The sequence below is a fragment of the Delftia sp. genome, from assembly GCF_059499305.1.
Window position 1 is genome coordinate 105605 of record NZ_JCABYI010000030.1, and the last position, 56529, is coordinate 162133.

Annotated in this window: 50 protein-coding genes (2 of these 50 only partly in view); 14 read left to right on the top strand and 36 right to left on the bottom strand. The window is 69.1% G+C overall.

The genetic code is table 11. The features are described 5' to 3' along the window. Positions 1 to 39, bottom strand: the 5' portion of a protein-coding gene (locus tag AC5I49_RS17155) for a DUF2939 domain-containing protein (RefSeq protein WP_046987310.1). Its footprint begins 495 nt before the window's first position; 39 of the gene's 534 nt are visible here — the first part of the coding sequence; it begins with the start codon at positions 37 to 39; its stop codon lies off the left edge, out of view. Positions 40 to 481: 442 nt separating this feature from the next. Here AC5I49_RS17155 and AC5I49_RS17160 point away from each other — a divergent pair, with 442 nt between their 5' ends. Then, positions 482 to 2089, top strand: a complete 1608-nt coding sequence (locus AC5I49_RS17160) for a methyl-accepting chemotaxis protein (RefSeq protein ID WP_016447912.1) — start codon at positions 482 to 484, stop codon at positions 2087 to 2089. Positions 2090 to 2189: 100 nt separating this feature from the next. Here AC5I49_RS17160 and AC5I49_RS17165 read toward each other — a convergent pair whose 3' ends face one another. The 11 genes from AC5I49_RS17165 to AC5I49_RS17215 all read right to left on the bottom strand — a co-directional run bounded on the left by AC5I49_RS17165 (position 2190) and on the right by AC5I49_RS17215 (position 15655). Next, positions 2190 to 3221 carry a sensor domain-containing diguanylate cyclase gene (locus AC5I49_RS17165; protein WP_495789644.1) on the bottom strand — a complete coding sequence of 344 codons (1032 nt, stop codon included), beginning with the start codon at positions 3219 to 3221 and terminating at the stop codon, positions 2190 to 2192. A gap of 168 nt (positions 3222 to 3389) precedes the next feature. Further along, positions 3390 to 4841: an ATP-binding protein gene (locus tag AC5I49_RS17170; protein ID WP_252653485.1), complete on the bottom strand. Its 1452-nt coding sequence runs from the start codon at positions 4839 to 4841 to the stop codon at positions 3390 to 3392. Continuing rightward, a complete protein-coding gene (locus AC5I49_RS17175; RefSeq protein WP_017405435.1) occupies positions 4838 to 5512 on the bottom strand; it encodes a response regulator in 675 nt (224 codons plus the stop codon). The genes AC5I49_RS17170 and AC5I49_RS17175 overlap by 4 nt, the downstream gene beginning before the upstream one ends. A gap of 197 nt (positions 5513 to 5709) precedes the next feature. Then, a complete protein-coding gene (locus AC5I49_RS17180) occupies positions 5710 to 6114 on the bottom strand; it encodes a hypothetical protein (protein WP_012203525.1) in 405 nt (134 codons plus the stop codon). Positions 6115 to 6149: 35 nt separating this feature from the next. Continuing rightward, positions 6150 to 7661 carry a phosphatase domain-containing putative toxin gene (locus AC5I49_RS17185; RefSeq protein ID WP_495789645.1) on the bottom strand — a complete coding sequence of 504 codons (1512 nt, stop codon included), beginning with the start codon at positions 7659 to 7661 and terminating at the stop codon, positions 6150 to 6152. 311 nt (positions 7662 to 7972) lie between these two features. Further along, a complete protein-coding gene (locus AC5I49_RS17190; RefSeq protein WP_016447917.1) occupies positions 7973 to 9526 on the bottom strand; it encodes a Do family serine endopeptidase in 1554 nt (517 codons plus the stop codon). A 95-nt stretch (positions 9527 to 9621) separates the two neighbouring features. Then, a complete protein-coding gene (arsC, locus tag AC5I49_RS17195; protein ID WP_495789646.1) occupies positions 9622 to 9990 on the bottom strand; it encodes an arsenate reductase (glutaredoxin) in 369 nt (122 codons plus the stop codon). A gap of 31 nt (positions 9991 to 10021) precedes the next feature. After that, positions 10022 to 11338, bottom strand: coding sequence for a nucleobase:cation symporter-2 family protein (locus AC5I49_RS17200; protein ID WP_016447919.1), 1317 nt, complete (start codon positions 11336 to 11338; stop codon positions 10022 to 10024). A gap of 206 nt (positions 11339 to 11544) precedes the next feature. After that, entirely contained in the window at positions 11545 to 12930 is a 1386-nt protein-coding gene (locus AC5I49_RS17205; RefSeq protein ID WP_013804017.1) for an 8-oxoguanine deaminase, read from the bottom strand. A gap of 112 nt (positions 12931 to 13042) precedes the next feature. Further along, positions 13043 to 13951, bottom strand: coding sequence for a LysR family transcriptional regulator (locus AC5I49_RS17210; protein ID WP_016447921.1), 909 nt, complete (start codon positions 13949 to 13951; stop codon positions 13043 to 13045). Between the two features lie 57 nt (positions 13952 to 14008). Next, positions 14009 to 15655, bottom strand: a complete 1647-nt coding sequence (locus tag AC5I49_RS17215) for an ABC transporter permease (RefSeq protein WP_495789647.1) — start codon at positions 15653 to 15655, stop codon at positions 14009 to 14011. A 212-nt stretch (positions 15656 to 15867) separates the two neighbouring features. On the opposite strand from AC5I49_RS17215, the gene AC5I49_RS17220 reads away from it, so the two are divergent. The 4 genes from AC5I49_RS17220 (at position 15868) to AC5I49_RS17235 (ending at position 19511) form a co-directional block, all read left to right on the top strand. After that, complete coding sequence (locus tag AC5I49_RS17220; RefSeq protein ID WP_034347786.1) at positions 15868 to 16965, top strand: ABC transporter ATP-binding protein; 1098 nt, start codon at positions 15868 to 15870, stop codon at positions 16963 to 16965. A 97-nt stretch (positions 16966 to 17062) separates the two neighbouring features. After that, on the top strand, positions 17063 to 18460 hold the full coding sequence (locus AC5I49_RS17225; protein ID WP_070080642.1) for a SpoIIE family protein phosphatase: 1398 nt from the start codon (positions 17063 to 17065) through the stop codon (positions 18458 to 18460). Continuing rightward, positions 18457 to 19089: a DUF6272 family protein gene (locus tag AC5I49_RS17230; RefSeq protein WP_016453196.1), complete on the top strand. Its 633-nt coding sequence runs from the start codon at positions 18457 to 18459 to the stop codon at positions 19087 to 19089. The genes AC5I49_RS17225 and AC5I49_RS17230 overlap by 4 nt, the downstream gene beginning before the upstream one ends. A gap of 35 nt (positions 19090 to 19124) precedes the next feature. After that, complete coding sequence (locus tag AC5I49_RS17235) at positions 19125 to 19511, top strand: DUF1987 domain-containing protein (protein WP_016447926.1); 387 nt, start codon at positions 19125 to 19127, stop codon at positions 19509 to 19511. 25 nt (positions 19512 to 19536) lie between these two features. On the opposite strand, the gene AC5I49_RS17240 is transcribed toward AC5I49_RS17235, so the two are convergent. The 7 genes from AC5I49_RS17240 to AC5I49_RS17270 form a co-directional block, all read right to left on the bottom strand. Beyond that, on the bottom strand, positions 19537 to 20013 hold the full coding sequence (locus tag AC5I49_RS17240; protein ID WP_017406130.1) for a GNAT family N-acetyltransferase: 477 nt from the start codon (positions 20011 to 20013) through the stop codon (positions 19537 to 19539). Positions 20014 to 20027: 14 nt separating this feature from the next. Beyond that, the gene (locus tag AC5I49_RS17245) at positions 20028 to 20777 is read right to left on the bottom strand and encodes a lysophospholipid acyltransferase family protein (protein WP_016453195.1); all 750 of its coding nucleotides are present in this window, start codon (positions 20775 to 20777) and stop codon (positions 20028 to 20030) included. Between the two features lie 2 nt (positions 20778 to 20779). Continuing rightward, a complete protein-coding gene (locus tag AC5I49_RS17250) occupies positions 20780 to 22075 on the bottom strand; it encodes a dihydroorotase (RefSeq protein ID WP_016453194.1) in 1296 nt (431 codons plus the stop codon). A gap of 78 nt (positions 22076 to 22153) precedes the next feature. Beyond that, complete coding sequence (locus AC5I49_RS17255; RefSeq protein ID WP_012203510.1) at positions 22154 to 23116, bottom strand: aspartate carbamoyltransferase catalytic subunit; 963 nt, start codon at positions 23114 to 23116, stop codon at positions 22154 to 22156. A 2-nt stretch (positions 23117 to 23118) separates the two neighbouring features. Further along, positions 23119 to 23637, bottom strand: a complete 519-nt coding sequence (gene pyrR, locus AC5I49_RS17260) for a bifunctional pyr operon transcriptional regulator/uracil phosphoribosyltransferase PyrR (RefSeq protein WP_013804027.1) — start codon at positions 23635 to 23637, stop codon at positions 23119 to 23121. After that, positions 23634 to 24092 carry a Holliday junction resolvase RuvX gene (gene ruvX, locus AC5I49_RS17265; protein WP_012203508.1) on the bottom strand — a complete coding sequence of 153 codons (459 nt, stop codon included), beginning with the start codon at positions 24090 to 24092 and terminating at the stop codon, positions 23634 to 23636. Before ruvX ends, pyrR begins: the two co-directional genes overlap by 4 nt. Next, positions 24089 to 24688: a YqgE/AlgH family protein gene (locus AC5I49_RS17270; protein ID WP_012203507.1), complete on the bottom strand. Its 600-nt coding sequence runs from the start codon at positions 24686 to 24688 to the stop codon at positions 24089 to 24091. The genes ruvX and AC5I49_RS17270 overlap by 4 nt, the downstream gene beginning before the upstream one ends. Positions 24689 to 24712: 24 nt before the next feature. On the opposite strand from AC5I49_RS17270, the gene AC5I49_RS17275 reads away from it, so the two are divergent. Next, entirely contained in the window at positions 24713 to 26194 is a 1482-nt protein-coding gene (locus AC5I49_RS17275; RefSeq protein WP_495789648.1) for a cryptochrome/photolyase family protein, read from the top strand. 89 nt (positions 26195 to 26283) lie between these two features. Here the strand turns inward: AC5I49_RS17275 and AC5I49_RS17280 are convergent, their stop codons facing one another. The 6 genes from AC5I49_RS17280 to AC5I49_RS17305 are packed head-to-tail and all read right to left on the bottom strand — an operon-like array spanning position 26284 to position 36492. Beyond that, positions 26284 to 32664, bottom strand: coding sequence for a hybrid sensor histidine kinase/response regulator (locus AC5I49_RS17280; RefSeq protein ID WP_495789649.1), 6381 nt, complete (start codon positions 32662 to 32664; stop codon positions 26284 to 26286). Between the two features lie 50 nt (positions 32665 to 32714). Next, positions 32715 to 34967 (bottom strand): methyl-accepting chemotaxis protein, encoded by a 2253-nt coding sequence (locus AC5I49_RS17285; RefSeq protein WP_016447934.1) that lies wholly within the window; start codon positions 34965 to 34967, stop codon positions 32715 to 32717. Between the two features lie 18 nt (positions 34968 to 34985). Beyond that, the gene (locus AC5I49_RS17290; RefSeq protein WP_016447935.1) at positions 34986 to 35513 is read right to left on the bottom strand and encodes a chemotaxis protein CheW; all 528 of its coding nucleotides are present in this window, start codon (positions 35511 to 35513) and stop codon (positions 34986 to 34988) included. A 15-nt stretch (positions 35514 to 35528) separates the two neighbouring features. Then, entirely contained in the window at positions 35529 to 35894 is a 366-nt protein-coding gene (locus AC5I49_RS17295) for a response regulator (RefSeq protein ID WP_016447936.1), read from the bottom strand. Further along, positions 35894 to 36292 carry a response regulator gene (locus AC5I49_RS17300; protein ID WP_016447937.1) on the bottom strand — a complete coding sequence of 133 codons (399 nt, stop codon included), beginning with the start codon at positions 36290 to 36292 and terminating at the stop codon, positions 35894 to 35896. Before AC5I49_RS17300 ends, AC5I49_RS17295 begins: the two co-directional genes overlap by 1 nt. Before the next feature lie 47 nt (positions 36293 to 36339). Further along, positions 36340 to 36492, bottom strand: a complete 153-nt coding sequence (locus AC5I49_RS17305) for a rubredoxin (RefSeq protein ID WP_017406135.1) — start codon at positions 36490 to 36492, stop codon at positions 36340 to 36342. 115 nt (positions 36493 to 36607) lie between these two features. Here AC5I49_RS17305 and thiD point away from each other — a divergent pair, with 115 nt between their 5' ends. Both thiD and hemL read left to right on the top strand, forming a co-directional pair. Then, on the top strand, positions 36608 to 37567 hold the full coding sequence (gene thiD / locus AC5I49_RS17310; protein WP_016453190.1) for a bifunctional hydroxymethylpyrimidine kinase/phosphomethylpyrimidine kinase: 960 nt from the start codon (positions 36608 to 36610) through the stop codon (positions 37565 to 37567). Positions 37568 to 37641: 74 nt separating this feature from the next. Beyond that, a complete protein-coding gene (gene hemL / locus AC5I49_RS17315; protein WP_374725854.1) occupies positions 37642 to 38958 on the top strand; it encodes a glutamate-1-semialdehyde 2,1-aminomutase in 1317 nt (438 codons plus the stop codon). A 50-nt stretch (positions 38959 to 39008) separates the two neighbouring features. Here hemL and AC5I49_RS17320 read toward each other — a convergent pair whose 3' ends face one another. From AC5I49_RS17320 to AC5I49_RS17345, 6 genes are all read right to left on the bottom strand, one after another. Then, complete coding sequence (locus tag AC5I49_RS17320) at positions 39009 to 39608, bottom strand: DNA-3-methyladenine glycosylase I (protein WP_016447940.1); 600 nt, start codon at positions 39606 to 39608, stop codon at positions 39009 to 39011. Between the two features lie 2 nt (positions 39609 to 39610). Then, positions 39611 to 40087 carry a c-type cytochrome gene (locus tag AC5I49_RS17325; protein WP_017406137.1) on the bottom strand — a complete coding sequence of 159 codons (477 nt, stop codon included), beginning with the start codon at positions 40085 to 40087 and terminating at the stop codon, positions 39611 to 39613. Then, the gene (gene purH, locus AC5I49_RS17330) at positions 40087 to 41685 is read right to left on the bottom strand and encodes a bifunctional phosphoribosylaminoimidazolecarboxamide formyltransferase/IMP cyclohydrolase (protein ID WP_017406138.1); all 1599 of its coding nucleotides are present in this window, start codon (positions 41683 to 41685) and stop codon (positions 40087 to 40089) included. The genes AC5I49_RS17325 and purH overlap by 1 nt, the downstream gene beginning before the upstream one ends. A 44-nt stretch (positions 41686 to 41729) precedes the next feature. Then, entirely contained in the window at positions 41730 to 41963 is a 234-nt protein-coding gene (locus AC5I49_RS17335) for a Fis family transcriptional regulator (RefSeq protein WP_016447943.1), read from the bottom strand. Continuing rightward, positions 41960 to 43030: a tRNA dihydrouridine synthase DusB gene (dusB, locus tag AC5I49_RS17340; RefSeq protein ID WP_017406139.1), complete on the bottom strand. Its 1071-nt coding sequence runs from the start codon at positions 43028 to 43030 to the stop codon at positions 41960 to 41962. Before dusB ends, AC5I49_RS17335 begins: the two co-directional genes overlap by 4 nt. A gap of 143 nt (positions 43031 to 43173) precedes the next feature. Further along, positions 43174 to 43791, bottom strand: coding sequence for a hypothetical protein (locus AC5I49_RS17345; RefSeq protein WP_495789650.1), 618 nt, complete (start codon positions 43789 to 43791; stop codon positions 43174 to 43176). 107 nt (positions 43792 to 43898) lie between these two features. Here AC5I49_RS17345 and AC5I49_RS17350 point away from each other — a divergent pair, with 107 nt between their 5' ends. Beyond that, a complete protein-coding gene (locus tag AC5I49_RS17350; RefSeq protein ID WP_016447946.1) occupies positions 43899 to 44420 on the top strand; it encodes a YqaA family protein in 522 nt (173 codons plus the stop codon). A gap of 39 nt (positions 44421 to 44459) precedes the next feature. Here AC5I49_RS17350 and AC5I49_RS17355 read toward each other — a convergent pair whose 3' ends face one another. Continuing rightward, on the bottom strand, positions 44460 to 45383 hold the full coding sequence (locus tag AC5I49_RS17355; RefSeq protein WP_133072283.1) for a LysR family transcriptional regulator: 924 nt from the start codon (positions 45381 to 45383) through the stop codon (positions 44460 to 44462). Positions 45384 to 45485: 102 nt separating this feature from the next. On the opposite strand from AC5I49_RS17355, the gene AC5I49_RS17360 reads away from it, so the two are divergent. The 5 genes from AC5I49_RS17360 to AC5I49_RS17380 all read left to right on the top strand — a co-directional run bounded on the left by AC5I49_RS17360 (position 45486) and on the right by AC5I49_RS17380 (position 51018). Beyond that, positions 45486 to 46190, top strand: a complete 705-nt coding sequence (locus tag AC5I49_RS17360) for a pirin family protein (protein ID WP_495789651.1) — start codon at positions 45486 to 45488, stop codon at positions 46188 to 46190. A gap of 108 nt (positions 46191 to 46298) precedes the next feature. Continuing rightward, positions 46299 to 46997: a hydrolase gene (locus AC5I49_RS17365; protein ID WP_016453184.1), complete on the top strand. Its 699-nt coding sequence runs from the start codon at positions 46299 to 46301 to the stop codon at positions 46995 to 46997. Between the two features lie 46 nt (positions 46998 to 47043). Continuing rightward, positions 47044 to 47310: a XapX domain-containing protein gene (locus tag AC5I49_RS17370; RefSeq protein ID WP_016447950.1), complete on the top strand. Its 267-nt coding sequence runs from the start codon at positions 47044 to 47046 to the stop codon at positions 47308 to 47310. A 124-nt stretch (positions 47311 to 47434) separates the two neighbouring features. Beyond that, entirely contained in the window at positions 47435 to 49333 is a 1899-nt protein-coding gene (locus AC5I49_RS17375; RefSeq protein ID WP_046241013.1) for an amidohydrolase, read from the top strand. A gap of 11 nt (positions 49334 to 49344) precedes the next feature. Further along, on the top strand, positions 49345 to 51018 hold the full coding sequence (locus AC5I49_RS17380) for an MFS transporter (protein WP_495789652.1): 1674 nt from the start codon (positions 49345 to 49347) through the stop codon (positions 51016 to 51018). Between the two features lie 49 nt (positions 51019 to 51067). Here the strand turns inward: AC5I49_RS17380 and AC5I49_RS17385 are convergent, their stop codons facing one another. From AC5I49_RS17385 to AC5I49_RS17400, 4 genes are all read right to left on the bottom strand, one after another. Continuing rightward, positions 51068 to 51706 carry a response regulator transcription factor gene (locus AC5I49_RS17385; protein ID WP_016453182.1) on the bottom strand — a complete coding sequence of 213 codons (639 nt, stop codon included), beginning with the start codon at positions 51704 to 51706 and terminating at the stop codon, positions 51068 to 51070. Further along, entirely contained in the window at positions 51699 to 52799 is a 1101-nt protein-coding gene (locus AC5I49_RS17390) for a sensor histidine kinase (protein ID WP_133072285.1), read from the bottom strand. The genes AC5I49_RS17385 and AC5I49_RS17390 overlap by 8 nt, the downstream gene beginning before the upstream one ends. A gap of 62 nt (positions 52800 to 52861) precedes the next feature. Further along, on the bottom strand, positions 52862 to 54181 hold the full coding sequence (locus AC5I49_RS17395) for a TolC family protein (RefSeq protein WP_495789653.1): 1320 nt from the start codon (positions 54179 to 54181) through the stop codon (positions 52862 to 52864). 11 nt (positions 54182 to 54192) lie between these two features. Then, on the bottom strand, positions 54193 to 56529 hold the 3' portion of the coding sequence (locus tag AC5I49_RS17400) for an efflux RND transporter permease subunit (protein ID WP_495789654.1). It continues 837 nt past the right edge of the window; only the last 2337 of its 3174 coding nucleotides appear in the window; its start codon lies off the right edge, out of view; the stop codon is at positions 54193 to 54195.

Genomic DNA, 56529 nt, shown 5'->3' on the forward strand with positions numbered 1-56529 from the left:
GAGGGCGGCCAGCGCACCGGCCAGTGTTTTGGGTTTCATGGATCTCTTTCGTGAAAGCGTGCCAGCGGCCACGCGCAAACGCGGATTCTAGGCGGGCCCGTCCGGCGCGCGGCGCCGGCCAGGGACGGCCCCGGGCACAGGCCGTCTCTTCCTGCCGCAGCAATGGGCAGAGAACCCCTATCAGGCCAGGGCGAATACCTGAAAAGCTGGTATTGCCTGCTCCATCCGATTCATACTATAGTTTGTAACAAATAGTTTACAAACCAATACAACATGGATCGCCATTGGCCACGCAGGCCATCGGCAAGCCAGCATCGCCGTTTCCGGGTGCCTGTGAGCCTTTGTGCAGACTGGGCATTTACCGTGAATGAAATCTCATTTTCACGACCGAGTTCTTTTTGCGAGAGATGTGAGCCATCACGGGGCGGCCTGACAACGCGAGTACCCACCAACCATCCGCAATGCATGCAAAGGACGCAGTATGAATAATTTCAAGTTATCGACTCGCCTGACCGCCTTGATTGGTTTTCTCTCACTGCTCATGATCGTGATCGGCGCTTTCGGGCTTTATGGAATCAGCGAGTCCAACCGCCGATTCAAGGTGGTCTATGAAGAGCGCCTGGTCGCACTGGGCGATCTGCTGGAAGTGCAGCGCCTGCTGCTGCGCAACCGCAATGCGGTCTCGGGCGCCATTGCCGTGCACCTGCCCGAATACACGCAGCAAAAGCAGCAGGAGATACAGACCAACATCAACGACGTGAACAAGGCCTGGGCCTCGTTCCGCCAGACCCGGATGACCGAGGAAGAGGCGCAGCTGGCCGACCGCTTCGAGGCCGTGCGCGCGCTGTTCCTGCAGGGCTTTCTGAAGCCGGCCCAGCAGGCACTGCTGTCCGGTGACCTGGAGCTGGCCCGGCAGCTGCTGATCGACAAGGACGAGGCGCTGTACGCGCCGCTGCGTGATGTGATCGTGCAGCTGACCGCGCTGCAGACCCGCGTCGCCAAGGAGGAATACGAGGCCGCGCAATCGCTGTACCAGGTGATTTTTGCGGTGGCCGTGGGCTCCATCATCGGGGGCGTGCTGCTGGGAGTGCTGCTGGGCTGGTCCATCATCCGCAACATGGCGCGGTCGCTGCGACAGGCCATCCATACGGCCGATGCCGTGGCGGCAGGCGATTTGACGCGGCACATCGATGTGCGCGGCAAGGACGAGGTGTCCATGCTGCTGCGCGCGCTGCAGACCATGCAGGAGGGGCTGCGCGGCGTGGTGCGCCAGGTGCACCAGGGATCGGTCAGCGTGGCGGCGGCCAGCGGGCAGATCGCGCAGGCCAACCAGGACCTGTCCTCGCGCACCGAAAGCCAGGCCAGCGCGCTGCAGCAGACGGCAGCCTCCATGGAGCAGCTCAGCTCCACCGTGCGCCAGAACGCCGACAACGCGCAGATGGCCAACCAGCTGGCCCTGGGCGCCTCCACCGTGGCCGAGCAGGGCGGCGAAGTCGTGCGGCAGGTGGTCGATACCATGCGCGGCATCAGCGAATCGAGCCGGCAGATCGCCGACATCATCAACGTGATCGATGGCATTGCCTTCCAGACCAACATCCTGGCGTTGAACGCGGCCGTGGAAGCGGCACGCGCCGGCGAACAGGGCCGGGGCTTTGCCGTGGTGGCCACCGAGGTGCGCGGCCTGGCCAGCCGCAGTGCCGAGGCCGCCAAGCAGATCAAGCAGCTCATCACCGACAGCACCAGCCGCGTGCACAACGGCAGCGCGCTGGCCGACCAGGCCGGCACGACCATGGCCGAGGTGGTGGACGCCATACGCCGCGTGACGGATCTGATGGGCGAGATCAGCGCCGCCAGTTCCGAGCAAAGCTCGGGCGTGGCCCAGATCGGCCAGGCGGTCACGCAGATGGACCAGGCCACCCAGCAGAACTCGGCGCTGGTGGAGGAGATGGCCGCCGCGGCCTCCAGCCTGCGCGGCCAGGCCGGCGACCTGGTTCGCACGGTGGGCGCCTTCAAGCTGGAGGCGGCAAGCGGCCATCAGCATGCCGCCGTGGAGCTGCAGCGCAGGCAGCCCATGCTGGCAGCAGGCTGAGACGGAAAGAAACAAGAAAGAGCGCGCGCGAGAAGCCGCCAGACAGGCCAGAGCAAGGCAGCAACAGGCCCTGGCCGCCGGGCCAGTGCCTGCGGCTGGCTCAATGCAGCGCGGTGCCCCTGGCGCCGCGGCTGCGCGCCATCTTGACGCGGTACATGGCCGCATCGGCCTTTTGCAGCGCGTCGTCGGCGTCAATGGAGTCCGGCCGCAGGCAGACCACGCCCACGCTGGCGCCGCCGTAGTCCAGCGTCTTGCCATCGGGCAGCTCGACCTTCATGACCGAGGCCTCCGACAGGCGCTGCTGCAGGTCGCGCGATACGGCGTCGGCCTCGCTGCCGAACAGCGGGCCCACGCCGATGAAGACGAACTCGTCACCGCCGAAGCGCGCCAGCATGTCGGCGCTGCGCAGATGGGAGGACAGGCGCTCTCCCATGGCGCGCAGCAGTGCGTCGCCGGCCTCGTGGCCGTGCTCGTCGTTCACGTTCTTGAAGCGGTCCAGGTCGATGAAGCCCACCACCACGCATTCCTGGCTGCGTGCGCAGCGCGCAATCAGCCGGCCCAGCTCGTCGGTGAGGCAGCGCCGGTTGGGCAGGCCGGTCAGCGGGTCCAGCAAGGCCAGTGCCGCCAGCTCCTGGTTGGCCTTGCTCAAGCTGGTGATGAGCTGCTCGCGCTCCACGCGCTCGGCAATCAGGTTGGCGAACAGGCGCAGCATGCCTTCGGCCTCGCTGCTCAGGGCCTGCGAGGATTTGCTGGCCGCACACAGCGTGCCATAGAGCTGGCCATCCGAAAAACGCACGGGCGCGCTGGCGTAAGTGCGTATGCCCAGTTCTCGCGCGGCCTCGGAGTCTCCCCAGCAGGCCCCCACATCGGGCGTGTACATGCGGCCTTCGTCCAGGGCGCGCTTGCACAGCGTGTCGCCCCAGGGAACGACCAGGCCCTCGGGAATCTGCATCTCGCTGGCGTTGCGCGCGTAGAGCACGCGCTGCTGGCCCTGTTCTTCGTTGATGGTGGTGAGATAGGTGGACTCCAGATGCGTACTCTCTTCGAGCATTTGCAGCAGGGGCCGCGTCAACTCTTCCAGAGAATGCGCCTGGGTCACGGACTGGGACAGGCGCTGGACAAGGGACTCCATGAAATACCTCTCGAAATGACGACGGAAGCAGACTGCCCGCGCGCCTGATGAGGGAATGGGAAGGCAGGCGGGCCGGCACCAATTTGGGGATTGTGACCCGGCCAGACGCAGGCGGGAAGCATCCCGGCCGCGCTGCAGGCCGACAAGCCTGCGCGCCACGCGCCGCTGTCAGCAGGCCGACACAGGCGGCCATATCACCTGCACGCGCAGGCCGCCCAGCGTGGGCGAGCGGTCGAGCAGCAGGCGTGCGCCATGCCGCTGGGCAATGGTCTGCACGATGGCCAGGCCCAGTCCGCTGCCCTGCGCCTGCTGGCCCGCAGAAGCCGCTGAAGGCCCGCGCACAAAGCGCCGCAGCACCAGTTCGCGCTCGCTTTCGGCAATGCCGGGGCCCGAGTCCTCGACCACCAGCGCGCGGCCCTGGGCATCGCTGCGCCAGCCCACATCGACGCGGCCGCCTTGCGGCACGTACTTGATGGCGTTGTCCAGCAGGTTGCGCACCAGCATCTGCAAGGCCTGTGCGTCGCCCGCCACGGCAAAGGACTGCCGCAGATGCGGGGACTCGCTCAGGCCCATGTCCAGGCCGTGCTGCTGGGCCGCCACGGCCTGGTCCGCCAGGGCCTGCTCCACCACCTCGCGCAGGTCCACGTCCGCAGGTGCGGCCGTGGCAGCGCCGTGCTGCCCCTGCATGCCTTGCGGGCCTGGGGCCGTGCCTTGTACCGTGCCTTGGGCTTCCTGCCGCGCCAATGTCAACAATTGTTCGACGAGCCGTGTGGCCCGGTCTATGCCGGCCGAAAGACGCTGCACGGCCTCGTCATGCGCGGCCGCATCGGGCGCGCGCTGCAAGGCCACCAGTTGCAGCTTGAGCGCGGCCAGCGGAGAGCGCAGCTCGTGCGCGGCGTCCGCCACGAAGTGCTGCTGCGCCTCGAAGGCCTGGCCCACGCGCTGCAGCAGCGCGTTGAGCTCGGCCACCAGGGGCCGCACCTCGTCGGGCAGGCCCTCGGCAGGCACGGGGGCCAGGTCCTGCGGGCGGCGCGCGGCCAGCTCGCGGCGCACGCGCTGCACGGGCGCCAGCGAACTGCGCACCACCCACCACACGGCCAGCGCCAGCACGGGCGCCAGCAAGGCGATGGGCAGCAGGCTTTGCCAGGCGGCATCGCGCGCCAGCGTGCGGCGCACGCGCATGTCCTGCGCCACCTGGATCACCTGCGAGCGCGTCTGCAGCGAGAACACGCGGTAGACGGTGCCGCGCGCGGGCACATCGGCAAAGCCCAGCACGGCCATCTGCGGCAATGCCGCACCCAGCGCGGACTCGAAAATGCGCAGGCCCTCGTTGGTCCAGACCTGGACGATGAATTCGTGGTTCTCATCCTCGGGCGGCGTGCCCTGGGGCCTGCCGCGCGCATCCACCGGCAGGCCGGCGCGCAGCGCGAAGGCGGTCTGCTGCATCTGGTAGTCGAACAGGGTGTCGGTCTGCAGCAGCGCGTTGCGGTAGGCCAGCAGGCCCTGCAGCAGCGCGGTGAGCACGATGGCCGCCCCCAGGAACAGGAGCAGCCGCGTGCCCAGTGCGCCGGGCAGGCGGCCGCGCAGCCGGGCGATGACAGAGTAAGCCGGCGCCGTCATGGCTTGGGCACCATGTAGCCCACGCCGCGCACATTGAGGATCAGCCCCGCGCCCAGCTTCTTGCGCAGGCCGTGGATGTAGACCTCGATGGCGTTGCTGCTGACCTCGTCGCCCCAGCCGTAGAGCTTGTCCTCGATCTGCTGGCGCGACAGCGTGCTGCCCGGGCGCGCCAGCAGCGTCTCCAGCACCGCCCATTCGCGGCCGGAGAGCACCACGTCGCGCCCCTCGACACTGGCCTCGCGCGTGGCGGGATTGAGCCGCACGCCTTCGCGCTCGTACAGCGGATCCATTGCGCCCGACGCCCGGCGCGCCAGCGCACGCAGCCGCGCGAGCAGCTCGTCCAGGTCATAGGGTTTGACCACGTAGTCGTCGGCCCCCGCATCCAGCCCGGCAATGCGGTCGCGCACGGCATCGCGCGCCGTGGCCACCAGCACCGGCGTGCGGTCGCGGCGCCCGCGCAGGCGGCGCAGCACCTGCAAACCGTCCTGCCCCGGCAGGCCCAGGTCCAGCAGCACCATGTCATAGCCATGGCCGCCACCCGGGCCGGGGCACAGGGCCGCATCGGCCTGCAGGCCGTCACGGACCCAGTCCACCGCATGGCCCTCGCCGCGCAGCAGGGTCTGCACGGCCTCGCCGATCATGGCGTCATCTTCGACAAGCAGTAAGCGCATGGCAGAAGAATAGCTCCCTGGACGGCTGGCTCAGTTCTGAGGCACATGCCGCCCGAAACTGGCGCGCTCAAACGTCAGGGACAGCGAGCAAGGGCCTAAGCCGGCCGCGCCGCCCCGCCGCGAGGCTGTCGTCCCCCTCCTTCGCGAAGCGATTAGAGAGGGGGAAGGCGCGCAGCGACTCAGGGGGTGAGCGGCGGTCACACCGCCGCTTCAATCTTCGGCATGGCCATGCGGGCCTTGGTCAGCGCCATGCCCAGGTTGGCCGTGCGCCGGCAGACGAAGACGGCCACGTAGTCGGGCATGAGCTTGCCGCGCAGGAAGACGTGGATGAGGTTGTCGCTGTTGACGATGAGTTCCTGGAAGTAGTGGTGGCCGTCGTCCTTGAGGCCGCGCGATTTCTTGAACAGGCTCTCGATCATCGAGACGTTGGGGCCGTTGAACAGGTCGGCCGTGGCAGCGGCCACGAGATCGATGACTTCGCGCGGATGCGAGTCCACCGTGCGGATGGCCAGCAGCATGCCGGAGGCGGCATCCACATAGCCGATGGCCAGACATTCGGGCACCGAACCGGCCACCTCGCTCAAAACGTTATCCAGGCTCATTGCAGCTTTCCTTTTTTGTGAATGGATGTGATCGGTCAGCCCATCTTCAGCAGCAGTGCCACTTCGTACGCATACAGCAGGTCCTCCTGGGCCTGGGACTGCACGTACTGGGCATCGATGAGGCGCACGCGGCGCAGCGCCTCGTCGGCGGTGAGGCCCTCGCGCACCAGCCATGCGGCCAGCACCGTGCCCGTGCGGCCCAGGCCGGCCAGGCAGTGCACGGCCAGCACCTCGCCCGCGCGCAGCATGGCCGACATGCGCGCCAGCAGCATCTGGATCTGGGCCACCGACGGTGATTCGTGGTCCCGCACCGGCAGGTGCAGGTTGCGCAGGCCATGGCGCTGCAGCGGCTCCTGCGGCAGGTCGTTTTCGGTCAGCGTGATCAGCACGGTGACGCCGCAGCCGCGCAGGGCCTTCAGGTCGAAGTCCATGGACTGCACCACGCCCGGTTGCGGCGCGCCCGCCAGCCGGCCCGGCACCAGCCAGGCAAAGCCGCTGGGGCCACGGCTGGCCGGCACGGCCTGCGGGTCGGCCACCAGCGGCTGCCAGTCCACCAGCACGGAGGGATTGACGGCGCGCGGCCGGGCTGCGGCAGCGGGTGCCGGTGCGGGCGCTGGTGCTGGTACCGGCGCAGGCACGGGTGCAGGGACGGGCGCAGGTGCAGGTACAGGCATGGGTTCGGATGCAGGCTCGGCGGCCACTGCGTCCGACAGGAATTCGGAGATCGCGGCCACGGCCGCTGCAGGCAGCGGAGGAGGCAGGGGCACGCCCTCCTCCAGGTCTTCGGCCCGCGCATCGGGAGAGGCCACGGCACAGCTGCCGGTGCGCAGGAACTGCTGGCCCGCCAGCGACAGCGGCGCACGCTGGAAAGCTTCCATGGATTGCGCCTCGGCAATGCGGCCGCCGGCCAGCAGCAGCATGTCCTGCGCCACGGCCTGTGCGTGCTGCTGGTGGTGCGTGCTCATCAGCACGGCCGTGCGCTGGGCCACCTGGCGCAGCAGCTCCAGCAGCACGAAGGCCTCGTAGCCCTCAAGCTCTGCCGTGGGCTCGTCCACCATCAGCAGGGCCGGCTCGGCCAGCGCTTCGCGCAGGATGGCCACGGCACGCTGCTGCACGGGGGACAGCTGCAGCGCCGGCTGGTCGAACATCAGCGCAAGCTCGGGAAAGCCGAAGGCCTGCACCTGGGCGCGGCACCAGTCGCGCAGCGCATGCGGCACCAGCTTGAGGCGGGGCCGGGCCAGCTCGACGATGGCGTCGAAGGTGCTGGCCATCATCAGCCGGGCCTGCTGCTGCACCAAGCGCGGCGCCTGCATGGCGCCGGTCCATTCCTGGCCCGCGTAGCGCACGCTGCCCCAGCGGCGAAAGCGCGGATTGGCGGCATTGAGATCGGCCAGCGTGCGCAGCAGCGTGGACTTGCCCGAGCCGCTGGGGCCCAGCAGGGCCGTGATGCCGTGGGTGGGCAGCGTGAAGTCCACCTCAGCCAGGATGACGCGCGCGCCGAACGATGCGCCCAAACCCGCCGCCTGCAAGCTGTAGTCCTGCTTCAAAGCATGCCCTTCCTGTTTTGCCATGGGCCCTTGCGGGCGCTTCTTCCTGAAACCAGAACGGTGCACGCCCGCCTGGATGGGCCGGCAGTCTAAGCGTATTCGCTCTATCTCAAATCGTCACAATTTGAAACACCGCTAACGCAAAAGGACGCGAATTCACAGAATACAACCATCACATTGCCGCACGAATGCAGGAATAGCCAGCCACTGGCCGGTTGAATTCCCCATGCAATAAGCCCCGGCACATTCGTGCCGGGGCTGTGCGATCAATTCAGTGTGCAGGTGCTTTTCAGTCCCTTACCTCCTTTCGCTTACCCGAGACGTACGGGAACAAATATCCTGTTGCCATCGCGCCAAATCAGCACGGCCACGGTCTTGCCGGCCTTGGCCATGGCGGCGCGCACGGCCTCGATATCTCCGGCAGGCGAGCCATTGATGGACAGCAGCACATCGCCCTGCGTGATGCCGGCCTCGGCCGCCGGGCCTGCGGCGTCGGCAACGACCAGGCCGTCCTTCACGCCGATCTGCTGCTTTTCCTCGGGCTGCAGCGGGCGCAGGGCCAGGCCCAGCTTGCCCTTGCCGGCGTCGGGCTTGTCCTTGGCCACCTTGGCGGCCTTGTCGCTGGCATCGCCCAGCACGGCGCTGAGCGTGCGGGCCTCGCCGTTGCGCCATATCTCCAGCGTGACCTTCTGGCCCGGCAGCGCCTGGCCCACAAAGGCCGGCAGATCACCCGAGCCCACGATGGGCTGGCCATCGATCTTGCGCACCACGTCGCCGGGCTCCAGTCCCGCCTTGGCGGCAGGGCCGTTCTTGTCCACGCTGGACACCAGGGCACCTTCGGGACGGTCGAGCTTGAAGGAATCGGCAAAGGCCTGGTTCACCTCCTGCACGGCCACGCCCAGCCGCGCATGCTGCACCTTGCCCGTGGCCACGATCTGCTGCTGCACGCGCGTGGCCACCTCGATGGGAATGGCGAAGGACACGCCCTGGTAGCCGCCCGAACGCGAGTAGATCTGGCTGTTGATGCCCACCACCTCGCCGCGCGCATTGAACAGCGGGCCGCCCGAGTTGCCGGGGTTGATGGCCACGTCGGTCTGCAGGAAGGGCACGAAGGAGTCGTCCGGCAGGGTGCGGCCCTTGGCGCTGACCACGCCGGCCGTCACGCTGCTCTCGAAACCGAAGGGCGAGCCGATGGCCAGCACCCAGTCGCCCACGCGCAGATCGGCCGTCTTGCCCAGCGATACGGTGGGCAGGTTCTTCGCCTCGATGCGCAGCACGGCCACGTCGGTCTTGGGATCGGCGCCCAGCACCTTGGCGCTGAACTCGCGTCGGTCGGTGAGCTTGACGGTCACTTCCTTGGCGCCGCGCACCACGTGGGCGTTGGTCAGGATCAGGCCGTCGCTGGAGACGATGAAGCCCGAGCCTTCGCCGCGCGTGGGCACATCGCGCTGGGGCTGGCCCTGGCCCATGCCCGGCATGCCGGGCACGCCGAAGCGGCGGAAGAATTCAAAGAACGGATCGTTGGGGTCCATGCCCGGCACGCCCTGCTGCCCCTGGCGCGCTGCGGCCTCGTCGCCGTCCTCGCCCATGGCACGCGAGCTGCCGACCACGCTGATGTTGACCACGGCCGCGCCATTGCGCGCCGTGATGTCGGCAAAGTTGGGCGCCGCCACGGCGCCGGCGGGAGAAGCTGGAGAAGCGGCAGAAGCAGGCTGTGCTGCAGGAGCAAACAGCGACGTGGCGGCACGCGCATCGCCATGCACCACACCAACCAGACCGGCGCCCGTGGCGCCCAGGGCGCCGATGGCACCTGCGGCCACCAGGGCCAGCACCAGACGGCGGGGAGTCGACAGAATCTTGTTCATGGCAGACCTTTCCTCAAAAGCAGCGTTCCTTGCTGCGTTGGGGAGAAGTCTGAAGGGGCAGACTTAGGCGAGGCTTAGAAGCCTCGCCGTGCATCTCAGATCAGCGCCAGCACCTTCTCCGGCGGGCGGCACAGCGCCGCGCCCTTGGGCGTGACGACGATGGGGCGGTTGAGCAGCACCGGGTGCTCGGCCACGGCGGCGATCAACTGCGCATCGCTGGCCAATGCATCGCCCAGGCCCAGCTCGGCGAAGGCGGCTTCCTTGCTGCGCAGCAGCTCACGCACGGGCATGCCCAGCTGCCGGACCAGGGCCTGCAGTTGCTCAGCGTCCAGGGGCTGGGCGATGTAGTCGACGATGGTCGGCTCTATGCCGTTGTCGCGCAGCAGGGCCAGCGCGCCGCGCGAGTTGCTGCAGCGGTTGTTGTGGTAGATGGTGATGTCGGTGCGGGGGGCGGTGGTGTTCATGGGCCGCAGTGTAGGCCTATGAAAATGCGCCTCAGGCCACGGCTTCTTCGGGATGGGCATCGACCTCGCGGCCGGGCAGCAGCAGGTTCAGCCCCACCGCGACCAGGGCGCCGACGGTAATGCCCGAGCCGAAGACTTCGCGCACGAAGGCAGGCATGCGGGCCAGCAGGTCCGGGCGCACCGTGACCGCCAGGCCGCAGCCCAGCGAGACCGCGATGATCAGGCTGGCACGCCGCGAGTGCTCGGCGCCGCTGAGCATGCGGATGCCGGCAGAAATGATCATGGCAAACATCATCAGCCCCGCGCCGCCGAGCACGGGCTGCGGAATCGTCACCACCAGTGCGCCCAGCACGGGAAAGAGGCCGGCCAGCAGCAGCATGACGCCCGTCAGCATGACCACGTGGCGGCTGGCCACGCCGGTCAGCGAGACCACGCCCACGTTCTGGGCGAAGGTGGACAGCGGAGGGCTGGACATCACGGCGGCAAAGGCCGAGCCCACGCCGTCGCACAGCATGCCGCTGGACAGGCGCTTGCCGTCGATGCGCGTCTGCGTGGCCGCGCCCAGGGCCATGAAGGTGCCCGTGGTCTCGACGATGGTCACCAGAAAGGCGATGGACATGGCGACGATGCCGGCCACCGGAAACGTCATGCCGAAGGTCAGCGGCTGCGGGATGGCGAAGACCGCAGCCTCGCTCACCTGGGTGAAGTCGATCAGGCCCAGCGCCAGGCACAGCACATAGCCGCAGGCGATGCCCAGCACCACGGCCGAGGCAGAGACGATGCCCCTGCCCCACTGCACGAAGCCGATCACCAGCACCAGCACGAAGCCGGCGATGGCCAGGTGGCCGATCGCGCCGTAGTCGCTGCGGCCCATGCCGCCCGCAGCCCAGTCCACGGCGACGGGGGTCAGCGACAGGCCGATCATGGTCACGACCACGCTGGTCACGGTGTGCGGGAAGAAGCGGCGGATCACGGGCATGAAGTAGCTGCCCACGATCATCACCAGCGACCCTACCAGCGAGGAGCCCAGGATGCCGGCCACGCCATGCTCCAGCCCCACGCTGATGCCCGCGCCCACGAAGGCGAAGCTGGTGCCCATGACGCAGGGCAGCCGTATGCCCACGGGCCCCACCCCCCTGCACTGGACGATGGTGACCACGCCCGAGCCCAGCAGCGCTGCATTCACCAGCGCCACGATCTGGTCGGCCGGCAGCTTGAGCGCCCCGCCGAAGACCAGGGGCACGGCGATGATGCCGCCCAGCGCCGCCAGCAGGTGCTGCAGCGACAGAAGCACGGTGGTGATGAGCATTGGCGGTCGGTCTTCCACCTTGTAAAGCAGTTGTTCCATTGTCTTGTCTCCTTGTGTCCTGGCCGTTGGCCTCTTCAGAGGCGCTTGTATGTATGTCGGGGCAGTGGTGCCGGAAAAGGGTGGGGGTCCTGAAAGTGCTGTCCGGGTCTTCGAGCCTCCTGGAGATGCTTCGGGGAAATGGCGCAGGGCGGCAGGTCGGCACCCGCGATGGCCTGGGTGCCGGCCTGCCGCGCTGCAGGGTGATGTCAGTGGCCCGCTGCGCGCTCGAACAGCGTGCGGGCCAGTTCGCGGTGGCGTGTCAGCACGCGCGGCAGGTCGGCCGTGAGCAGGTGGCCGTCACGGACCACGACGCGGCCGTTGATGACGCTGGTGGACACGTCGGTGGGCGTGCAGAACACCAGCGCGGCCACGGGGTCATGGCCTGCGCCCGCGTAGCCCACGCCCGACATGTCGAAGGCCACGAAGTCGGCCGACATGCCCGGCGCCAGCGCGCCGATGTCGTCGCGCCCCAGCACGCGCGCGCCGCCCAGCGTGGCGATCTCCAGCGCCTCGCGCGCGCCCATGGCGGCAGGGCCGTGGCCCACGCGCTGCAGCAGCAGGGCCTGGCGCGCCTCGCCCAGCATGTGGGCGCCGTCGTTGGAGGCGCTGCCGTCCACGCCCAGGCCCACGGGCACGCCCGCATCGCGCATGGTGCGCACGGGTGCGATGCCCGAGGCCAGGCGCATGTTGGAGCACGGGCAATGCGCCACGCCCGTGCCCGTGCGCGCGAACAGCGCAATGCCCTCGGCATCGAGCTTGACGCAGTGGGCATGCCAGACATCGGGGCCGACCCAACCCAGGCTTTCGGCGTACTGCGCGGGGGTGAGGCCGAATTTCTCGCGAGAGAAGGCGACGTCGTTGTCGTTCTCGGCCAGGTGGGTGTGCAGCGACACGCCGTGCGCACGCGCCAGCACGGCGGACTCGCGCATCAGCTCGCGCGTCACCGAAAACGGCGAGCACGGCGCCAGCACCACGCGCAGCATGGAGTGGCGTGCGCTGTCGTGGTACTGCTGGATCAGGCGCAGGCTGTCGCGCAGGATGGCTTCCTCTTCCTCCACCACCGCGTCGGGCGGCAGACCGCCCTTGCTGCGGCCCAGGCTCATGGAGCCGCGCGCCGCATGAAAGCGCATGCCCATCTGCTGCGCAGCGGCGATGGAGTCGTCCAGCCGAGCGCCATTCGGATACAGGTACAGGTGGTCGCTGGTGGTGGTGCAGCCCGACAGCATCAGCTCGGCCATGGCGGTCTGGGTGGAGACGTGGATCATCTCCGGCGTGAGGTGCGACCACAGCATGTACAGGTTGGTGAGCCACGAGAACAGCTCCGCATCCTGCGCGGCCGGCACGGCGCGCGTGAGGCTCTGGTACATGTGGTGGTGCGTGTTGACCAGGCCCGGCATCACCACGCGGCCGCGCATGTCCAGCACCTGGGCCGTGCCGTCGTCCACCATGCGGCGGTACTGCGGCGGCAGATCGGCCGTGGCGCCCACCCATTGCACGGCTGGGCCGTCGGCCACCAGGGCGCCGTCGCGGATCTCGCGGCGCTGCGCATCCATGGTGACGAGTACATCGGCGTTCAGTGCGATCAAGGTCATGGCGTTCTCTTCTTCGAAATGGAAAAGCCGCCAGTCTAGGAAGGACAAGCCATTGCCGATAGCGCTGAATTCCGCCCGATGTGTCCACAAAAAGTGGACAAGCGCCTAAGACTCACCGCCCCCCGGCAAACAGCCTTGCCAGCGCCTGGCCGATGGACTGGGCCATCAGCTCGCCCGCCGCGCTCAACTGCCCCCTGGCCCGGCCGGTCAGCACCAGCGTCTGCCGCCGCAGATGCGCATCGCGCAAAGGCACGAAGACCAGGGCATTGCGGCTGCGCTCCTCCATCACGTCCAGCGGATTGAGCAGGGCAATGCCCTCGCCCAGCATGACCAGGCGCTGGATCAGCGCCATGGAGGTGGACTCGGCCACGGGCGTGACCTCGATGGCGTTGCGCGCAAAGGCTTCGTCCAGCAGGCTGCGGATGGACAGCGGCGGCGCGGGCAGGATGAGCGGATGGCCTATGCACTCGCTGAGCAGCACCGACGATTGGCGTGCCAGCGCATGCCGGGGCGGCACGATGGCGCCGATCTGCCATTCGCTGATGGCCAGCGCGCGCAGCGCGGGGCGTTCGGACAGGTCGTAGGCCAGGCCCAGGTCGGCGTCGCCGCCTTCCACGGCGGCCGCGATGTCGCTCAGGGGCAGGTCGATGATGCGCACCACGATGCCCGGGTGGCGCTGGCGGAATTCATGCACCAGCGAGGGCAGCAGCGAGCCGGCCAGCCCCGTGGTCGCGGCCACGGTGATCTCGCCGCTGCGCGCGCCCTGCAGTTCGGCAATGCGCTCGCGCAGCGCCGCATGCTCGCGCAGCGTGGCGCGCACATGGGCCAGCACCATCTCGCCCGTCGGGGTAAGGCGCAGACGCTTGTGAATGCGCTCGAACAGGGGCGTGCCCAGCTCGGCCTCCAGGTCGAGGATCTGGCGGTTGACGGCCGTGGGGGCCACGTGCAGATGTTCGGCCGCCTTGCGGATGGAACCGCGACGGACTACTTCGTCGAGATAGCGCAGGACTCTGGCGTGCATGGCGCGAGCGTAGCGGGGTTTGCCGGGCCGCGCTTTGCAGCGCCCGGCGGCGCAGGCTCAGCGGGCCGTGCCCGGGCGCTCGGCGCGCAGCGTGCGGCTGAGCATGATCACGGGGATCAGGCCCACCAGCACCAGGGCCAGCGACGGCAGGGCGGCCTCGCCCAGGCGTTCGTCGCGCGCGAGCTGGTAGGCCACGACGGCCAGGGTGTCGCTGTTGAAGGGGCGCAGCACCATGGTGGCGGGCAGCTCCTTCATCACATCGACGAAGACCAGCAGCGCCGCCGCCGCCGTGGAGCGCCTGAGCAGCGGCCAGTGCACGCGCGACAGCATGCCCCAGGCGCCCGCGCCCAGCATGCGGGCCGAGTCGTCCAGGCTGGGCGCGATGCGCGCATAGCCGCTTTGCATGGACTGCAGGGCCACGGCGCAAAAGCGCACCAGGTAGGCCCAGACAATGCCCACGGCGGTGGCCGTGACCAGGCCGGCAAAACCCCATTCGGGCCGCACCTGCTGCACCCAGCCCACGGGCAGCAGCAGGCCGACGACGACCACGGCGCCCGGCACCGCATAGCCCAGGCTGGCCAGTTGCACCACGCCGCGCGTGACGGCCGACTCCTTGTGGCGGCGCACGGCAAACGCCAGGGCCACGGCGATGATGACGGCCAGCACCGAGGTGATGGCGCCCAGGCGCACGCTGTTGAGCGCCCAGTCGAGGAAGCGGTCCCAGGGCAGCACCGACCAGTCGGCCGCCAGCGGGCGCAGCATGAAGAACACGGGCGCCACAAAGCCCATGAGCACGGGCAGCAGGCACACCAGCCAGGCCAACGCGCAGCGCCAGCCGCGCAGGCGCAGCGGCTGCGCCTCGGCCGAGCCGGCACGGCCCGCGCCGCCGGTGACGAAGCGCATGCGCCGCTGCGCGCGCAGCTCCAGCTGCAGCAGCAGCACCACCAGCACCAGCAGGAAGGTGGCCAGCTGCGCGGCGGCAATGCGGTTGTCCATGGACAGCCAGGCCTTGTAGATGCCCGTGGTGAAGGTCTGTATGCCGAAATAGCTGACCACGCCGAAGTCGGCCAGCGTCTCCATCACCACCAGGGCCACGCCAGCGGCCACGGCCGGGCGCGCCAGCGGCAGCGCCACCGACCAGATGCGCCGCGACAGCGGCGCACCCATCAGGCGCGCGGCCTCCATCAGGTGCGCGGCGCGTTCGCCCAGCGCGGTGCGCGCCAGCAGGTAGACATACGGGTAGAGCGAGAAGATGAAGACCCAGACCGCGCCGCCGAGGCTGCGCACCTCGGGCAGGAGCCGGCCTTCCAGGCCATAGGTGTCGCGCAGCCAGGTCTGCAGCGGGCCGCTGAACTGCAGGAAGTCGGTATAGGCATAGGCAGTGACATAGGCCGGCATGGCCAGCGGCAGCAGCAGCAGCCATTCCAGTTGGCGCCGGCCGCGGAAGTCGAACAGCGTCACGGCCGCCGCCGTGCCCGTGCCCACGATGGCCGCGCCCAGCGCCACCAGCAGGCCCAGCCAGACCGTGGTCCACAGATAGCCGGGCAGCACGGTGGCCGCCATCTCGCGCAGGATGGAGCCGGCCAGGGCATCGCCCTGCCCCAGAGGCAGCCAGGAGCCGAGCACGGCCAGCACGGGCAGCATCAGCACCAGGGCCAGCAGGAGCAGGGGAAGGGAGCGGAGTACGGACGACAGACGGCGCAAAGCGGAGGTCTCGGCTAGAGGATGAGGGGGAGGATCTGGCTGCCGGGCTATGGAACGGGCCGGGATCCGCGGCAGCCACCGGCCTGTGGGCCGAGGTGCCGCCGAGACCGGACGTGCCTGCGGGCTGCTGGAGTCGGCGGGCTCCGGGCATGCCCCTGGCCCGCCAATGCAAATGCGAATTCTATTCATTTGCGCGGTTCTACAATCGCCGCATGTTTTTGACCGTCTCCCAACTCGAGGTGCGCTACCCGGGCCGCGACAGGCCTGCCGTGCAGGGCGTCACGCTGAATCTGGCCGCTGGCGACATCGGCGTGCTCATCGGCCCCTCGGGCTGCGGCAAGACCACGCTGCTGCGTGCCGTGGCGGGCCTGGAGCCCGTGAGCGGCGGCGAGATCCGCATCGACGGCCAGCTCGTGGGCAGCGCGGATTTCTCGCTCCCTCCCGAGCAGCGGCGCATCGGCATGGTGTTCCAGGACTATGCGCTGTTCCCCCATCTGAACGTGGGACGCAACGTGGCCTTCGGCATCCACCATCTGCCCAAGGCGCGCCAGGCCGAGCGCGTGGCCGAGGTGCTGGAGCTGGTGGGCCTGGCCGGCAGTGCAGGAAGGTTTCCGCACGAGCTGTCAGGCGGCCAGCAGCAGCGCGTGGCGCTGGCCCGCGCGCTGGCGCCCAGCCCGCAGCTGATGCTGCTGGACGAGCCGTTTTCCAACCTCGACGTGGACCTGCGCGAGCGCCTGGCGCATGAGGTGCGCGGCATCCTCAAGGCCGCAGGCGCCACGGCCCTGTTCGTCACGCACGACCAGCTGGAGGCATTTGCCATCGGCGACATGATCGGCGTGGTCCACCAGGGGCAGCTGCAGCAGTGGGACGACGCCTATTCGCTGTACCACCGGCCGGCCACGCGCTTCGTGGCGGACTTCATCGGCCACGGCGTCTTCGTGCCGGCCACGCTGGCCCACAGCGGTGCCGGCGGCGTGGTGGCGCGCACGGCGCTGGGCGATCTGGTCGATCCGGCCACCTGCCCGCTGCCTGCGCAGTTTGCGGACGGCGAGTGCGATGTGCTGCTGCGCGCCGACGATGTGGTGCACGACGATGCCTCGCCCGTGCAGGCGCGCATCCTGCGCAAGGCGTTTCGCGGCTCGGAGTTCCTCTACACGCTGGAGCTGGCCAGCGGCCACAGCGTGCTGGCCCATGTGCCCAGCCACCACGACCATGCGGTGGGCGAGTGGGTGGGCATACGGCTGGACATGAATCACGTGGTCGCCTTCCCGCGCGAGAGACAGGGCACTGCGCAGACCGCAGCGGCCTGAGCAGGCGGCCGCCGCCGCGCCGTCCAGGCCTTTGTCATCCGACGGTCATGGGTGAAACCCAGAATCTGTCACATCTTGTGACAATTCAAGGCCACCCATGTTTGCTCTGGACCCCTCCTCCACGCAGCACGCTGCATCTGCTCCGACACCGGTTCCGGCGCTTGCCCCTGCGCCCGCCGCGCCACGCCTGCTGGCCCGCGCAGGCCAGCTCAGCCAGCCCACGGCGCCGATTCCCCCCGACACCAGCAACGAGGACGTGCACCGGCTGTTCAGCGAGCAGCCCCTGCTCGAAACCCTGGCCGTGGTGGCCGACGACCGGCCGCTGGGCCTGATCAACCGCCAGCGCTTCATGGAGCAGTACGCGCGGCCCTTTGCGCGCGACGTGTTCGGCCGCCGCAGCTGCCTGGTATTCACCGACACCGCGCCCATGGTGGTGGCGGCCGGCCTGCCCATCGACCAGCTGGTGCAGCAGGCGCTGGCCAGCGGCAGCCGCGTGCTCAAGGACGGCTTCATCACCGTCGAGGAAGGCCGCTATGCAGGCATAGGCACGGGCCACGCGCTGATGGCCGCCATGTCAGACATCGAGGCCGACAAGACGCGCCAGCTCATGGCCAGCATCGACTACGCCAGCCTGATCCAGCGCTCGCACCTGGTCGAGTCCGACCGCGTGCTGGCCAGCCAGCTGGCCGACCACGGCCTGCTGTGGGAGCCGCGCGACGTGGTGGGCGGCGATGCGTATTTCTTCCGTGCCACACCGCAGGGCCTGCTGGGCTGCATGTTCGACTGCACGGGCCACGGCGTGCCGGGCGCCTTCATGACGCTGATTGCGCTGTCCTTCCTCGAACAGGCCGTGGCGCCTGCAGGTATCGGCACCAGTACCGGCACCGGCGCCGCCATCGACCCCGGCGCCCTGCTGGGCCAGATGAACCGCTACATCAAGCGCGTGCTGCAGCAGCGCACCCGCGACGCCCAGCCGGCCTGGGGCGCACCAGCGGCCCCCGCCGACGGCCTGCCGGCGGAGAAGACCTCCAGCGACGGCCTGGACGCCGCGCTGTTCCTGCAGTCGCCCTGCGGCACGCAACTGCGCTTTGCATCGGCCCGGCTGGACCTGCTGGTGGCGCCACCCGGCGTGCAGGAGGCGGCCCAGGTGCAGATCCATGCCGGCGACAAGCTGGGCATAGGCTATGCGACCACGCCCGACGACGCAGCCTGGAGCACGCAGGTGCTGGAGGTCGCGCCTGGCTCGCTGCTGATGGTGGCCACCGATGGCGTCATCGACCAGTTGGGCGGCCCGCGCCAGATCGCCCACGGCAGAAAGCGCCTGGCGCGCTTCCTGCACGAGCAGCAGGACCGCCCCGCCGCCCAGGCCTGCGCCGAATTCCGGCAGGCCTTCGCCCAGTGGCAGGGCACGCAGCGCCGGCGCGACGATGTGTCTCTGCTGGTCTGGCGCAACCAGGCCCTGCAGCCCGCCACCTGCGTGCAAGGCCAGCCATGAGCCCGGCCGAATTCGCTCAGCTGCGCGCCCAGGCCGAGCACAACGGCCTGCTGCTGTACTACGCGGGCACCTTCAACCCCCACGTGATCCAGGCGGCGGCCGACACGCTCAAGAGCCGCCTGGCCAGCGAGGACGGATCGAGCAGCGCCAAGCGCAAGCTGTTTTCCACCTTCATCGAGATGGCGCAGAACGTGCTGCACTACGCAGCGCCCCTGCCTGCGGCCGACACCGGCCCCCGCCAGGCGCTCAGCGCGCCCGTGCCACAGGGCGCCATCGGCGTGGGCCGCATCGATGCGCTGGCCTGCGCCCAGGAGGCGGGCGCCGAGCCGGCGCCGGCCCGCTTCTGGATCGCCTGCAGCAATGCCGTGCGCAGCGAGCATGTGCCGCGCCTGGCCGCCAAGCTGGATGCCGTGCGCGCCATGAGCCACCCCGAGATCAAGGCCGCCTACAAGGCCCAGCTGCACAACACGGACCACGGCACCAGCGACGACATCAGCCGGGGCGCGGGCCTGGGCTGGCTGACCATTGCGCGCGATGCCTCGGCACCGCTGCAGTACCACATCGCCACGGGAGAGGACGCCGCCGAGACCGCGCCCCATGCCGTATTCCACGTCAAGGCGCTGATCTGAACGCCGGGCGTCCTTCAACGAACCGACCTGCCGCCATGCAAGCATTGAAATCCGAACGCACCTCCGTCACGCCCGAAGTGGTCTTCTCGCCGGCCGAGCAGCTTCTGCGCATCGAAGGCGAGTGCTATCCCGAAAACCCCCTGCCCTTCTTCAACCCCATCCTGTCCATGCTGGGCCGGTATTTCGAGGCCAGCCAGCCCCCTCGCTTCGTGGCCGAGATGAAGCTGCAGTACATCAACAGCGCCTCCACCATGGGCCTGCGCTCGCTGTTCGCGCTGCTGGACCAGGCCGGGCAAAAGGGCACGGACATCCGCGTGGTCTGGGCCTTTGACGAGGAGGACGACGCCATCGAGGAACTGGGCGCCGACCTGGTGGAGGACTTCGCCAACCTGGTGCTGGAGCGACAGCCCTACAGCAACTGAGGGCAGGCCTGCTCCGCCCTGGCCTTCAGGCCAGCGGCTTGCCCATGAGCACCGTGGTCAGGCCGCAGTCCCATTCCTCGTCGGGATAGGTGTCCAGCGTGGCATATCCCTGCGCCGTGTAAAAGCCCAGGGCCTGGGTGTTGAAGCTGTCGGTCTCCAGCCGCACCTGGGCGTGGCCGTCGGCGCGCATGGCCTGCTCCGCGTGGGCCAGCAGCGCACGGCCCACGCCGCGCCCCTGCCAGGCCGGCAGCACATGCAGGGCGCCGATGAAGTCATCCACGCGGTCCACGAAGCCGGCCACCACGCCATCGCACTCGGCCACCCAGAACAGGTGGCCGCGCGACTGCACGTACTGCGCGGTGCGGCCCGAGGCGCGGAACCGCGCATCCTTGTCCGCCGTCAGCTGGGGCTTCCAGGTGCTCTCGTAGGTGGCCCAGAGAACGGCGTTCAGGGCAGCGGTGTCATCAGGCCGCGCGGGCCGGAGCGTGAGAGTGTCAGTCATGACGCTGGCAAGGTTCAGGCCTGGCGCAGCCGGTCCACCTCGGCATGCAGGTCCTGGGCCCAGACGCGGCGGTCGCGGCCATCGGCCGTCTGCGGCTGGCCATAGTGGACGGCGGCGACCAGATCGTCGGCACACAGCGTGCGCCAGATGGAGCCCAGCAGGGTTTCATCGCCCTCGTAGCTGGGCGCGTGGCTGATCTGCCCGGTGGCGCCGTCGATGAAGCGCAGGCCCACGGGCAGCACGGGCGCACCGATCTGCACGGCCGCCTGCAGCAAATTGGCATGGAAGGGCAGCAGCTTGCGGCCGTCGCCCGTCGTACCTTCGGGGAAGATGGCCAGGATCTCGCGGCGCTGCAAGGATTCCTCCATGCTCTGCACCATGCGCCGCGCATCGCGGCGCGAGGTGCGCTCGATGTACAGCGTGCCCGCCGCCGTGGCCAGCGTGCCGATCAGCGGCCAGCCCTTGACGTCGGACTTGGAGATGAAGCGGCAATGCCGCGCCGCATGCAGCACGGGAATGTCGAGCCAGGAAATATGGTTGCTGACCATGAGCACGGGGCCCTGGCTCGGCGGCTCGCCCTGGATCTCCAGGCGCACGCCCGCATGGGCCAGCAACTGCAGGGCCCAGGCCTGCACATGGGCGTGCTGGCGCTCCTCGGGCAGCTGCGGAAAGCGCAGGGCCACGATCCACAGCCCCTTGCACACATGGCCGAACAGGCGCGCTGCGCGCAGCGTGGCGCGCCCTCCCCTGCGCAGACGGCTCATGTTCAGCGGCGTTCGAATGCCACGCGGCCATCGACCAGGGTGCAGCGCACACGGGCCGGCAGTTCGTAGCCGCCGAAGGGCGTGCTCTTGCCCTGGCTGGCCAGCTCCTGGGGCTTGACCGTCCAGGCCGCCTGCGGATCGACGATGCACAGGTCGGCCACGCCGCCCTCGGCCAGCCGGCCCAGCTGCCCCTGCAGCTCGCCCAGCGCCGATCCCAGCACCTGCACGGGCGATGCCGTGATGGCGGCCAGGGCACGGTTCAAAGGCACGCCACCGTCCTGCGACCACTTGACGGCCAGCGACAGCAGCAGCTCCACGCCCGTGGCGCCGGGCTCGGCCTCGGCAAAGGGCAGGACCTTGGCATCCTCATCGACGGGCGTGTGGTCGGAGACCAGGGCGTCGATGGTGCCATCGGCCAGCGCGGCAGACAGCGCATCGCGGTCGCGCTGCTGGCGCAGCGGCGGCGTGACGCGGGCGCTGCTGTCGAAGTAGCCGATGTCGGTATCGGTCAGGTGCAGCGAGTTGATGGACACGTCGGCCGTGACCTGCAGGCCTTCGGCCTTGGCACGGCGCACCAGTTCCACGCCTGCGGCGCTGGACAGGCGGCACAGGTGCACGCGCGCCTGGGTGCCGCGCATCAGCTCGAAGATGGTGTGCAGGGCAATCGTCTCGGCCGCCACGGGCACGCCGGACAGGCCCATGCGCGTGGCCAGCGGGCCGCTGGCGGCCACGCCCTTGCCCAGGTACAGCTCCTGCGGGCGCAGCCACACGGTGTAGCCGTAGGTGGCCGCATACGCCAGGGCGCGCTGCAGGGTCTGGGTGCTGGTCATGGGCACCTCGGCCTGGCCGAAGCCGATGCAGCCGGACTCGGTCAGCTCGGCCATTTCGGTCAGCACCTCGCCCTTGAGGCCCAGCGTCAGCGCGCCCAGCGGGAACAGGCGCGACTGGTGCAGCTTCTCGGCGCGGAACTTGAGCATCTCCACCAGGCCCTGCTCGTCGAGCACGGGATCGGTATCAGGCGGGCAGACCAGGCTGGTCACGCCACCGGCCACCGAGGCGGCCATCTCGGACTGCAGCATGCCTTCGTGCTCGTGGCCGGGCTCGCGCAGGCGCACGGCCAGATCGACCAGGCCCGGCAGCACCCAGCAGCCGGCGGCATCGATCTCGCGTTCTGCGGCAAATCCCTCGGGCGCCTTGCCGATGGCCAACACCTTGCCGCCGTCGATGGCCACGTCGGCCTGCTGGTCCAGGCCCCGTGCCGGGTCCATCACTCGGCCGTTGCGGATGAGTATCTTCATGGTTTGCTACCCCGTAGACCGCAGGCGGCGCATGGGCTGCGGCCTGCGGCGATCAAAAACATTTGCGTGTGTGGAGGCTCAAGCCTCGTTGCCGGCGACGATGGACATGACGGCCATGCGGACCGCGATGCCGAAGGACACCTGCGACAGGATCACGGCCTGCGGGCCATCGACCACTTCGGAGTCGATCTCCACGCCGCGGTTGATGGGTCCCGGGTGCATGACGATGGCGTCCGGCTTGGCCAGGCGCAGCTTCTCGGCCGTGAGGCCGAAGCTCTTGAAGTATTCCTGGCTGGAGGGCAGCAGGGCGCCGCTCATGCGCTCGTTCTGCAGGCGCAGCATGATGATCACGTCGCAGTCCCGGATGCCCTCTTCCAGCGTGTGGAAGACGCGCACGCCCATCTGCGCCAGGTCCGGCGGCACCAGGGTGCGCGGGCCGACAACGCGCACTTCGGCCGCGCCCAGCGTGGTCAGCGCATGGATGTCGGAGCGCGCCACGCGCGAATGCAGCACATCGCCCACGATGGCCACGCGCAGGTTGGCGAAGTCCTTCTTGTAGTGGCGGATGGTGTACATGTCCAGCAGCCCCTGCGTGGGGTGGGCGTGGCGGCCGTCGCCGGCATTGACCACGTGGACATGGGGCGCCACATGCTGGGCGATGAGGTAGGGCGCGCCCGACTCGCTGTGGCGCACGACGAAGATGTCGGCGGCCATGGCCGAGAGGTTGGCGATGGTGTCCAGCAGCGACTCGCCCTTGCTGGCCGAGCTGCGCGCGATGTCCAGGTTGAACACGTCGGCCGACAGGCGCTTGGCCGCGATCTCGAACGTGGTGCGCGTGCGCGTGCTGTTCTCGAAGAACAGGTTGAACACGCTCTTGCCGCGCAGCAGCGGCACCTTCTTGACCTCGCGGTCATTGACGCTGACGAAGTTGGCCGCCGTGTCCAGGATGTGGGTCAGGATGTCCTTGGACAGTCCTTCGGTGGACAGCAGGTGGATCAGTTCGCCGTTCTTGTTGAGCTGGGGATTGCGCTTGTACAGCACGGTCAGGCCTCTTGGATGCGGAATTGGAAGACGCCGGCGTCATCGCGCGCCAGCGACAGCAGGCGGTCGGCCGGCAGCGCGATGCGCGCGGCGGCGAAGTCGGCCTGGAAGGGCAGCTCGCGCCCGCCCCGGTCCACCAGCACCGCCAGGCGCACGCAGGCCGGGCGGCCGTAGTCATAGAGTTCGTTGAGCACGGCGCGCACGGTGCGGCCGGTGTAGAGCACGTCGTCCAGCACCAGGATGTCGGCGCCGTTGACGTCAAAGTCGATCTGCGTCTGGGCGCTGGTGGCCATGCCGCGCTGCGCGAAGTCGTCGCGGTGCAGGGCCGAGGACAGCACGCTGGGGTTGCCGGGCAGGTTCAGGTCCTTGTGCAGCCGCTCCACCAGCCAGGCGCCGCCCGAGGTGATGCCGGCCAGGCGGGTTTCAGGCCCCATGAGGCTGCGCACGCCGCGCAGCAGTTCGCGGTACAGGGCCTCGGCGTCCAGCACCAGGCTGCCGGCTCCCGCAATGGATTCACTCATGGAAGACTCCTCAAAAACTGTTCAAGAATGATGCAGGCCGAGGCCGCATCGGCATCCCTTGCGCCACCGGCCAGGGCCTCGGTGGTGCTGTAGCGCTCGTCCACCTCGTAGACAGGCAGGCCGAAGCGGCTCTTGAGCTGGCGGCCGAACTTCTTCGCCCGCGCCGTGTTCTCGTGCGCGTTGCCGTCGGGGTGGTAGGGCACGCCGATGACCAGCGCATCGGGCTGCCACTCCTTGATGCGCTCGCCGGCCTGGGCCAGGCGGGCCTCGCCGGCCTCGGCGCGGATGGTGGGCAGCGGGTTGGCCGAGCGCAGCATGCGCGTGCCCACGGCGCAGCCCGTGCGCTTGGCCCCGAAATCGAAGGCCACGAAACTCTGGAAATGGGAGGGAACGGTGGGCGGCACGGCCGTGCCGGCTGCCGCTGCTGCCTGGGACTCGGGAGCGGGCAGGCTCATGCGCGCCCCGCTTCGGGCGAGATCATCCAGCGCTGCAGGCCCAGCAGGCCCAGGGCGCGGTCATAGCGGTCGTCGACCGGGGTATCGAAGATGACGTTGGCGTCGGCGCCCACCGTGAGCCAGGCGTTTTCGGCCAGCTCCGACTCCAGCTGGCCCTCGCCCCAGGAGGCATAGCCCAGGGTGACCAGCAGGCGCTTGGGGCCTGCGCCATCGGACAGGGCTTCGAGCACGTCCTTGGAGGTGGTCATCTCCAGGCCGCCGGGAATGGTCATGGTCGAGGCGTAGGCGGACTCGTCGTCGGGCGCGCCTTCGATCACCATGGGATCGTGCAGCACGAAGCCGCGATCGGTCTGTACGGGCCCGCCGTTGAAGACACGGTTGCCGCGAAGGTCCTCGCGGCCCAGGGCCAGATCCACCTTTTCCAGCAGGCCTTCCAGCGTAAGCTGCGAGGGCTTGTTGATAATCAGACCGAGCGCACCGCGCTCGCTGTGTTCGCACAGGTAGATCACACTGCGCGAGAACGCTTCGTCTTCCAGGCCAGGCATGGCAATCAGGAAGTGGTGCGTCAGATTGATAGGCGCAGTTTCAGCAGACATAACGACGGATTTTACCGGCGATCCATGCCACCTTCTTACCCTGTGGGCTTGGTCTGGCTGCGGCGCGACCTGCGCCTGTCCGACCATGCCGCCCTCTACCATGCGCTGCGCCAGTGCCGGCAGGTGCATTGCGTGTTCATCTTCGACGACGACATCCTCGCCCCCCTGCCCCGTGCCGACCGGCGCGTGGAGTTCATCTGCCAGAGCCTGGCGGGCCTGGACGATGCGCTGCGCGAGGCCTCGGGCCGCGCCGACACCGGCCTCATCGTGCGCCGCGGCCGGCCCGCTGAGCAGATCCCGGCCCTGGCCAGGCAGCTCGGCGCCCAGGCCGTGTTCTGCAACTGGGACGACGAGCCCGACGCACTGGCCCGCGACGCCCGCGTGCGCCAGGCCCTGGCCGCCGAGGGCGTGGCCCTGCACAGCTTCAAGGACCACATGGTCTTTGCGCGCGACGAGGTGCTGACCCAGGCCGGCGCGCCGTTCTCGGTGTTCACCCCGTACAAGAACGCCTGGCTGCGCCAGGTCACGCCCTTCTTCCTGTCCGCCTATCCCAGCGAGCGCGACCTGCCCGAGCGCCTGGCGCCACGCCCCGAAGGCGAGCGCCGCCCCGTGCCCACCGCAGCCGACCTGGGCTTTGAGGCCGGCACGCTGGACGGCCTGCGCCTGCCCACGGGCTGCGCTGGCGCCGAGGAGCTGCTGGCCGACTTCCTGCCGCGCCTGCCGCGCTACAGGCAGGCGCGCGACTTTCCCGCCGTCAAGGGCCCCAGCTACCTGAGCGTGCACCTGCGCTTCGGCACGGTCTCCATCCGCCGCCTGGCAAGGCTGGCCTGGGAGCAGACGCAGCAGCAGCCGCACGACAGCGAGGGAGCCGCCACCTGGCTGTCCGAGCTGGTCTGGCGCGACTTCTATTTCCAGATCCTGGCCCACCATCCGCACGTGGTGCACGCCAGCTTCAAGCCCGCCTACGACGCCATCGTGTGGGATACCGGCCCCGAGGCCGATGCGCTGTACGCCGCCTGGTGCGAGGGCCGCACCGGCTATCCGCTGGTCGATGCCGCCATGCGCCAGCTCAACACCACGGGCTACATGCACAACCGGCTGCGCATGGTGGCGGCCAGCTTCCTGGTCAAGGATCTGGGCATAGACTGGCGCCGGGGCGAGGCCTGGTTTGCGCGCCAGCTCAACGACTTCGACCTGGCGGCCAACAACGGCGGCTGGCAGTGGGCGGCCTCCACGGGCTGCGACGCCCAGCCCTGGTTCCGCATCTTCAACCCCATCACGCAAAGCCAGAAGTTCGATGCCGACGCGCGCTTCATCGAGCGCTACGTGCCCGAGCTGGCCTGCCTGCCCGCCGCGCTGCGCCACGCGCCCTGGCAGGCCCGGCCGCTGGAGCTGGCCGAGGCCGGCGTGGTGCTGGGCACGGACTATCCCCATCCCGTGGTGGACCACGCAGCCGCGCGCGAGCGCACGCTGGCCCGCTACGGCGTGGTCAAGCAGGCCAGCTGAAGGAAGCCGGTGCAAAGACACCGGAGCCAAGAAAAAAGGAGCAGCGCTGGCTGCTCCTTTTTTGCGGGGCGAGGGCTGGCCGCCGAGGCTCAGGCCTCTTCGCCCAGCACCTGCGTCTCCGTCTGCAGTGACAGCGGCGCAGGCTGGGTGCTGTTCCCTTGCAGGGAATAGTGCTGGATCAGGCCCAGCAGTTCCTCGTCCGAATAGGGCTTGCCCAGGTAGTGGTTGGCGCCCAGCTGGCGCGCCATCTCGCGGTGCTTCTGGGCGATGCGCGAGGTGATCATGACCACAGGCAGGTCGCGCAGGGCATCGTCGGCGCGGATGTTGCGCAGCAGGTCGAAGCCGTCCATGCGCGGCATCTCGATGTCGGACAGCACCAGGGTCGGGCGCTCCTCGGCCAGGCGCTCCATGGCCTGCAGGCCGTCGGCCGCCAGGGCCACGCGGTAGCCTTCGCGCTGCAGCAGGCGCTGGGTGACGCGGCGCACGGTGATGGAGTCGTCCACCACCAGCACCAGCGGCACCGAGACCGGTCCCGCGCTGGCCGGCACGGCTTCGCCGTCGCCCTGGCCGGCGGCACGCTCGGCCTCTTCGGTCCGGGCGCGCACCTCGTCGCCATAGACGTTGGCCAACGCCACAGGGTTGTAGATCTGCACCACGGCGCCCGAGGCCAGCACCGACATGCCGGTCAGGCCGGGCAGGCGGGCCAGCTGGGGGCCGAGGTTCTTGATCACCACTTCCTGGTTGCCCAGCACTTCGTCCACGTGCAGCGCAATGCGCTGCGACGCGCTGCGCAGGATGACCACGGGCCGGGTGCGGCCCACGGTTTCCTCGCTGCGCAGGGAGGACTGCCACAGCGCGCCCGCCCAGTAGAAGGGCAAGGTCTCGCCGCCATCTTCAAAGCCGTGGCTGGCATAGGCCTGCTGCAGCAGATCCAAGGGCGCACGGCGCACGATTTCCACCAGGCTGGCCGGCACGCCGACCAGCAGCCGGCCCGCTCGCAGCATGACCACCTGGGTGACGGCCGTGGTCAGCGGCAGCACGAGGCGGAAGGCACTGCCCCGGCCCGCTTCGCTGTGGGTCTCGATGCGGCCGCCCAGCGCGTTGACCTCGGAGCGCACCACGTCCATGCCGATGCCCCGGCCGGCCACGCCGGTCACCTCGGTGGCGGTGGTGAAGCCGGGCTCGAAGATCAGGCGGCCGGCGTCCTGCTCGGTCAGCGTCTGGTCCTCGGGCCACAGGCCCTGGGCCACGGCCTTGTCGCGGATGCGCTGCAGGTTCAGGCCGGCGCCATCGTCCTCCACCGAAAGCGCCACGTCGTTGCGCTCCTGGCTCAGGATGATTTCGATGGTGCCCATGGCCGGCTTGCCGGCAGCGGTGCGCTGCTCGGGCGGCTCGATGCCGTGGGCCACGCAGTTGCGCAGCAGGTGCTCGAAGGCCGGCATCATGCGGTCCAGCATGCCCCGGTCCATTTCAATGGTGCCGCCGAGGATGTTCAGCCGCACCTGCTTGCCCATTTCCTTGGAGGTCTGGCGGACCACGGCATACAGGCGCTCGGCCAGGGAGTCGAACTCCACCATGCGCGTGCGCAGCAGGTCGCGCTGCAGCTCGCGCGCCTGGCGGCCCTGGGCGACCAGGTCGTCCTCGGCGCCCGCCATGTCGCGCTGCAGGTTGCGCTGCACGGTGGCCACGTCGTTGACCGACTCGGCCATCATGCGCGTGAGTTCCTGCACCCGCGTGAAGCGGTCGAACTCCAGCGGGTCGAAGCCGGCTGCCGAGTCCTTGGACAGGGCCAGGCGCGACTGCATCTGGCTCTCGGCCTGGACCTCGATGTCACGCAGCTGCATGCGCAGGCGCTCCAGGTTGCCGGCCAGCTCGTCCAGCGAGCCACGGGCCTGGGCCAGGCGCGCATCGACACGCGAGCGCGCAATCAGCACCTCGCCGGCCTGGCTGATCAGGCGGTCCAGCAACTGGGCGCGCACGCGCACCGTCTGGTGGGCGCCCGCACGCAGCGGCGCGGTGACAGGAGCCGGCTGTGCGTCGGCTGGCGCCGGGGATGCGCCAGCGCCCGAGGCGTCGGAGGCCGTGGCGTCAGAAGACACCGCAGAGGCGGCAGGCTCGGCCTGGTCCGGCCCATCGGCCAGGCCCAGCGGCCCATCCTGCACCTGTTCGCCCGCAACGCGCAGCACGTCGAAGCCGGCCTGCAATGCGTCGAAGTTGCCCAGCAAGGGCTCGATCTGCTCGGCCGTGGGAGATTCGCTGTCGACCCGCTCGACGGCGGATTCCAGCCGGTGGGCCATTTCGCCCAGGCGCATGGCGCCAGCCAGCCGGGCACTGCCCTTGAGGGTGTGCAGGGCGCGCAGCGTTTCGTGGCGCGCCTCGTCCAGGGAAGGCCGGCCATGCCAGCGACGCAGTGCAGCGCCCAGGCGGGGCAGCAGCTCGATGGCCTCTTCCTCGAAGATGGGGAACAGGTCGGGGTCCACCTCGTCCAGGGCGTCGATGTCGTCGTCCAGGTCGTTGCCCACGGCCACCGCATGGGCGATGGCCTCATCGATGCGGCGCTGCAGCTCGGCTTCCTGGCGTGCGTCGTTGACCAGGGGGCGCATGGAATAGGCCAGCGGCGCCACGTCCTGTGCCTGGGCCTGCGCATGGGCACCGGCGTCGAGCACGGCATCCGTGCCAGGCTGCGGCAACGGTTCCGGCAGCAGCGCATCGAGCCGGCTGTCCGGAGCGTCCGCGACTTCGATATCCAGCGCCAGCAGTGCCTGCAGGGCTTCTTCCACGCCCGGCTGGGGTGTCTTGAGGAAGCCGGCCGCGAACTGGTGCAGCAGGCGCTGCACCTCGTCGGAAGCCGCAATGCAGGCGGCGACCTGCTCAGGCGTGCCGCAGCGCTGCGGCTGCAGATGGGCCAGCGCATGCTCCAGCAGGCGCGCCAGGTCCGACAAGGCCTTGAAGCCCACGGTGGCCGAGCTGCCGGCCAGCGAATGCGCGAAGGCGATGGCGTCATCGGGCACGGGCTCGCCGGGCTCGGTCGCCCATTGCTGCAGCGACAGGTCCAGGCGGCGCGACCATTCGTCGGCCTCGTTGAGATAGACGTTGTACAGCGGCGCGCTGATGCGCAGGCCGTCCACGACCTTGAAGCCATCGGCATCGACGCCGGACGGCTCCTGTGCGCCGGACTCCTCAGCCACCGCAGGCGCCTCATCGGCCACGGATTCGGCATGCAGCTCCTGCGGGGTTTCCGCCTCGGAAGCTTCTACGGCTTCGATGGCCTCGGCAGGTGCGGCTGCCGGAGTCAGGTCCAGATCCAGCCCCTCGAAAGGCGCCAGCGGCACGGCGGCGTGCGGAGCCTGCTCTTCGGCTTCAACTTCGGCTTCGGCTTCGACTTCGACTTCGCCTACAGCTTCTGCGCCTGCTTCTGCTTGCAGCTCGGGCAGCGCGTCGGCATGTGCCTCGGGCACGGTCTCTGTGCCGGGCAGCGCGGGCTGGTCGCCCGAGACAACGGCCAGGGCTTCCTGCTCGCTGTCGCGCATGGCCGCCTCGAAGGCGGCGAAGTCCAGCTCCTCCACCGCGTCGGTGGCCAGCGCGGCGGGTGCCTCGGCGGTCTCCGGCTGCGTTGAACCCTGCGACTGTTCGGGCACGGCCGCCGCAGGCTGGGGGTCCAGGTCCAGCAGACCGAAGTCCAGCGCAATGTCCAGGTCACCGGCGGGCCCGGCGGTCTCGGCGGGCACGGCCGGCTCGGGGGCTTCCCGCTGCTCGGCCTGCAACTGCTGCTCCACTGCGGCGAAGGGCTCCACCGGCGCCTCGACCGCGGCAGGCTCGGCCTGCGTGCGGCGGTCGGCGCGCGGCACCAGGGCCACGTCGGCGCGCACGCCTTCCAGGCGCATGGCATCGGCTGCGGCGCGGAAGGGCGTGGCCAGCCAGGCATCGGCCTGCTGGCGCTCGATGGCCGAAGCCCAGGCGCCAAAGGCGCGCAGCGCGTCGCTGGCCAGCTCCTGCATGGGCTGGGGCATGGGCTTTTGCTCGGCCAGCCAGGCATTGAGCATTTGCTCCATGGCCCAGCCGGCTTCGCCGAATTCATCCAGGCCGACCATGCGCGAGCTGCCCTTGAGCGTATGGAAGGCGCGGCGCAGCGTGGTCTGCTCGCTGAGGTTGCCGGGCTCATCGGCCAGGGTGCGCAGCGCCTGCAGGCCGTTGTCCACGACCTCGCGGGCCTCTTCCAGGAAGATGCTCAGGATTTCGTCGTCGGAATCATCTTCCGAGACGGTCAGACCGGCCAGCGGGGGAACGGGTTCAGGCAGGGGTTCGGGCTGAGCCGTGGCGGCAGCGGCAGCAGGGCCGGGCACCGGTTCGGCCGCTTCAGCCACGTCAGCTGCTTGAGCCGCTTGAGCCGCTTCGGCGGGTATCTCGAGCGCCTTGGCGAATTGCGCCAGTTCGGCATCGTCGGCCAGCGCTTGCTGCCCGGCGGCAGTCGCCTGCGGTAGGGGCTCGGGCACAAGGTCCACGGAGGGTGGCGGCGGCGCCGGCACCGACGGTGCTGCCGCAGCGGGTTCGGCAGGCAGGTCGTGTGCAGTCTCGGCGGGCTGGATCTGGGGCACGGGCAGCGGCTGGGCCACGGCAACGGCTTCGCGCTGCGGCGGCACGGCGGCGGTGTCCAGGGCCGGCAGCTGCTCGGGCGCCTTGCCCGCGTCGTCGGCGCGGTGGCCACGGCGGCCCATCAGGATGCGCAGGCCGCCTTCGGCCTCGTCATAGACAAAGAGCTTGCGCGCCATGCTGCGCTGGTAGCTCAGCATGTCGATCAGGAAACCCATGGCGCCCAGGCTGTTGCCCAGCTTGTCGAAGACCTGGGCACGTTCTGACTCGGCGATCTCGCCCAATACCAGCCGCTCCACGGTTTCGCGCATGCGCTGCATGGCCTGGGTGGCCTGGTCCAGGCCCAGCACGGACAGCACGCCGCGCATCTGCGCCATCTGGCCAGACACCGGCGCCAGCACGGTGGCATCGGCGGGGTTGCGGAAATACTGGTCCAGGTGCCGCTCGGCCTCGGCCAGCGTGGCACGCAATTCGCCCACGACCGAGCCCATGGTCTGGTGGTCGCTGGCCTGGCGGTACAGCTCCTCCATCCAGGGCTCCAGCGGCCGCGCGGGCGCGCCCTGCAGGGATTCCTCCAGGCGCTGTACCAGGTTGGCGGATTGCTCGGCCAGTTCCTCGTCGCCCATGTCCATGGTGGCAAAGGCCGCCTGCAGATAGAGCACGGAGGTGGCCACTTCCATGGCCAGTTCCGCCGGCGGCGGCTCGCCGATGCGGGCCACGGTTTCGGCCACCTTGATCAGCATGCGCGCCAGGCCATGGCTGGCCGGGTGCAGCTTGACCAGGGATTCGGCCACCTGGGCGAACTGGTCCACCACGATCTTGGTGCGCGCACGGTCGCCGCCTGCCAGGGCGGACCAGGTCTCCGCCGCCGTGGTGATGCGCTTGCGCGCCTGCACCAGCACGGCCGGGTCGTAGCGGCCAAAGCGGGTCTGCTGGTAGTCCACCTGCGGCTGGGCCTGCATGCCGTAGGCCTGGCGCACCGCCTGCAGGGCAGCGCCGGCCTGCTCGGCCGGGCGCGCCTGGGCGCAGAAGAACAGCAGGTCCTGCAGCAGGCGCGCAGGCGGCGTGCGGTCGCCCTTGGCCATGGCCGCGTACTGCAGCAGCACGCGCGAGGCCATGCGTTTCACATAGAGGTCGACAACGATCAGGCCGCGCGACTGCGCGTCGAAGAAGCCAGCGGCCACCTTCCAGAAGCTGCGTGCAGTGACATCCTCGGTCTGGGCCACGGCAAAGCGCAGGCACAGGTCACGCATCTGGGCGGCGGCCTCGCGGTCATCGCTCTTGACCATGCGCAGCACCACGCCGTCGAGCAGGGCACGGGCATCGGGCCCGTAGGCCAGCGGCTCGGCCTGGCGCGCCCATTCGGGCTCGCGCGCGCGGCGCTCGGCAGGCCACAGATCGGCCGGATGCACCTTGTCGTTGCCGGCCAGCGCCTGGGTGTCGCGGTATTGGGGAAACAGGGCCACGGCCGAGACGGTCTTGCCGGCCAGCACGGTTTCCAGGTATTCGATCAGGGCAAAGCTGGCGCGCTCCAGCGTGGCGGCAGCCTGGTCGGTGCACAGCTCGGGGCGCTGCACGAAGCGCTGCACGGCGCTTTCCATGCCGCGCAGCACCAGGGCCGGAGAGCCCAGGCCCACCATTTCGAGGGCGCCGCAGGCCTGGTGCAGCTGCTGGCGGGCGATGCGCAGGGCCGAGGTGTCAAGCTCCTCAAGGTCCGAGGCGCGCGCCGCATCGGCATCGCGCACGAAACGCGCCACGGCCTTGCTCGCGCCTTCCAGCGACTTGCGCAGCTCATCGAGCACCCAGGCCAGCGGGCCCAGGTCCTGTTCGGTGTGCGCGGCCTGCGCCGCGCCCGTTTGCGATTCGTCAACCACTGACATGGACAGTTCCCCAAGCCCCTAGGGCCTGTGCATAGCTATGTTGGACCGGGTCAGGCAATCTTGAAACGCGCCACCGACTGGCGCAGTTCCTCGGCCATGTGCGAGAGTTCGCGCACCTGCTGCGCCGTGGTGCGCGTGCCTTCGCCCGTCTGCTCCGTCACCGCGAAAATGTGCTGGATGTTCTCGGCCACGTCGTTGGCCAGGACGGCCTCGCGCGAGGTGGACGAGGAGATCAGCTCGATCAGCTCGGCCAGGTGGCGCGACACGGTATCGATCTCGGTCAGCGCGGTACCTGCGGAGTCGGACAGTCGCGCCCCCTCGACCACACCCTGGGTGGAACGCTCCATGGCGGCCACGGCATCCTGGGTGTCGGTCTGAATCGCCTTCACCAGCGCCGCGATCTGGCGCGTCGCATCTGCCGAGCGCTCAGCCAGGCGCTGCACTTCTTCGGCCACCACCGAGAAGCCGCGACCGGCTTCACCGGCCGATGCGGCCTGGATGGCGGCGTTCAGCGCCAGCACGTTGGTCTGCTCGGTAATGTCGGAAATCAGCTCGGTGATTTCACCGATCTCCTGCGAGGATTCGCCCAGCCGCTTGATGCGCTTGGAGGTTTCCTGGATCTGGTCGCGGATGGAGTTCATGCCGCCGATGGCGTTCTGCACGGCCTTCAGGCCCAGGTCCGCAGCTTCCAGCGACTGGCGCGCCACCTGGGCAGATTCCTGCGCCTGGGTCGAGACCTCGTTGATGCGGCCTGCCATGTCCAGCACGGAGCGGCCGGTTTCGCGGATCTCGCGCAGCTGTTCGGTCGACGCGGCCAGCAGCTCGGTGGAGTTGGCATCCACCTCGGCCGTGGTCTGTGCCACGCGCGTTGCCGTGTTCTGCACGCTGCCCACCAGGGCGCGCAGCTCTTCCACCGTGTAGTTCACCGAGTCGGCAATGGCGCCGGTGATGTCCTCGGTCACGGTCGCTTCCTGCGTCAGATCGCCTTCGGCCACCGATTGCAGTTCGTTCATCAGACGCAAAATCGCGGCCTGGTTGGCATCGTTGATGCGCTTGGCTTCATGCTCCTGCACGCGGGACTCTTCCTGGCGGCGTTCGGCCGCTTCCTGGCGCAGACGGCTGTCGAGCAGCTGCACGCGGGACAGGCCCACGCCGCACAGCAGCACCAGCACCGTGGCCAGCGCCAGCAGGCCCATGGGCAGCGAGCCGATGCCGGCGCCGCTTTGCAGCTTGTTCTGCAGGTCTTCCAGATGGCGGCGCAGCGGTTCGCTGTCGGCGTTGATGGCGGTCTGGGCTTCGCGGGCGGACACCAGGCCCTGCAGGTTGCCCAAAATGGCGCTGGCCTCGCTGCGGGTCTCTTCGTAGAGCTTGATCAGCGCCTCGATCTGCTCGCGGGTCTGGGCGTCGCGCGTGGGGGGCAGGCGCAGCTCGCTGCTGCCGCTCAGCAGGCTTTCGGAGATTTCCTTGAACGAGTTCAAGTCCTTGCCCAGCAGGAACACGGCCTCGGGGCTCACGCCTTCGGCGGTCTGGAATTCGTTGGCCGACTTGCCGATACGCTGGGTCAGCATCACGAGCTGGCCGGCAGCGGAGATTTCCGCCGGGCTGGCGCCCTGCTGCAGCTTCAGCGAGGAGATGGTTTCGGCGATCTCCAGCAGGTCCGAGGACTGCCGGTTGATGGTGCGCAGCGCGTCGCCGACCTGGGTCAGGATCTGCTTTTGGTCCATCACCACCTTGGCGCTTTGCTCGGCGCGCTCCATCAGCGGCGTGATCTGGGCCAGTTCGTCGGCATAGGCGCCGCCCAGCGGGCGCACGCCCATGGAGTCGTCGCCCGAGGCAATGGCGCGCACGTTGCGCGCCAGCACGCCGGAGCTGTCCTGCACGTCCACAAAGGAGGATGCCGCGCCCGTCAGCGCCTGCGAGACCGACTTGGCCAGACGCTGCGACTGCATCAGCGCCTGGCCGGTGGCGGCCAGCTGCTGCGCCGAGCCGTCGGCCTGGCGCAGGGCCCAGGCCGCCGCCAGCACCAGGGCCAGCACCGACACACCCAGCAAGGTGGACAGCGTGCGCTGGTGGCGCGCGGCAGGCGCGCGGCCCAGCAGCGGCAGGGCCACCATGTCGTGGTCAACGGCTGCGCCGCCGTCGCGGCCCGGCATGGCGTCGGGGGCGCCCTGCACGGTCAGTGACGCATCGAGTGCGTACATATCCTGGGAGACGGTGTCTCCGAGCATGCTGTTGTCCGCACCGGAGCCGGCGTCGGCCGGCTTGCGTTGGAAGCGATTTGCAAGACGTTGCAAGAATGACATGGGACGACCTTCAGAAACTCAGGCGCGAATGCTCAGAAACTCGGAGGTTTGGGACAGGCGCTGCAGTTGCAGCTCCTGCCAGCGGTGGCCCGCTTCATCGATATGCACGGGGCCGAAAAAGGCGGGAGAGTGCTCGGGCGCAGGCTCGGTGCGCACGAATGCGTCGGCGCTGCGCAGGCCCTGCAGGCGGTCCACGAGCAGGGCCGCATTCACTTCCAGCGCGGCATTGAACGCCAGCAGGCTGGACTCGGCCAGCGCCGGTTCGCTGCGTGTCACGCCGTGGCCCAGCAGGCTGGCCAGGTCGATCACGCCGGCCAGGGTGCCGCGCAGGTTGGCAATGCCCAGGAACCAGGGCTTTGTATAGGGCACAGGCTGCACGCCGGCCCAGGGAAAGATCTCGCCGGACTGGCCCAGCGGCATCAGGTAGTTGCGCCCGCCGGCCTGGACGGCCAGCCAGGCCGCCACCTTGACGCCTTCGCTGCGTGCGGCCTGAAGGCGGCCAGCCAGACGGGACTGCAGATCGCGCAGTGCTTCACGGTTCGCCATGGGCAGCGCACCAGATCAGTTCAGCGCCGCGATCTTGGCCTGCAGCTCGTCTGCATCCACAGGCTTGGTGATGTAGTCCCGCGCACCCTGGCGCATGCCCCAGACCCGGTCGGTCTCCTGGTTCTTGCTGGTGCACATGATGATGGGCAGGTCGGCGTACAGCGGGTCGCGCGTGATGGCACGCGTCAGTTGAAAGCCGTTCTGGCCGGGCATGACCACGTCCATCAGGATCAGGTCGGGACGGTCTTCGGCCAGGCTGCGCATGGCCTCTTCGCCATTCTCGGCCGTGCGTACCTGCAGGCCCTGCTTTTGCAGCATGTCGGACAGAAACATCAGTTCGGTCTTGGAGTCGTCCACGACCAGGACTTTGCGGATGGGCATCAAAGTGCTCCTATGGTTTGCTTGCCGAACTGCTCCACGGCCTGCAGCAGCTGGTCTTTGGTGAAGGGTTTCGTGAGGTAGTCCTGGCAGCCCACCATGCGCCCGCGCGCCTTGTCGAATACGCCGTCCTTGGACGAGAGCATGACCACAGGCGTGTCAGCAAAGCGCGCGTTGCGCTTGATGATGGCGCAGGTCTGGTAGCCGTCCAGCTTGGGCATGAGGATGTCGCAAAAGATCAGCTGGGGCTGGTAGTCGTTGACCTTGGACAGTGCGTCGAAGCCGTCGTCGGCCAGGAGCACTTCGTGCCCGCCCTGCTTGAGGAAGATTTCTGCGCTGCGGCGGATGGTATTGCTGTCATCCACCACGAGTACGCGCAAGGGTGCGCCCGATGTCGTCACTGAGAAACCTCCCGGAAATGTATGAGTCGGCGCGGGTGGTCCCGCGCTCAGATTTCGACCATCTCAAAGTCTTCTTTACGTGCTCCGCACTCGGGACAGGTCCAGTTCATGGGCACGTCTTCCCAACGCGTCTGGGGTGCGATGCCATGTTCGGGGCAGCCTTGCGCCTCGTCATAGATCCACCCGCAGATCAAGCACATCCAAGTTTTGGGGTCGGTCACAGCTTAAAGGGCCTTCACATAGAATGCAACGATTGTATCTAGTCACAACCACCCGCCACGGCCTTCGCTGGCGGGGCGCACACTGGGCTGAGCCATGGCATTGAACCCCTCCAACTCCCCCAGTCCCGACACCGAGCCGATGGACGAAACCGCGCCCGTCTGCGTGCTGGTCTTCAACGCCAGCGACCCCAGCGGGGCGGGCGGCCTGTCGGCCGATATCGCCACCATCGCCTCGGTCGGCGGCCATCCGCTGCCCGTGGTCACGGGTGCCTACGCACGCGATTCGGCCAAGATCTTCGAGCATTTTCCCTTTGACGACGAGGCCGTGGCCGAGCAGGCGCGCGCCGTGCTGGAGGACATTCCCGTGTCCGCCATCAAGGTCGGTTTCGTGGGCAGCCCGGGCAACCTGGCAGCGATTGCCGAGATCGCCTCCGACTACCCCGACATCCCCATCGTCTGTTACATGCCCGACCTGTCGTGGTGGGAGGAAGACCCGCTCGACCAGTACATGGACGCCCTCAAGGAACTTGTTCTTCCGCAAACGTCTGTGTTGGTTGGAAGCCACAGTACGCTGTCGCGCTGGCTGCTGCCCGACTGGACCAACAGCCGCAGCCCCACGGCGCGCGACATCGCCATGGCGGCCGAGGCCCTGGAAGTGCCCTACGTGCTGGTCACCGGCATTCCCCTGCCCGACCAGTTCGTGGACAACGTGCTGGCCACGGCGCAGTCGGTGCTGGGCAACAGCAAGTACGAGATGTTCGACGCCACCTTCACCGGCTCGGGCGACACCCTGTCGGCCGCGCTGACGGCCCTGGTGGCCAGCGGCAACGACCTGGGGCTGGCCACGCAGGAGGCGCTGGAGTACCTGGACCGCAGCCTGGACAGCGGCTTTCGCCCCGGCATGGGCCACTACATCCCGGACCGCATGTTCTGGGCCCAGCCCGAGCCCGAGGATGAAGATGCCGAGGCCGCCGCCGAGCCCCTCGCCGAACTGGACCCCGACACCCAGGCCATCGAAGGCTTCGTGATGCCCCCTCATGACACCAAGCATTGAGGCAGGCCACCGCCTGAGCGGCTGCGCGGCCGGCACAGGCCCTTGGCTTGGCACCTCTGGCTTGTACCCCGCACATGGCAGACTCCTGCACTATGACCACTGACCTGAATATTCCCCTGTTCGAACGCGCCAAGGCCGTGATCCCCGGCGGCGTGAATTCACCCGTGCGCGCCTTCAACGCCGTGGGCGGCACGCCGCGCTTCGTGCGCCGTGCCCAGGGCGCGCATTTCTGGGACGAGAACGCCCAGCAGTTCACCGACTACATCGGCTCCTGGGGTCCGATGATCCTGGGCCACGGCCACCCCGAGGTGATGGCCGCCGTGCAGGCCGCCGCGCTGGAAGGCTTCTCCTTCGGCGCACCCACGGAGCGCGAGGTGGTGCTGGCCGAGAAGATCCTCTCGCTCATGCCCTCCATGGACATGGTGCGCATGGTCAGCTCGGGCACCGAGGCCGGCATGAGCGCGCTGCGCCTGGCGCGCGGCTTCACGGGCCGCAACAAGATCATCAAGTTCAACGGCTGCTACCACGGCCATGCCGACGCCCTGCTGGTCAAGGCCGGCTCGGGCCTGGCGACGTTCGGCGCCTCCTCCTCGGCCGGCGTGCCGCAGGACGTGGTCAAGGACACCGTGGTGCTGGAATACAACGACGTGGGCCAGCTCGAGGAGGCCTTCGCCCAGTTCGGCGGCCAGATCGCCTGCGTGATCATGGAGCCCATTGCAGGCAACATGAACTTCGTGCGCGCCAGCGTGCCCTTCACGCGCCGCATCCGCGAACTAACGCGCGAGCATGGCGCGCTGATGGTCTACGACGAGGTGATGACCGGATTTCGCGTGGCCCTGGGCAGCGCCCAGAGCCTGTACGCCCAGCAGATCGAAGGCTTTGCGCCCGACATCACCGTGCTGGGCAAGGTCATCGGCGGCGGCATGCCCATGGCGGCCTTCGGCGCGCGCCGCGAGATCATGGAAAAGCTCTCGCCCCTGGGCCCGGTCTACCAGGCAGGCACCCTGTCGGGCAACCCCATTGCCACGGCCTGCGGCCTCAAGACGCTGGAGCTGATCAGCGAGCCGGGCTTCCACGACGCCCTGCACGCGAAGACCGGCCGCCTGATGGCCGGCTTCAAGGCCGAGGCCGACGCCGCCGGCGTGCCCTTCAGCGTGGACCACCAGGGCGGCCTGTTCGGCTTCTACCTGCTGCCCGAGCTGCCCAGCACCTGGACCGAGGTCATGAAGACCGATGGCGCACGCTTCAACCGCTTCTTCCACGGCATGCTGGAGCGCGGCCACTACTTCGCACCCGCCCTGTACGAGGCCGGCTTCGTGAGCGCCGCGCACACGGACGAGGACATCGACAAGACCATCGAAGCCGCACGCGAAGTGTTCAAGACGCTCTGACGCTGGCCCGTACCTGCCGATCGAGCCCGCCCTTGCGGGCTCTTTTCACGTCAGGGCCGAAGAAAAGCCTGGCGCGCCTGTTCGACCTCATCGCGCACGGCACAGCCCTGCGCATGGTCGTTGACCAGGCCCATGGCCTGCATGAACGAGTAGACAGTCGTAGGCCCCACGAACTTCCAACCGAGCTTCTTCAGCTCCTTGGACAGCGCCCGGGACTCGGCCGTCTCGGACACGGGCCCGCCACCGGTCACGGGCTCCGGCGCATGGCGCCAGAAGAAGGCCGACAGCGAGCCTTGCGCCTCCACCATCTCCAGCGCCCGCTGCGCGTTGTTGATCACGGCCTCGATCTTGCCGCGATGCCGCACGATGCCCGCATCGCCCAGCAGCCGCAGCACGTCGTCCTCGGTGAAGCGCGCGACCTGGTGGAAGTCGAAGCCCGCAAAGGCCGCGCGGAAGTTCTCGCGCTTGTTGAGGATGGTCAGCCAGCTCAGGCCGGACTGGAAGCCTTCGAGGCTGAGCTTCTCGAACAGGCGCCGGTCGTCGGTGACGGGAAAGCCCCATTCACGGTCGTGGTAGGCCAGGTAGCTGTCCGTGGCCGCGCACCAGTGGCAGCGCGGCCGGCCGTCGGGGGCGGTGAACAGGCGGGACATGGTCAGGATTTCCCGGGTTCGGGAGAAGGGAGGGACAGCAGCCAGGCCGCCATCTGCAGGGATTGCGCCGTATCGATGTGCGGGTGGCGCGGCATGATGGCGCGGCCCCATTCGCCGGCCCCGCCCTCGCGGATCTTGCGCGCCAGGTAGTCGGCGGCATCTTCGCGGCCACGGTAGCGGCCGGCGATCTGCTGGAAGGACGGGCCCACGTAGTGGCGCACCAGGCCGTGGCAGCGCAGGCAGTCATTGCCTTCCACCAGGGCCTTGCCGGCGGCCAGCTGCGCGTCGGCTGTCACGGCAGCTGCGGCCGCCGCCGTGGTGGCCCCGACAGCCGGCCCGCGCATGATGCGCCAGCCGATGTTGAAGACACCCAGCGCCACCAGCAGCATGAAGACCACGAGCGCCCAGCCCAGCCAGCGGGGCCGCTGGGGGGCGTCGTCGCCCTCGTCGTCTGCGCCAGGAGGCAGTTGGCCGGCCATCAGTGGCGGAAGTGGCGCACGCCGGTGAAGACCATGGCCACGCCGCGCTCGTTGGCGGCGTCAATGACTTCCTGGTCGCGCATGGAGCCGCCGGGCTGGGCCACGCAGGTGGCGCCTGCGTCAACGACCACGTCCAGGCCGTCGCGGAAGGGGAAGAAGGCATCGCTGGCCACGACCGTGCCCTGCAGGCTCAGCTTGGCGGCCTCGGCCTTGATGGAGGCGATGCGCGCCGAGTCCAGGCGGCTCATCTGGCCTGCGCCCACGCCCATGGTCATGCCGTTCTTGCAGAACACGATGGCATTGCTCTTGACGTACTTGGCGACCTTCCAGGCGAACAGCAGGTCCTGCAGTTCTTCGGGGGTAGGCTGCTTGACGGTGACGACCTTGAGGTCGGCCAGGGCCAGCTCATGGTTGTCGGCGGTCTGCAGCAGCAGGCCCGAGCCGACGCGCTTGGCGTCCACGGCGTTGCGGCCCTGGTCCCAGGCGCGCTCGCCGCCGGCCGGCAGGGCGATCTTCATGAGGCGCACATTGACCTTGGGCTTGAAGATTTCCAGCGCCTCGGCCGTGAAGTCGGGGGCCATCAGCACCTCGACGAATTGCTTGACCACGGCCTCGGCCGCCGCCTTGTCCACCGTGCGGTTGAAGGCGATGATGCCGCCGAAGGCGCTGGTGGGGTCGGTCTGGAAGGCCTTGGCATAGGCTTCGTGCGCGTCCTTGCCCACGGCCACGCCGCAGGGGTTGGCGTGCTTGACGATCACGCAGGCAGGCTGCTCGAAGCTCTTGACGCATTCCCAGGCGGCATCGGCGTCGGCGATGTTGTTGTACGACAGCTCCTTGCCCTGCAGCTGCTCGCCCGTGACCAGGGAGCCGGGGGCCGGATACAGGTCGCGGTACAGGGCGGCCTGCTGGTGGCTGTTTTCGCCGTAGCGCAGGTCCTGCACCTTGGTGAAGTGGCCGTTGCTCTGGCCGGGGAAGGCGCTGCGCTCTGGCACGTAGGCTTCGGAGAGCTTGTCGTCCTCGAACTTCACGCTGGACAGGTAGTCGCTGATGGCGCCGTCGTATTGGGCAATGCGGTTGAAGGCGGCCACGGACAGCGCAAAGCGCAGCTTGTCGGACAGCTTTCCGTTGGCCTTGAGTTCACCCAGCACGGCCTCGTACTGGCCGGCATCGGTGATCACGCCCACGTCGGCCCAGTTCTTGGCGGCAGAGCGCACCATGGCCGGGCCGCCGATGTCGATGTTCTCGATGGCATCGGCCAGCGTGCAGCCGGCCTTGGCCACGGTGGCCTCGAAGGGGTAGAGGTTCACCACCAGCAGGTCGATGGTGTCGATGCCGTGCTCCTTGAGGGCCGCCATGTGGGCGGGCAGCTCGCGGCGCGCCAGCAGGCCGCCGTGGACCTTGGGGTGCAGGGTCTTGACGCGGCCGTCCAGCATCTCGGGGAACTGGGTGACTTCGGCGACCTCGGTCACGGGCAGGCCGGCCTCGGCCAGCAGCTTGGCGGTGCCGCCGGTGGACAGCAGCTTGATGCCCAGGGCGTGCAGGCCTTGGGCGAATTCGACAATACCGGTCTTGTCAGAGACGGAGAGCAGGGCGTTCATGGGCGTCGGTGCAGGGAGTTTGAAAAAAGGGGAATTCGTGCCGCTCAGAGCATGTCGTGCTCAAGCAGCTTCTTGCGCAGCGTGTTGCGGTTCAGGCCCAGCCAGTCGGCGGCGCGGGACTGGTTGTTGTCGGCCTGGCTCATCACCACTTCCAGCAGCGGCTTTTCGACCAGGTGGATCAGCATGTCGTACATGCCATTGGGCTTTTCGCCGTCGAGATCGCGGAAGTACCCCTCCAGGCTTTCACGCACGCATTGTTCGATGTTCTGGTTGCTCATACTGTCATTCCTGCGGGCTCTGCGAATTCGGCGCTTGTGGCGCCGGCATCGATGGCGGCTGGTATCCGGTCCATCTGCGCGCCCAGGGCGTCCAGATAGTCGGCCACGGCCTGCCATTGCACCGCGCAGTCCTCGATGGTGTTGATGTGTTGTCTGAATGCCTCGCCGCCCGGCAGGCTGCGCAGGTACCAGGCGATGTGCTTGCGCGCACTGCGCACGCCGGTGCCTTCGCCGTACAGGCTGTAGTGGTCCTGCAGATGCTCCAGCAGCAGCCGGCGCAGCTCGGCCACCAGGGGCGGGGCCATGTGCTCGCCCGTGGCCAGGAAGTGCGCGATCTCGCGGAAGATCCACGGCCGGCCCTGGGCGGCGCGGCCGATCATCACGGCATCGGCGCCCGTGTAGGCGAGCACGTCGCGCGCCTTCTCGGGGCCGGTGATGTCGCCATTGGCCACCACGGGCACGCGCACCGCCGCCTTGACGGCAGCGATGGTGTCGTACTCGGCAAAGCCCTTGTAACCCTGCTCGCGCGTGCGGCCGTGCACGGTGAGCATCTGTATGCCCACCTCCTCGAAGCGGCGGGCCAGCACCACGGCGTTCCTGTGCGCGTCGCACCAGCCGGTGCGCATCTTCAGCGTGACGGGCACGCCGTGCGGGGCGCAGGCCTCTACCACAGCCTGGGCAATCTCCACGGCCAGGGCCTCGTTCTGCATCAGGGCCGAGCCGGCCCATTTGTTGCAGACCTTCTTGGCCGGGCAGCCCATGTTGATGTCGATGATCTGGGCGCCACGGTCCAGGTTGTAGCGCGCGGCCTCGGCCATCATCTCGGCGTCCGTGCCCGCGATCTGCACCGCGATGGGGCCGGGCTCGCCTTCATGGTTGGCGCGGCGCGAGGTCTTGAGGCTGTTCCACAGGTCCTTGCGCGAAGTCACCATCTCGCTGACCGCATAGCCCGCGCCCAGGGCCTTGCACAGCTGGCGGAACGGCCGATCCGTCACCCCCGCCATGGGGGCGACGAACAGGCGGTTGGCCAGGGCATGGGGGCCTATGGACAGGGGAAGGGAGGACATCGGGAAAGCCGGAGAAAACGCGCGCGCCGATCACAAAACGGGCGGCAACAAAGGACCAAGATTGTACCTGCCCAAATTTTCAGCAGGGCTAAAACCGGGCCGTCAAGGCGGCCAAGCGGCGAAAACAAGACAGCGCAGCGGTTTCATGGTGTGGGAACGAAGGTGCGCACCTGGCCCGGAACGGCCTGCAGCCCGTAGGCGCCGAGCCGGCCCTGCCACCAGCGGCGGTTGAATTGCACGTCAGGAGAGACCTGGTCGTCGGGCATGGGGCGCAGGCCGACCTTCTGCAGCCCGGCTTTCTGCGGCCCGGCTGCGTGCAGCCCAGCTGTCTGCAGCCCAGCCTCAAGCCCCAGGTCCAGCGCCTCGCCGTCGGCCAGCGGGCCGCGCACCACGGCCATGGCCTTGCGCCCGTCGGTCACCCAGGCGTCCAGCACCAGGGCCGGGCGGGGCTCGGGACCGGCCAGGCTCACGCAGCCTTGCAGACGCGGCACCAGGCCCAGAGGCTCTAGCTCGCGCTGCAGCTGCTCCAGCCTGTCGGCCACGGCCGGGTCCGGCAGGGTGCAGCCCTTGGCCTGCAGCGCCTTGCCCCAGGCCGAGGTCGGTGCGGCCTCCTGGGTCGGTGGCGCCTGGGCAGCGGCCTGTGCCACCACGGTGGTGTCCTTGCCTGGCGATGGCTGCAACGCGGCGCAGCCGGCCAGGCCGGCTGCTGCCATTCCCAATGCCGCCCATCCCGCCCATCCTGCAATCCGCCCTGTCTGCATGACGCCCCCTGTTCTTTGTGGTTCCGGACCAGGCCCCACGATAGCTTCAGGCCGACAAGGCGTCAGCCAGCGCAGACCTACACTTGGCAGCACCTATGGAAGTCTGGATGCATCAATTGCTGGGCTGGCTGGCGCTGCCGCAGTTCGGCCTCAGCACCGTGTTCATCGTGGCCCTGATCTCGGCCACGCTGCTGCCGCTGGGCTCGGAGCCTGCGGTGGTCGGCCTGCTCCAGCTCAATCCCGACCTGTTCTGGCAGACGGTTTTCGTGGCCACGGCCGGCAATACGCTGGGCGGGGCCATCAGCTGGTGGATGGGCCTGGGCGCGCACAAGGCCTGGCGCGCGGCACGCGAGCGGCGGCTGGCCGGACTGCCGCCTGAACGGGCCAAGCCGCCGCGCAATCTGTCACGCCACGAGCGCCGCGCCCGCGTCTGGCTGCGCCGCCTGGGCGCAAAGGCCTGCCTGCTGAGCTGGCTGCCCGTGGTGGGCGATCCGCTGTGCGCCGTGGCCGGCTGGCTGCGCCTGCCGTTCTGGCCCTGCGTGTTCTACATGGCCATCGGCAAGTTCCTGCGCTATGTGGTGATGACGGTGGTGCTGCTGCAGCTGCTGCCGGCCTCCTGGGCCAGCTGAGGCCGAAGCCCCCCCACCGAAGCCCTCCCCTTTTGCGATCTACGCCTGCGGCTCGCGCGCCCAGGGCGCCAGCGCGAAATGCGCGGCCAGGAAATCAATGAGCGCCTGCACGCGCGCCGGCCGGGCGCGCCCCGGCGGCGTGACGATGTGCAGGGCGATGGAGGGCACCTGCCAGTCGTCCATGCAGGTCTGCAGCGCACCCGATTGCAAATCTTCCCAGGCCAGGAATTCGGGCTGCAGGGCCAGGCCCAGCCCGGCGCGCAGGGCCGGCGCCAGGCCCTCGGCATTGTTCACGCGCATGGCCGTGGGCACGACCTGGGCGAACTCGCCGCGGCGCGCATGCACGAAGCGCCAGGCCTCGCCCAGGCGGCTGTGCACATAGCGCAGCGCCCGGTGCTGCGCCAGCTCGCGCGGATGGGTGGGGCGGCCGTGGCGCTCGAAGTATTCGGGTGATCCCACCAGCAGCAGGCGCACCGTGCACAGGCGCCGCGCCAGCAGGCTGGAGTCGGGCAGCGAGGAGATGCGCAGCGCGATGTCGAAGCCCTGGGCCACGACGTCGATCAGCTCGTCGCTGAAGTGCAGGTCCAGCGTGACCTCGGGATGCTCGGCCATGAAGGCGGGCACGGCCGGCGCCAGGTGCGAGATGCCGAACGACATGGGCGCCGCAATGCGGATGGGGCCGCGCAGGCTCTTGGACTGCTCGCTGATCTCGGCCTCCACGGCCTCGCCCTCGGCCAGGATGCGCGCGGCCCGCTCCAGAGAGGCCTGGCCGGCGGCCGTCAGCGACATGCGCCGCGAGGTGCGGTGCAACAGGCTGGTCTTGAGCCGCGTCTCCAGCCGCGTGATGGCCTTGGAGATGGTGGGCTGGGAGACGCCCAGCTCGGCGGCGGCCTTGGCGAAGGAGCCCGTCTCGGCCACCTTGGCGAAGACGGCCCAGGCTTCGAGGTCAGGAAGTCTTGGCATGAAAGTTTTGGAATAGATGTCTTTGCATATTTTCTATTCTCTTCTTGATCGGCAAAACATAAAGTTCATCCATCGCAACACACAACGCAGCAGGAGAACACCATGATCGAACGCCGTCCCTTCCAAGCCCTTGGCGGTGCCAACCACGGCTGGCTCGATGCCAAGCACCACTTTTCCTTCGCCGGCTACCACGATCCGGCCCGCATGGGCTGGGGCGCGCTGCGGGTGTGGAACGACGACACCATCGCCGCCGGCACGGGCTTCCCGCCTCATGCCCACGCCAACATGGAAATCATCACCTATGTCCGTGAAGGCGCCATCACCCACCAGGACAGCCTGGGCAACAAGGGCCGCACCGAAGCGGGCGATGTGCAGGTAATGAGCGCGGGCACCGGCATCCGCCACTCGGAATACAACCAGGAAAAGGGCACGACGCGGATCTTCCAGATCTGGATCATGCCCGACGAGCGCGGCCAGCAGCCCCCGTCCTGGGGTGCCAAGCCCTTCCCCAAGGGCGAGCGCTCGGGCAGCTTCGTGGCCCTGGCCAGCGGCCTGCCCGGTGACGAGGACGCCCTGCCCATCCGCACCGCCGCCCGGGTGCTGGGCGCCACGCTCAAGGCCGGCGAGAGCACGGAGTACCGCATCGGCCGCGACCGCCTGGGCTACCTGGTGCCGGCCAGCGGCTCGGTGCAGATCGAAGGCGTGACGCTCCAGGAGCGCGACGGCGCCGCCATCAGCGACGTCGAGACCCTGCGCGTCACGGCCCTGACCGACGCCGAGCTGGTGCTCGTCGACACGGCGCGCTGAAGCGCCCTTGCCGCCCCGGCTCCGGCCGGGGCCCACCTGCCCCAACTGTCTTTCCGAATTTCCGCTGTCCCTTCCTTCACCCAACCCACTGCCTCACAGGAGATCACCATGACCGACCGCAAGTACCTCGAAGTCCTGACCCCCGCCAACAGCCAGATCATCTTCATCGACCAGCAGCCCCAGATGGCTTTCGGCGTGCAGTCCATCGACCGCCAGGTGCTCAAGAACAATGTGGTGGGCCTGGCCAAGGCGGCCAAGGCCTTCGACATTCCCGCAACCATCACCACGGTGGAGACGGGCAGCTTCTCCGGCCACACCTATCCCGAACTGCTGGCCGTGTTCCCCGAGCACAGGCTGCTGGAGCGCAGCTCCATGAATTCCTGGGACGACCAGAACGTGCGGGATGCGCTGGCCGCCAACGCCGCCCAGGGCCGCAAGAAGATCGTGGTCTCCGGCCTGTGGACCGAGGTGTGCAACACCACCTTCGCCCTGTCGGCCCTGCATGACACGGACTACGAGATCTACATGGTGGCCGACGCCTCGGGCGGCACGTCGCTGGACGCCCACAACTACGCCATGGACCGCATGGTGCAGGCCGGCGTGGTGCCCGTGACCTGGCAGCAGGTGCTGCTGGAATGGCAGCGCGACTGGGCCCGCCGCGAGACCTATGACGCGGTGATGGACATCGTGCGCGAGCATTCCGGCGCCTACGGCATGGGCGTGGACTATGCCTACACCATGGTGCACAAGGCCGCCGAGCGCGTGCAGCATGGCGAGACCGTGGGCCCGAACCCCGCCAAGGTCTGAGCGTCAGCACGCGCCAGCAGGCAAGTCCCTTCTCAGGAGTCGAACCATGAAGCTCTACGCACTCTCCTTAGGAGCCGGCCTGCTGGTCGGCGTGGTCTACAGCCTGCTGCAGGTGCGCTCGCCCGCACCGCCGCTGGTGGCCCTGGTCGGCCTGCTGGGCATCCTGGCCGGCGAGCAGATCGTGCCCGTGGGCCGGCACCTGCTGCAGGGCATGGACCTGCGCAGCGCCTGCAGCAAGACGCAGGCCACCGAGCATGTGCTGGGCGAGTTGCCCGGTCGCAAGAGCACCGATGCCGATCGGCAGCACGGCTGACCTCTCCCCAAACCTTCAAGAAAACTGCACCATGACCACGCGCAGAAAAGTCCTGGGCTCCGCAGCCACCCTTGCCATGGGTGGACTGCTGGGTTGCACCACCAACGCTCGCCAAGGAGCCTCCATGTCCGATTCCACGCCCGAAGTCGTCTTCCACAACGGCCGCTTCACCACCCTGAACAAGGCCCAGCCCACGGCCACCGCCGTGGCCGTGAAGGACGGCCGGTTCATCGCCGTGGGCACGGACGCCGAGGTGCTGGCCCTGGCCGGCAGCGGCACGCGCCGCATCGATCTGCAGCGCCGCAGCGTGCTGCCCGGCCTGTTCGACAACCACACGCACGTGATCCGTGGCGGCCTGAACTTCAACCTGGAGCTGCGCTGGGACGGCGTGCGCTCGCTGGCCGATGCGCTGGACATGCTCAAGCGCCAGGTGGCCAACACGCCCGCGCCGCAGTGGGTGCGCGTGGTCGGCGGTTTCACCGAACACCAGTTCGTGGAAAAGCGCCTGCCCACCATCGAGGAGATCAACGCCATCGCGCCCGACACGCCGGTGTTCCTGCTGCACCTGTATGACCGCGCCCTGCTCAACGCGGCCGCCCTGCGCGCCGTGGGCTACACCCGCGACACGCCCGAGCCCGCAGGCGGCGAGATCACGCGCGATGCCAACGGCAACCCCACGGGCCTGCTGCTGGCCAAGCCCAACGCCACCATCCTCTATGCCACGCTGGCCAAGGGTCCCAAGCTGCCGCTGGACTACCAGGTCAACTCCACGCGCCACTTCATGCGCGAACTCAACCGCCTGGGCGTGACCGGCGTCATCGATGCGGGCGGGGGCTTTCAGAACTACCCCGACGACTACGAGGTGATCCAGAAGCTCAGCGAGGCCAACCAGATCACCGTGCGCCTGGCCTACAACCTGTTCACGCAAAAGCCCAAGGAGGAGAAGGCCGACTTCCTCAACTGGACGCAGAGCGTGAAATACAAGCAGGGCAACGACTATTTCCGCCACAACGGCGCGGGCGAGATGCTGGTGTACTCGGCCGCCGACTTCGAGGACTTCCGCCAGCCGCGCCCCGACATGCCGCCCAGCATGGAGGGCGACCTGGAGGAAGTGGTGCGCGTGCTGGTGCAGAACCAATGGCCGTGGCGCCTGCATGCCACCTATGACGAGACCATCTCGCGCGCGCTCGATGTGTTCGAGAAGGTGCACCGCGACACGCCCATCGACGGCCTGAACTGGTTCTTCGACCATGCCGAGACCATTTCGGACAAGTCCATCGACCGCATTGCGGCCCTGGGCGGCGGCGTGGCCGTGCAGCACCGCATGGCCTACCAGGGCGAATATTTCACCGAGCGCTACGGCGCACGCGCCACCGAGGCCACGCCGCCCGTCAAGAAGATCCTGGAGCGCGGCGTGAAGACCTCGGCCGGCACGGACGCCACGCGCGTGGCCTCCTACAACCCCTGGGTGTCGCTGTCGTGGATGGTGACGGGCAAGACCGTGGGCGGCCTGCAGATGTACCCCCAGCGCAACCTGCTGGACCGCGAGACCGCGTTGCGCATGTGGACCGAGAACGTGGCCTGGTTCTCCAACGAGGAAGGCCTGCGCGGCCGCATCCAGGTGGGCCAGCTGGCCGACATGATCGTGCCCAGCAAGGACTATTTCGCCGTGCCCGAGGACGAGATCTCCTTCCTCACCTCCGACCTCACCGTGGTGGGCGGCCGCGTGGTCTATGGCGCAGGCCCCTTCCAGCAGCATGACGACAACCCGCTGCCGCCGGCCATGCCCGACTGGTCGCCCGTGCGGCGCTTCGGCGGCTACGGCGCCTGGGGCGAGCCCGAGGGCGCGGGCAGGAACTCGCTCAACCCCGCGCGCTACCGCAGCCTGGCGGCGGCCTGCGGCTGCGGCACCAGCTGCGGCATGCACGGCCACCGCCATGCCGACGCCTGGGCATCGAACGTGCCGACCTCGGACCCCCGAAGCTTCTTCGGCGCGCTGGGCTGCTCCTGCTGGATGGCCTGAGGAGCAAGGCCATGTCCATCGATTCCAAGCCGTCTGCCCCAGCTGTTGCCGGCAGTTCCTCCGGCAGCTTCGCGCCGCTGCGACAGCCCGTGTTCGCCGTGCTGTGGGCGGCCACGGTGCTGGGCAATATCGGCAGCTTCATGCGCGATGTGGCCAGCTCCTGGATGGTGACCGAGCTGTCGGCCAGCCCGGCCGCCGTGGCCCTGATCCAGACGGCGGCCACGCTGCCCATCTTCCTGCTGGCGATTCCGGCCGGTGTGCTGTCCGACATCCTGGACCGCCGACGCTTCCTGATCGGCATCCAGATCCTGCTGGCCGCCGTCAGCGCCAGCCTGCTGCTGCTGGCCCGCACCAACACGCTGACCGTGGAGTACCTGGTGGCGCTGACCTTCGTGGGCGGCATAGGCGCGGCGCTGATGGGGCCGACCTGGCAGTCCATCGTGCCCGAGCTGGTGCCGCGCAGCGACCTCAAGAACGCGGTGGCGCTGAACTCGCTGGGCATCAACATCGCACGCGCCCTGGGCCCTGCGGCCGGCGGCCTGCTGCTGGCCAGCTTCGGCGCGGCGGCGGCCTACGGCGCGGACGTGGTCAGCTACGTGTTCGTGATCGCCGCGCTGGTCTGGTGGAAGCGCCCCAAGGCCGAGGCATCGGCGCTGAACGAGCAGTTCTTCGGCGCATTCCGCGCAGGCCTGCGCTATGCCCGCTCCAGCCGCGAGCTGCATGTGGTGCTGCTGCGCGCCGCCGTGTTCTTCCTGTTCGCCAGCTCGGTCTGGGCCCTGCTGCCGCTGGTGGCGCGGCGCATGCTGGGCGGCTCGGCAGGCTTTTACGGCGTGATGCTGGGCGCCGTGGGCGCAGGCGCCATCCTGGGCGCGCTGGTGCTGCCGCGCCTGCGCAAAAGGCTGGATGCCGATGGCCTGGTGCTCCTGTCCTCCGTGCTCAGCGCCGCCGTGATGGCCGCGCTGTCCACGGCACCGCCGCAATGGGCCGCCGTGCTGCTGATGCTGGTGCTGGGCCTGGGCTGGATCATTGCGCTGACCACGCTCAACGGCGTGGCCCAGGCGGTGCTGCCCAACTGGGTGCGCGGCCGCGGGCTGGCCATCTACCTGATGGTGTTCAACGGCGCCATGGCGGGCGGCAGCCTGGCCTGGGGGCTGTTCGCGCAGGGCGTGGGCGTTCCCACGGCACTGCTGATCGGCGCGGCGGGCCTGGTGGCCATCTCGCTGGTGTTCCACCGCATCAAGCTGCCCACGGGCGAGGCGGACCTGCAGGCCTCCAACCACTGGCCCGAGCCGCTGCTGGCCGAACCGGTGGCCCATGACCGTGGCCCGGTGATGATCCAGGTGGAGTACCAGGTGCGCCGCGACGACCTGCCAGCCTTCATCGAGGTCATGCAGCATGTGGCGCGCGAGCGGCGGCGCGACGGCGCCTATGCCTGGGGCATCGCCGAGCACACGGGCGAGCCGGGCCGGGTGATCGAGTGGTTCCTGGTGGAGTCCTGGGCCGAGCATCTGCGCCAGCACCAGCGCGTGTCCAGGGCCGATGCCGATCTGCAGGCCCAGGCGCTGCGCTTTCATATCGGCCCCGAGCGGCCCGTGGTCCACCACTTCCTGGCGCTGGACGCCGCCAGTGCAACCAGTGCCGCCAGCGGGCCTGCGCAGGCACCGGCGCACGGCCACGCCCACTGAAGCGTTGCGGCAGGCCTGCCCTGGCCTGCGCCCGGCCTGCCAGGACACCTCAGCGGATATCCAGCCGCTCCAGCGCACGCACCAGGTCGGCCAGCGTGCGCACCTGCATCTTGCGCATGGCCTGGCTGCGGCGCACCTTGACCGTGATTTCGCTCACGCCCAGGTCTGCCGCGATCTGCTTGTTCAGCAGGCCGCGCACCACGCCCACGACCACTTCCTGCTCGCCGGGCGACAGCGACTGCCAGCAGGCGCGCAGCGCCTGTTCGCCGGCCTCCAGCGCGCGGCGCTGGCGGTCCAGGGCAATGCCCTGCTGGATGGCGTCGAGCAGGTCCTGGTCGCGGAAGGGCTTGGTCAGGAACTCGATGGCGCCGGTCTTCATGGCCTCCACGCTCATGGGAATGTCGCCATGGCCGGTGATGAAGATGGTGGGCAGCTTCAGGCCCAGCTCCAGCATCTGGCGCCGGAAGTCCATGCCGCTTTGCCCCGGCATGCGGATGTCCAGCACCAGGCAGGCCGGCCCCTGCGGCGGCTGCCGCTGCCAGTGGTCCAGAAACTCGCGCGTGGCGCCGAAGGCGCGCACGCACAGGCCCACCGAGGCCAGCAGGTCCTCGATGGCTGCGCGCACCGAGGGGTCGTCATCGACGATGTAGACCAGTGCCTCGGCTTCGGCGGTGGAGGGTTCAGCCATGGCGCAATCCCGTGGAAGGCCTGGCGCCCGTGGCCGGGGCGCAGGCGATGGTGACGTGAAAAGCCGTGCCCCCGCGCCCGTCCTCGCGGTCCGTGGCCCAGATTCGGCCGCCGTTGGCCTCGGCCATGTGGCGGCAGATGTTCAGGCCCAGGCCCATGCCGTCGGGCTTGGTGGTCCAGAAGGCATCGAACAGGTGGGTGCGGGCCAGCGGCGACAGGCCTTCGCCCGCATCGGCCACGGTCAGCACCAGCTGCTGGCCCAGGGCCTGCGTGGCGATGGCGATGCGCCGCTGCGCGGCCGGTGTGTGCTGCATGGCGTCCATGGCATTGAGCAGCAGGTTGGCCAGCACCTGCTGGATGTGCACGCGGTCGGCCCAGGCCGGCTGCAGCGCGGTCGCCAGCTGCAGGTCCAGGGCCACGCCGCGCCGGTCCAGCTCGGCGTCCGACAGGCGGGCCATTTCGCGCACGGCCTCGTTGAGGTCGAAGGACTGCCGGCTGGGTGCGTCTCCGCGTGCCATGCTGCGGATGCGGGCGATGACATCGCTGGCGCGCTGCGCATCGCCCAGGATGCGCTCCAGCGCCTGGCCGGCCTTGGCGAGGTTGGGCGGCTCCTGGGCCAGCCAGCGCTGGCAGGCGTTGCCGCTGGTGACGATGGCCGCCAGCGGCTGGTTGACCTCATGGGCGATGGAGGCCGTCAACTGCCCCAGGCTGGTGGTCTGGGTGATGCGCAGCAGCTGGGTGCGCGCCGCATGGGCCGCGTTCTGGGCCGCCACCATCTTCAGGCCCAGATAGGCCGTGATGGCAATGGCCAGGATGCTGATCACCATGTTGATCAGTCCGGTGCGATAGGCACCGGCAGGCGTGAGCGCAAAGCTGGCCAGGGTCAGCACGATGCACAGCGCCGTGAGGCCGATGACCACGCGCGGGCTGAACCAGCGCACCGCCACCAGGATGATGGCGGTGTGGAACACGGCGGCCGCCACGGCGTAGTCGGTCAGCGTGTCCAGCGCGAAGATCGCGGCCATGGCGACGCCCATGGCCGCCAGGATCAGGGCCCGGGGCCAATGGGGAAAGCGGCGCAGAGCGGTGGTCATGGCGTGCAGGGCTGCGATGAGGGCGTGTCGATTGTGTCGCAAGATGCCCTGCCCTCCCGCGCTCAAAGCGCGGGCCGGCGGCCCACGCTCAGCTGCAGCTCCACCGTGGCCTTGGCCAGCTCGGTCTCTGCCTCCAGCGATCCCAGGTAGGCCTCGTCGGCCGAGCGCTGGGCGGACAGCAGCTCCAGCAGCGAAGCCTCGCCATGCCGGTAGGACAGGCGCATGCCTTCGAGCACGCGCTGCGCATCGCGCAGCACGCCGTCGCGGTAGCGCTGCACGTTCTCGCGCGCGGCGCTCAGGCGAAAGCGGGCGGCGCGCACATCGGCCTCGGCCCGGTTCTGGGCCTGCTGCAGGGCCAGCATGGCCTGGGTGACGGCCGCCTCGGCCTGCACCAGGTCGCCCCGGTCCAGGCGCGACAGCGGCAGCGGCACGCTGACCGAGACCGACAGCGTGCGCGAGCGCCCGCCGCCATCGAAGGGATTGCCCTGGGCGTCCGTGCCACCGGCCGTGGCGGGCACGGCGGCCATGCCCACGGCCAGCGTGGGATTGACCCAGCGGTTGGCCTGGGCCAGGCCCGCGTTGTCGCGCGCATGCTCCAGCGCCGCCTGGGCTATGCGCACCTCGGCGCGCGACTGCAGGGCCTGGGCGACCAGGGCATCGGCATCCTCCGGTCCCGAGTCTTCGGCCAATTCCATGAAGCCGCATTGCAGCGTGTCGCTGGCAAAGACTTCGGACAGGCGGCGCCCCAGCGGGACGGACAGCGCCAGCCGCGCGGTCTGCGCCTCGGCGCGCGCCTGCACCACCTCGGCCTGGAAGCGGTCGCGCTCCACGCGCGACTGCAGCCATTCCACGCCGCCGATGTCGCCGGCCTTGCGCCGCAGCTCGTTGGCCTGCACCACATCGTCCAGCGCCTTCAGCGTCTGCTGCTTGCGCTCCAGCGCCAGCGAGTCGCGGCAGGCCTGGGTGTAGTCCTGGGCGGCATCGGAGAAAAGCTGGCTGCGCACGCCTTCAAGGCCGGCCTCGGACAGGCGCACCTGGCTGCGTGCGGACTGGATGCGCGCGGCGCGCTTGCCGCCCGTCTCCAGCTCCATGCTGATCTCGTAGTTGCGCGTGGTGGGCCGGGGCTGGCCGGTGCGCACCTGCTCGCGCGAGGCACCCAGCGTGAGGCTGGGGTCGGGGCGTATGCCGGCGATGCCGATGCCGGCACGCGCGGATTCCACGCCCTGCTCCTCCGAGCGCAGCAGGGGGCTGTGCTGCTCCACGGCGTTGAGGTAGTCGGAAAAGCGCAGGCCGGCGGACGGCGCCGTCTGCGCCTGGGCTGCGGCGCCAAGGCACAGCAGCAGGGCCAGGGCCTGCCTGGGGAAGAAAGGGGTCGTTTGCATGGCGACTCGCATCAATGGGGTTGGCTCGTTGCGGTGCGATGCCCGCCCTCGTGCTCGGCGGCATCCGGATCGCCGCTCTCACCGCGTTCAGCGGCGCGGCGCTGGCGGCGCTCGGCCGCGCGGACGGCACGGGCCTCGATCACGTAGTAGAGGTTGGGCAGCAGCAGCAGGGTCAGCAAGGTGGCGCTGAACAGGCCGCAGACCACGACGGTGGCCAGGGGCCGCTGCACGTCGCTGCCCAGGCCCGTGGCCAGCATGGCCGGCGTGAGACCGAAGGCGGCGACGGTGGCCGTCATCAGCACGGGGCGCATGCGGCTGGAGGCACCTTCGAGCACGGCTTCGCGCAGGCCCAGGCCGTCCTCGCGGCGCAGGCGGTTGATCTGCGAGACCATGAGTACGCCCGAGAGCACGGCCACGCCGAACAGCGCGATGAAGCCCACGGCGCTGGAGACGTTGAGCGTCATGCCGCGCAGGTGCAGGCCCGCAAAGCCGCCGATCATGGCCAGCGGCACCACGCCCAGCACCAGCAGCGGCTGGCGCAGGTTGCCGAACTCGCCGAACAGCAGCACCAGCATGATGCCCAGCGTCAGCGGCAGGATCATCAGCAGCCGCGCCTCGGCCCGCTGCAGGTTCTCGAACTGGCCGCCCCACTCGATGTGCAGCTTCTGGCGGTCGTAGTCCAGGTGCTGGTCGATGGCGGTGTGCGCATCCTTGAGGAAGCCCGCCAGGTCGCGGCCGCGCACATTGAGCTTGACGAGGATGTGGCGCTCGCCGCCCTCGCGCACGATGACGCTCTGGCCCACGGTGGTGGTGATGCGCGCCACGTCGGCCAGCGGCACCTGGGCGCCATTGGCGGCCGACAGGCGCAGCGCGCCGATGGCCTCGGGGCTGCTGCGCGTGTCGGGCGTGAAGCGCACGGCCATGTCGTAGCTGCGCTCGCCCACGTAGAGCTGGCCGATGGAGGCCCCGCCCACGCCGGTGGAGATGAGCTGCGCCACCTCGGAGGCATTGATGCCGTAGCGCGCGGCAGCGGCGCGGTCCAGCGCAATGCGCAGGTTGGGCAGCGGCGGCTCCACGTCCACGGCCACATCGGCCGCGCCGGGCACTTTCTCCAGCACGGCCACCAGGGCATCGGCGACGCGCCGGTCCTCGGCCAGGTCCTGGCCGAAGACCTTCACCGTGAGGTCGCTGTGCGCGCCGGACAGCTTGTCCTGCACGCCGTCGATCATGGGCTGCATGAAGCCCACGGAGTAGCCGGGCAGCTGGTCGAAGCGCGCGGCCATCTTCGCGATCAGCTGCTGCTTGGTCAGGCCCGACTTCCATTCGCCATAGGGATGCAGGCCCACGCTGGCCTCGATGTGCGAGGGCGTCCAGTAGTCGGTGCCGTCATCGTTGCGCCCGGTCTGGGTGACGATGTAGGAGACCTCGGGGAACTCCAGCGCAGCGCTGCGCAGCGCGTCGGCCATGTCGCGCGCCTTGTCCAGCGTGATGCCGGGCGGCATCTGCACCTGCAGCCAGATGGAGCCTTCGTCCAGGTACGGCAGGAAGTCGCGGCCCATGGTGCCGGCCAGCACGCCCAGCGCCAGCAGCGAGGCCGCCACGGCCCCCGCCAGCCAGCGCACGCGGCCCACGGCCGCGCCCAGGAAGCGGTCATAGCCCACGCCCAGCCGGTGCAGCACGGGGTTGTGGAAGATCCTGCGCGGCCTGCGGAAGGCCAGCCAGGCCAGGGCCGGCGTGAGCAGCAGGGCCACGGCCAGCGCCCCCACCAGGGCCGCGCCCACGGCGCTGGCCATGGGCGAGAACAGCTTGTACTCGATGCGCTCGAAGGCGAACAGCGGCAGGTAGGCGGCCGCGATCACGCACATGCCGAAGAAGATGGGCCGCGCCACCTGCAGCGTGGCCGTGATGGCGTCCCTGGGCGTGAGCGGCCGGTTCTGGTCGGCCTCGCGGCGCCGCAGGATGTTCTCGACCACGACCACGGCGCCGTCCACCAGGATGCCGAAGTCGATGGCGCCCAGCGACAGCAGGTTGGCCGGAATCTTCGCGTGGTGCATGAAGATGAAGGCCAGCAGCAGCGCCATGGGAATGGTCAGCGCCACGATCAGCGCCGCGCGCGGGCTGCCCAGAAAGACCAGCAGCACCAGGGTGACGACGATCAGGCCTTCGGCCAGGGTCTTGCCCACGGTGTGGGTGGTGCGCTCGATCAGCGTGGTGCGGTCCAGGTAGGGCACGACCTTCACGTCGGGCGGCAGCAGCTTGCCGTTGAGCTCCTCCACGGCGGCATGGATGCCCTCCAGCGCCTGCGAGGGGTTGGAGCCCTTGAGCAGCAGCACGATGCCCTGCAGGGT

Excerpts from the sequence above, each read along its gene's own strand:
- AC5I49_RS17160 (WP_016447912.1), top strand. The coding sequence starts at position 482 with ATGAATAATTTCAAGTTATCGACTCGCCTGACCGCCTTGATTGGTTTT.
- AC5I49_RS17165 (WP_495789644.1), bottom strand. The coding sequence starts at position 3,221 with ATGGAGTCCCTTGTCCAGCGCCTGTCCCAGTCCGTGACCCAGGCGCAT.
- AC5I49_RS17170 (WP_252653485.1), bottom strand. The coding sequence starts at position 4,841 with ATGACGGCGCCGGCTTACTCTGTCATCGCCCGGCTGCGCGGCCGCCTG.
- AC5I49_RS17175 (WP_017405435.1), bottom strand. The coding sequence starts at position 5,512 with ATGCGCTTACTGCTTGTCGAAGATGACGCCATGATCGGCGAGGCCGTG.
- AC5I49_RS17180 (WP_012203525.1), bottom strand. The coding sequence starts at position 6,114 with ATGAGCCTGGATAACGTTTTGAGCGAGGTGGCCGGTTCGGTGCCCGAA.
- AC5I49_RS17190 (WP_016447917.1), bottom strand. The coding sequence starts at position 9,526 with ATGAACAAGATTCTGTCGACTCCCCGCCGTCTGGTGCTGGCCCTGGTG.
- arsC (WP_495789646.1), bottom strand. The coding sequence starts at position 9,990 with ATGAACACCACCGCCCCCCGCACCGACATCACCATCTACCACAACAAC.
- AC5I49_RS17200 (WP_016447919.1), bottom strand. The coding sequence starts at position 11,338 with ATGGAACAACTGCTTTACAAGGTGGAAGACCGACCGCCAATGCTCATC.
- AC5I49_RS17205 (WP_013804017.1), bottom strand. The coding sequence starts at position 12,930 with ATGACCTTGATCGCACTGAACGCCGATGTACTCGTCACCATGGATGCG.
- AC5I49_RS17210 (WP_016447921.1), bottom strand. The coding sequence starts at position 13,951 with ATGCACGCCAGAGTCCTGCGCTATCTCGACGAAGTAGTCCGTCGCGGT.
- AC5I49_RS17220 (WP_034347786.1), top strand. The coding sequence starts at position 15,868 with ATGTTTTTGACCGTCTCCCAACTCGAGGTGCGCTACCCGGGCCGCGAC.
- AC5I49_RS17225 (WP_070080642.1), top strand. The coding sequence starts at position 17,063 with ATGTTTGCTCTGGACCCCTCCTCCACGCAGCACGCTGCATCTGCTCCG.
- AC5I49_RS17230 (WP_016453196.1), top strand. The coding sequence starts at position 18,457 with ATGAGCCCGGCCGAATTCGCTCAGCTGCGCGCCCAGGCCGAGCACAAC.
- AC5I49_RS17235 (WP_016447926.1), top strand. The coding sequence starts at position 19,125 with ATGCAAGCATTGAAATCCGAACGCACCTCCGTCACGCCCGAAGTGGTC.
- AC5I49_RS17240 (WP_017406130.1), bottom strand. The coding sequence starts at position 20,013 with ATGACTGACACTCTCACGCTCCGGCCCGCGCGGCCTGATGACACCGCT.
- AC5I49_RS17245 (WP_016453195.1), bottom strand. The coding sequence starts at position 20,777 with ATGAGCCGTCTGCGCAGGGGAGGGCGCGCCACGCTGCGCGCAGCGCGC.
- AC5I49_RS17250 (WP_016453194.1), bottom strand. The coding sequence starts at position 22,075 with ATGAAGATACTCATCCGCAACGGCCGAGTGATGGACCCGGCACGGGGC.
- pyrR (WP_013804027.1), bottom strand. The coding sequence starts at position 23,637 with ATGAGTGAATCCATTGCGGGAGCCGGCAGCCTGGTGCTGGACGCCGAG.
- ruvX (WP_012203508.1), bottom strand. The coding sequence starts at position 24,092 with ATGAGCCTGCCCGCTCCCGAGTCCCAGGCAGCAGCGGCAGCCGGCACG.
- AC5I49_RS17270 (WP_012203507.1), bottom strand. The coding sequence starts at position 24,688 with ATGTCTGCTGAAACTGCGCCTATCAATCTGACGCACCACTTCCTGATT.
- AC5I49_RS17275 (WP_495789648.1), top strand. The coding sequence starts at position 24,713 with ATGCCACCTTCTTACCCTGTGGGCTTGGTCTGGCTGCGGCGCGACCTG.
- AC5I49_RS17280 (WP_495789649.1), bottom strand. The coding sequence starts at position 32,664 with ATGTCAGTGGTTGACGAATCGCAAACGGGCGCGGCGCAGGCCGCGCAC.
- AC5I49_RS17285 (WP_016447934.1), bottom strand. The coding sequence starts at position 34,967 with ATGTCATTCTTGCAACGTCTTGCAAATCGCTTCCAACGCAAGCCGGCC.
- AC5I49_RS17290 (WP_016447935.1), bottom strand. The coding sequence starts at position 35,513 with ATGGCGAACCGTGAAGCACTGCGCGATCTGCAGTCCCGTCTGGCTGGC.
- AC5I49_RS17295 (WP_016447936.1), bottom strand. The coding sequence starts at position 35,894 with ATGCCCATCCGCAAAGTCCTGGTCGTGGACGACTCCAAGACCGAACTG.
- AC5I49_RS17305 (WP_017406135.1), bottom strand. The coding sequence starts at position 36,492 with ATGTGCTTGATCTGCGGGTGGATCTATGACGAGGCGCAAGGCTGCCCC.
- thiD (WP_016453190.1), top strand. The coding sequence starts at position 36,608 with ATGGCATTGAACCCCTCCAACTCCCCCAGTCCCGACACCGAGCCGATG.
- hemL (WP_374725854.1), top strand. The coding sequence starts at position 37,642 with ATGGCAGACTCCTGCACTATGACCACTGACCTGAATATTCCCCTGTTC.
- AC5I49_RS17320 (WP_016447940.1), bottom strand. The coding sequence starts at position 39,608 with ATGTCCCGCCTGTTCACCGCCCCCGACGGCCGGCCGCGCTGCCACTGG.
- AC5I49_RS17325 (WP_017406137.1), bottom strand. The coding sequence starts at position 40,087 with ATGGCCGGCCAACTGCCTCCTGGCGCAGACGACGAGGGCGACGACGCC.
- purH (WP_017406138.1), bottom strand. The coding sequence starts at position 41,685 with ATGAACGCCCTGCTCTCCGTCTCTGACAAGACCGGTATTGTCGAATTC.
- AC5I49_RS17335 (WP_016447943.1), bottom strand. The coding sequence starts at position 41,963 with ATGAGCAACCAGAACATCGAACAATGCGTGCGTGAAAGCCTGGAGGGG.
- dusB (WP_017406139.1), bottom strand. The coding sequence starts at position 43,030 with ATGTCCTCCCTTCCCCTGTCCATAGGCCCCCATGCCCTGGCCAACCGC.
- AC5I49_RS17345 (WP_495789650.1), bottom strand. The coding sequence starts at position 43,791 with ATGCAGACAGGGCGGATTGCAGGATGGGCGGGATGGGCGGCATTGGGA.
- AC5I49_RS17350 (WP_016447946.1), top strand. The coding sequence starts at position 43,899 with ATGCATCAATTGCTGGGCTGGCTGGCGCTGCCGCAGTTCGGCCTCAGC.
- AC5I49_RS17355 (WP_133072283.1), bottom strand. The coding sequence starts at position 45,383 with ATGCCAAGACTTCCTGACCTCGAAGCCTGGGCCGTCTTCGCCAAGGTG.
- AC5I49_RS17360 (WP_495789651.1), top strand. The coding sequence starts at position 45,486 with ATGATCGAACGCCGTCCCTTCCAAGCCCTTGGCGGTGCCAACCACGGC.
- AC5I49_RS17365 (WP_016453184.1), top strand. The coding sequence starts at position 46,299 with ATGACCGACCGCAAGTACCTCGAAGTCCTGACCCCCGCCAACAGCCAG.
- AC5I49_RS17370 (WP_016447950.1), top strand. The coding sequence starts at position 47,044 with ATGAAGCTCTACGCACTCTCCTTAGGAGCCGGCCTGCTGGTCGGCGTG.
- AC5I49_RS17375 (WP_046241013.1), top strand. The coding sequence starts at position 47,435 with ATGTCCGATTCCACGCCCGAAGTCGTCTTCCACAACGGCCGCTTCACC.
- AC5I49_RS17380 (WP_495789652.1), top strand. The coding sequence starts at position 49,345 with ATGTCCATCGATTCCAAGCCGTCTGCCCCAGCTGTTGCCGGCAGTTCC.
- AC5I49_RS17385 (WP_016453182.1), bottom strand. The coding sequence starts at position 51,706 with ATGGCTGAACCCTCCACCGCCGAAGCCGAGGCACTGGTCTACATCGTC.
- AC5I49_RS17390 (WP_133072285.1), bottom strand. The coding sequence starts at position 52,799 with ATGACCACCGCTCTGCGCCGCTTTCCCCATTGGCCCCGGGCCCTGATC.
- AC5I49_RS17395 (WP_495789653.1), bottom strand. The coding sequence starts at position 54,181 with ATGCAAACGACCCCTTTCTTCCCCAGGCAGGCCCTGGCCCTGCTGCTG.